Annotated in this window: 50 protein-coding genes and 1 riboswitch; of the genes, 24 read left to right on the top strand and 26 right to left on the bottom strand. The window is 60.4% G+C overall.

The window, feature by feature from the left end; translation table 11 throughout:
- The 3 genes from CYR32_RS17535 to gpmM all read right to left on the bottom strand — a co-directional run.
- A partial coding sequence (locus tag CYR32_RS17535) for a divergent polysaccharide deacetylase family protein (protein ID WP_101826446.1) occupies positions 1–1070 on the bottom strand: 1070 nt, incomplete at its 3' end.
- Positions 1071–1073: 3 nt separating this feature from the next.
- Positions 1074–2357 (bottom strand): murein hydrolase activator EnvC, encoded by a 1284-nt coding sequence (envC, locus tag CYR32_RS17530; protein ID WP_101826445.1) that lies wholly within the window; start codon positions 2355–2357, stop codon positions 1074–1076.
- Between the two features lie 279 nt (positions 2358–2636).
- The gene (gene gpmM / locus CYR32_RS17525) at positions 2637–4181 is read right to left on the bottom strand and encodes a 2,3-bisphosphoglycerate-independent phosphoglycerate mutase (RefSeq protein ID WP_101826444.1); all 1545 of its coding nucleotides are present in this window, start codon (positions 4179–4181) and stop codon (positions 2637–2639) included.
- Positions 4182–4461: 280 nt separating this feature from the next.
- Between gpmM and CYR32_RS17520 the strand changes: the two genes are divergently transcribed.
- The 5 genes from CYR32_RS17520 (at position 4462) to cysE (ending at position 7620) form a co-directional block, all read left to right on the top strand.
- Complete coding sequence (locus CYR32_RS17520; protein ID WP_101826443.1) at positions 4462–4893, top strand: rhodanese-like domain-containing protein; 432 nt, start codon at positions 4462–4464, stop codon at positions 4891–4893.
- A gap of 29 nt (positions 4894–4922) precedes the next feature.
- Positions 4923–5171 (top strand): glutaredoxin 3, encoded by a 249-nt coding sequence (grxC, locus tag CYR32_RS17515; RefSeq protein WP_101826442.1) that lies wholly within the window; start codon positions 4923–4925, stop codon positions 5169–5171.
- A gap of 68 nt (positions 5172–5239) precedes the next feature.
- Positions 5240–5710, top strand: coding sequence for a protein-export chaperone SecB (secB, locus tag CYR32_RS17510; RefSeq protein ID WP_072931559.1), 471 nt, complete (start codon positions 5240–5242; stop codon positions 5708–5710).
- On the top strand, positions 5710–6729 hold the full coding sequence (gpsA, locus tag CYR32_RS17505) for an NAD(P)H-dependent glycerol-3-phosphate dehydrogenase (protein WP_101826441.1): 1020 nt from the start codon (positions 5710–5712) through the stop codon (positions 6727–6729). The genes secB and gpsA overlap by 1 nt, the downstream gene beginning before the upstream one ends.
- Positions 6730–6804: 75 nt before the next feature.
- Positions 6805–7620, top strand: a complete 816-nt coding sequence (gene cysE / locus CYR32_RS17500; RefSeq protein WP_101826440.1) for a serine O-acetyltransferase — start codon at positions 6805–6807, stop codon at positions 7618–7620.
- A gap of 83 nt (positions 7621–7703) precedes the next feature.
- Here cysE and trmL read toward each other — a convergent pair whose 3' ends face one another.
- From trmL to cpxR, 3 genes are read right to left on the bottom strand one after another with little or no spacing between them, the layout of a single operon-like run.
- The gene (trmL, locus tag CYR32_RS17495) at positions 7704–8177 is read right to left on the bottom strand and encodes a tRNA (uridine(34)/cytosine(34)/5-carboxymethylaminomethyluridine(34)-2'-O)-methyltransferase TrmL (RefSeq protein ID WP_101826439.1); all 474 of its coding nucleotides are present in this window, start codon (positions 8175–8177) and stop codon (positions 7704–7706) included.
- 38 nt (positions 8178–8215) lie between these two features.
- Positions 8216–9586: an envelope stress sensor histidine kinase CpxA gene (cpxA, locus tag CYR32_RS17490; RefSeq protein WP_101826438.1), complete on the bottom strand. Its 1371-nt coding sequence runs from the start codon at positions 9584–9586 to the stop codon at positions 8216–8218.
- Positions 9583–10281 carry an envelope stress response regulator transcription factor CpxR gene (gene cpxR, locus CYR32_RS17485; RefSeq protein ID WP_101826437.1) on the bottom strand — a complete coding sequence of 233 codons (699 nt, stop codon included), beginning with the start codon at positions 10279–10281 and terminating at the stop codon, positions 9583–9585. The genes cpxA and cpxR overlap by 4 nt, the downstream gene beginning before the upstream one ends.
- Before the next feature lie 150 nt (positions 10282–10431).
- Between cpxR and cpxP the strand changes: the two genes are divergently transcribed.
- The 3 genes from cpxP (at position 10432) to CYR32_RS17470 (ending at position 13699) form a co-directional block, all read left to right on the top strand.
- Positions 10432–10977, top strand: a complete 546-nt coding sequence (gene cpxP, locus CYR32_RS17480) for a cell-envelope stress modulator CpxP (RefSeq protein WP_101826436.1) — start codon at positions 10432–10434, stop codon at positions 10975–10977.
- A 600-nt stretch (positions 10978–11577) separates the two neighbouring features.
- Positions 11578–12540, top strand: coding sequence for a 6-phosphofructokinase (pfkA, locus tag CYR32_RS17475; protein WP_101826435.1), 963 nt, complete (start codon positions 11578–11580; stop codon positions 12538–12540).
- A 169-nt stretch (positions 12541–12709) separates the two neighbouring features.
- Positions 12710–13699, top strand: a complete 990-nt coding sequence (locus CYR32_RS17470; RefSeq protein ID WP_101826434.1) for a sulfate ABC transporter substrate-binding protein — start codon at positions 12710–12712, stop codon at positions 13697–13699.
- Between the two features lie 63 nt (positions 13700–13762).
- Here the strand turns inward: CYR32_RS17470 and tpiA are convergent, their stop codons facing one another.
- Both tpiA and CYR32_RS17460 read right to left on the bottom strand, forming a co-directional pair.
- A complete protein-coding gene (gene tpiA / locus CYR32_RS17465; protein WP_101826433.1) occupies positions 13763–14530 on the bottom strand; it encodes a triose-phosphate isomerase in 768 nt (255 codons plus the stop codon).
- Between the two features lie 127 nt (positions 14531–14657).
- Positions 14658–15263, bottom strand: a complete 606-nt coding sequence (locus CYR32_RS17460) for a DUF1454 family protein (protein WP_165698271.1) — start codon at positions 15261–15263, stop codon at positions 14658–14660.
- A 137-nt stretch (positions 15264–15400) separates the two neighbouring features.
- Here CYR32_RS17460 and CYR32_RS17455 point away from each other — a divergent pair, with 137 nt between their 5' ends.
- Complete coding sequence (locus tag CYR32_RS17455) at positions 15401–15823, top strand: DUF805 domain-containing protein (RefSeq protein WP_101826431.1); 423 nt, start codon at positions 15401–15403, stop codon at positions 15821–15823.
- Between the two features lie 13 nt (positions 15824–15836).
- On the opposite strand, the gene fpr is transcribed toward CYR32_RS17455, so the two are convergent.
- Positions 15837–16583 (bottom strand): ferredoxin--NADP(+) reductase, encoded by a 747-nt coding sequence (gene fpr, locus CYR32_RS17450; RefSeq protein ID WP_101826430.1) that lies wholly within the window; start codon positions 16581–16583, stop codon positions 15837–15839.
- Positions 16584–16924: 341 nt separating this feature from the next.
- Between fpr and emrD the strand changes: the two genes are divergently transcribed.
- Entirely contained in the window at positions 16925–18109 is a 1185-nt protein-coding gene (gene emrD, locus CYR32_RS17445) for a multidrug efflux MFS transporter EmrD (protein ID WP_101826429.1), read from the top strand.
- Between the two features lie 45 nt (positions 18110–18154).
- On the opposite strand, the gene glpX is transcribed toward emrD, so the two are convergent.
- The 3 genes from glpX to CYR32_RS17430 form a co-directional block, all read right to left on the bottom strand.
- Positions 18155–19165 carry a class II fructose-bisphosphatase gene (gene glpX, locus CYR32_RS17440; protein ID WP_101826428.1) on the bottom strand — a complete coding sequence of 337 codons (1011 nt, stop codon included), beginning with the start codon at positions 19163–19165 and terminating at the stop codon, positions 18155–18157.
- A 111-nt stretch (positions 19166–19276) separates the two neighbouring features.
- Positions 19277–20791, bottom strand: a complete 1515-nt coding sequence (gene glpK, locus CYR32_RS17435) for a glycerol kinase GlpK (protein WP_101826427.1) — start codon at positions 20789–20791, stop codon at positions 19277–19279.
- A 39-nt stretch (positions 20792–20830) separates the two neighbouring features.
- Positions 20831–21676 carry an MIP/aquaporin family protein gene (locus CYR32_RS17430; protein WP_101826426.1) on the bottom strand — a complete coding sequence of 282 codons (846 nt, stop codon included), beginning with the start codon at positions 21674–21676 and terminating at the stop codon, positions 20831–20833.
- 568 nt (positions 21677–22244) lie between these two features.
- On the opposite strand from CYR32_RS17430, the gene zapB reads away from it, so the two are divergent.
- The gene (zapB, locus tag CYR32_RS17425; RefSeq protein WP_101826425.1) at positions 22245–22484 is read left to right on the top strand and encodes a septal ring assembly protein ZapB; all 240 of its coding nucleotides are present in this window, start codon (positions 22245–22247) and stop codon (positions 22482–22484) included.
- A 104-nt stretch (positions 22485–22588) separates the two neighbouring features.
- On the opposite strand, the gene rraA is transcribed toward zapB, so the two are convergent.
- From rraA to priA, 7 genes are all read right to left on the bottom strand, one after another.
- Positions 22589–23074 (bottom strand): ribonuclease E activity regulator RraA, encoded by a 486-nt coding sequence (gene rraA / locus CYR32_RS17420; protein ID WP_101826424.1) that lies wholly within the window; start codon positions 23072–23074, stop codon positions 22589–22591.
- A gap of 100 nt (positions 23075–23174) precedes the next feature.
- Complete coding sequence (locus CYR32_RS17415) at positions 23175–24098, bottom strand: 1,4-dihydroxy-2-naphthoate polyprenyltransferase (RefSeq protein WP_101826423.1); 924 nt, start codon at positions 24096–24098, stop codon at positions 23175–23177.
- Positions 24099–24184: 86 nt separating this feature from the next.
- On the bottom strand, positions 24185–25528 hold the full coding sequence (gene hslU / locus CYR32_RS17410; RefSeq protein ID WP_101826422.1) for an HslU--HslV peptidase ATPase subunit: 1344 nt from the start codon (positions 25526–25528) through the stop codon (positions 24185–24187).
- Between the two features lie 21 nt (positions 25529–25549).
- Positions 25550–26080, bottom strand: coding sequence for an ATP-dependent protease subunit HslV (gene hslV / locus CYR32_RS17405; RefSeq protein ID WP_101826448.1), 531 nt, complete (start codon positions 26078–26080; stop codon positions 25550–25552).
- A gap of 96 nt (positions 26081–26176) precedes the next feature.
- The gene (gene ftsN / locus CYR32_RS17400; protein ID WP_101826421.1) at positions 26177–27022 is read right to left on the bottom strand and encodes a cell division protein FtsN; all 846 of its coding nucleotides are present in this window, start codon (positions 27020–27022) and stop codon (positions 26177–26179) included.
- A gap of 65 nt (positions 27023–27087) precedes the next feature.
- Positions 27088–28116: a DNA-binding transcriptional regulator CytR gene (gene cytR, locus CYR32_RS17395; protein WP_101826420.1), complete on the bottom strand. Its 1029-nt coding sequence runs from the start codon at positions 28114–28116 to the stop codon at positions 27088–27090.
- A 295-nt stretch (positions 28117–28411) separates the two neighbouring features.
- The gene (priA, locus tag CYR32_RS17390) at positions 28412–30610 is read right to left on the bottom strand and encodes a primosomal protein N' (RefSeq protein ID WP_101826419.1); all 2199 of its coding nucleotides are present in this window, start codon (positions 30608–30610) and stop codon (positions 28412–28414) included.
- Between the two features lie 207 nt (positions 30611–30817).
- Between priA and rpmE the strand changes: the two genes are divergently transcribed.
- Positions 30818–31033, top strand: coding sequence for a 50S ribosomal protein L31 (gene rpmE, locus CYR32_RS17385; protein ID WP_072931606.1), 216 nt, complete (start codon positions 30818–30820; stop codon positions 31031–31033).
- Positions 31034–31121: 88 nt separating this feature from the next.
- On the opposite strand, the gene metJ is transcribed toward rpmE, so the two are convergent.
- Entirely contained in the window at positions 31122–31439 is a 318-nt protein-coding gene (metJ, locus tag CYR32_RS17380) for a met regulon transcriptional regulator MetJ (protein WP_101826418.1), read from the bottom strand.
- A gap of 347 nt (positions 31440–31786) precedes the next feature.
- Here metJ and metB point away from each other — a divergent pair, with 347 nt between their 5' ends.
- The 3 genes from metB to metF all read left to right on the top strand — a co-directional run bounded on the left by metB (position 31787) and on the right by metF (position 36543).
- Positions 31787–32947 carry a cystathionine gamma-synthase gene (gene metB / locus CYR32_RS17375; RefSeq protein WP_101826417.1) on the top strand — a complete coding sequence of 387 codons (1161 nt, stop codon included), beginning with the start codon at positions 31787–31789 and terminating at the stop codon, positions 32945–32947.
- A gap of 2 nt (positions 32948–32949) precedes the next feature.
- Positions 32950–35385 carry a bifunctional aspartate kinase/homoserine dehydrogenase II gene (locus tag CYR32_RS17370; RefSeq protein ID WP_101826416.1) on the top strand — a complete coding sequence of 812 codons (2436 nt, stop codon included), beginning with the start codon at positions 32950–32952 and terminating at the stop codon, positions 35383–35385.
- A gap of 249 nt (positions 35386–35634) precedes the next feature.
- Entirely contained in the window at positions 35635–36543 is a 909-nt protein-coding gene (gene metF, locus CYR32_RS17365) for a methylenetetrahydrofolate reductase (protein ID WP_101826415.1), read from the top strand.
- A gap of 111 nt (positions 36544–36654) precedes the next feature.
- Here the strand turns inward: metF and ppc are convergent, their stop codons facing one another.
- Together ppc and argE are read right to left on the bottom strand one after the other, a co-directional pair.
- Positions 36655–39291: a phosphoenolpyruvate carboxylase gene (ppc, locus tag CYR32_RS17360; protein WP_101826414.1), complete on the bottom strand. Its 2637-nt coding sequence runs from the start codon at positions 39289–39291 to the stop codon at positions 36655–36657.
- Between the two features lie 239 nt (positions 39292–39530).
- A complete protein-coding gene (argE, locus tag CYR32_RS17355; protein WP_101826413.1) occupies positions 39531–40682 on the bottom strand; it encodes an acetylornithine deacetylase in 1152 nt (383 codons plus the stop codon).
- A 213-nt stretch (positions 40683–40895) separates the two neighbouring features.
- Between argE and argC the strand changes: the two genes are divergently transcribed.
- The 4 genes from argC (at position 40896) to argH (ending at position 45482) form a co-directional block, all read left to right on the top strand.
- A complete protein-coding gene (gene argC / locus CYR32_RS17350) occupies positions 40896–41900 on the top strand; it encodes an N-acetyl-gamma-glutamyl-phosphate reductase (protein ID WP_101826412.1) in 1005 nt (334 codons plus the stop codon).
- Positions 41901–41971: 71 nt separating this feature from the next.
- The gene (gene argB, locus CYR32_RS17345) at positions 41972–42748 is read left to right on the top strand and encodes an acetylglutamate kinase (protein WP_175578829.1); all 777 of its coding nucleotides are present in this window, start codon (positions 41972–41974) and stop codon (positions 42746–42748) included.
- Positions 42749–42794: 46 nt separating this feature from the next.
- The gene (locus tag CYR32_RS17340; protein ID WP_101826411.1) at positions 42795–44009 is read left to right on the top strand and encodes an argininosuccinate synthase; all 1215 of its coding nucleotides are present in this window, start codon (positions 42795–42797) and stop codon (positions 44007–44009) included.
- Positions 44010–44108: 99 nt separating this feature from the next.
- Entirely contained in the window at positions 44109–45482 is a 1374-nt protein-coding gene (gene argH, locus CYR32_RS17335) for an argininosuccinate lyase (RefSeq protein ID WP_101826410.1), read from the top strand.
- Between the two features lie 164 nt (positions 45483–45646).
- Here argH and CYR32_RS17330 read toward each other — a convergent pair whose 3' ends face one another.
- Both CYR32_RS17330 and CYR32_RS17325 read right to left on the bottom strand, forming a co-directional pair.
- On the bottom strand, positions 45647–47095 hold the full coding sequence (locus tag CYR32_RS17330; RefSeq protein WP_101826409.1) for a dihydrolipoyl dehydrogenase: 1449 nt from the start codon (positions 47093–47095) through the stop codon (positions 45647–45649).
- Positions 47096–47229: 134 nt separating this feature from the next.
- Complete coding sequence (locus tag CYR32_RS17325) at positions 47230–47961, bottom strand: glutathione peroxidase (protein WP_101826408.1); 732 nt, start codon at positions 47959–47961, stop codon at positions 47230–47232.
- A 150-nt stretch (positions 47962–48111) separates the two neighbouring features.
- On the opposite strand from CYR32_RS17325, the gene oxyR reads away from it, so the two are divergent.
- Positions 48112–49029, top strand: a complete 918-nt coding sequence (oxyR, locus tag CYR32_RS17320) for a DNA-binding transcriptional regulator OxyR (RefSeq protein ID WP_101826407.1) — start codon at positions 48112–48114, stop codon at positions 49027–49029.
- Here oxyR and sthA read toward each other — a convergent pair.
- Entirely contained in the window at positions 49012–50415 is a 1404-nt protein-coding gene (gene sthA / locus CYR32_RS17315) for a Si-specific NAD(P)(+) transhydrogenase (RefSeq protein ID WP_101826406.1), read from the bottom strand. The genes oxyR and sthA overlap by 18 nt on opposite strands.
- A gap of 214 nt (positions 50416–50629) precedes the next feature.
- On the opposite strand from sthA, the gene fabR reads away from it, so the two are divergent.
- Together fabR and CYR32_RS17305 are read left to right on the top strand one after the other, a co-directional pair.
- A complete protein-coding gene (fabR, locus tag CYR32_RS17310; RefSeq protein ID WP_165698270.1) occupies positions 50630–51262 on the top strand; it encodes an HTH-type transcriptional repressor FabR in 633 nt (210 codons plus the stop codon).
- 79 nt (positions 51263–51341) lie between these two features.
- The gene (locus CYR32_RS17305) at positions 51342–51710 is read left to right on the top strand and encodes a YijD family membrane protein (protein WP_101826404.1); all 369 of its coding nucleotides are present in this window, start codon (positions 51342–51344) and stop codon (positions 51708–51710) included.
- A 57-nt stretch (positions 51711–51767) separates the two neighbouring features.
- Here CYR32_RS17305 and trmA read toward each other — a convergent pair whose 3' ends face one another.
- Positions 51768–52874: a tRNA (uridine(54)-C5)-methyltransferase TrmA gene (gene trmA, locus CYR32_RS17300; protein ID WP_101826403.1), complete on the bottom strand. Its 1107-nt coding sequence runs from the start codon at positions 52872–52874 to the stop codon at positions 51768–51770.
- A 129-nt stretch (positions 52875–53003) separates the two neighbouring features.
- A riboswitch (cobalamin riboswitch) is annotated at positions 53004–53206 on the top strand.
- Positions 53207–53276: 70 nt separating this feature from the next.
- Here trmA and btuB point away from each other — a divergent pair.
- Both btuB and murI read left to right on the top strand, forming a co-directional pair.
- The gene (gene btuB, locus CYR32_RS17295; RefSeq protein ID WP_101826402.1) at positions 53277–55130 is read left to right on the top strand and encodes a TonB-dependent vitamin B12 receptor BtuB; all 1854 of its coding nucleotides are present in this window, start codon (positions 53277–53279) and stop codon (positions 55128–55130) included.
- Positions 55075–55941 carry a glutamate racemase gene (gene murI / locus CYR32_RS17290; RefSeq protein WP_101826401.1) on the top strand — a complete coding sequence of 289 codons (867 nt, stop codon included), beginning with the start codon at positions 55075–55077 and terminating at the stop codon, positions 55939–55941. Before btuB ends, murI begins: the two co-directional genes overlap by 56 nt.
- The last annotated feature ends 111 nt before the right edge of the window (positions 55942–56052 follow it).

Below are 56052 nucleotides of genomic sequence, written 5' to 3'. Positions count from 1 at the left end.
GCCGGACTCGCCGGACTCGCCGGACTCGCCGGACTCGCCGGACTCGCCGGACTCGCCGGACTCGCCGGACTCGCCGGACTCGCCGGGGTATCCGGCACCAGCTTCAGCGCCTGCCACTGCTGCCACTGGCGCTCGATAAACTGCACGCCCGGTGACGTCAGCACGCTTTCGCCAATCGCGGCCAGCATCGCATCGGCGTAAACCGGCTGCGGCGGCTGTTTCGCTTTGCACATCTTCACGCCGCGGAACGGATTACGCGGTGCAGGGGCCGGGGCCGGTTTCGGGGCTTTCGGCGGCGGCGCTGCCTGCGGGTGACCGGCAGAACCGGCAGACGACGGCTCGTTCAGCAGATCGCTGGGGCGCACCAGCACCACATCGCCCGGCAGGGCGGGCAACATCTGCTGCAACACGCGGATGGTGGAAGGGTGCGGGTGGCCGATGGCGATGGCGGAGCCGTTGCGCCGGGCGAGCTGTACCGCCCGCTCAAACTGGCGGCGGATCTCCGCCTCGTTTTGCACATCGTCCAGGAACACCCGCCGCTTAATCACTTTCACCGACGTCCCGGCGGCCGCGCGCGTCGCCTGGCTGTTGCCGATGGTCATGCTGTCGAGAAAGAACAGGTGGTAGCTGTTCAGCGCCTGCATCACATTCTGCATCGCCGGCAGGCTGGAGGTCATGGCGCTGCCCATATGGTTATTCATGCCCACGGCATAAGGCACATTTGCCACCGCCTGGCGGATAATCCGGCTCACTTCCACGCTGCTCATGTCGGGGTGCAGCGTGTCGCGCTCCAGCGGCTGTTTGCTCAGCGGGGCCATCGGCATATGGATCAGGATTTCACGCCCCTGGTTATGCGCTTTGACGGCCATCTCATGGGAGTGCGGGGCGTTGGGCAGGATCGCCACCGTGACCGGCAGCGGCATCTGCAAGACCTGGTTTTCATTGTGCAGCCGGTAGCCGACATCATCGATGACGATGGAGAGCTTCCCGGCCTGTGCGGAGAACGCCAGCAGCAGGGTACTGAGCGCTGCGGCGAGGTGGTGCGGTTTCTTCCATACTCGTTGTAACACGACTTATCTTCCCAACCACGGCTGTGGGTTAACGGCCTGTCCCTGGCGACGGATTTCAAAATAGAGTGAGGGCTGGCCCTGGCCCCCACTGGTACCGACCAGCGCAATCGGCTGCCCGGCTTTCACTTGCTGGCCGACGTTGACCAGCGCGCTCTGGTTATAGCCGTAAAGGCTCATGTCACCTTTACCGTGCTCCACCACCACCACCAGCCCGTAACCTTGCAGCCAGTCGGCCAGCAGGACGCGGCCGTCCGCTATCGCTTTGACTTCGCTGCCTTCTGCGGCGGTGATGACCATGCCTTTCCAGCGCAACTCCCCCTGCAACGGCTCGCCGAAGCGGTGGATCGTCCGGCCGTGTACCGGCCAGATCGCCTGGCCGCCCGGCCGCCCCAGCCCGCCGGTGCGGGACACCAGGGCGCGTTCGCTTTCAGTGGGTTTGTAACTCGAGCCGCGTTTTTTCGCCTGCTGCTCTTTGGCACGCACTTTTTCCGCCTCGCGGGCTTCCCGCTCGGCGCGGGCGCGGGCTTCACGCTCCGCTTTGGCGATCTGGTCGCGCAGGCGCACTTCGTTCTGCCGCAACTCCGCCAGCCGCGCCTGATCTTTCTCCAGCGAGGCCTCCAGGCTGGTCAGGGTTTTCTGGCGGCCTGCGCGCGCCTGTTCCAGCGTCTGCTGTTGCGCCTGTTGCTGGGCGAGCAGCTGCGCCTGCTGCTCCTGTTTCGCTTTCAGTGATTTACGCTCGGCGGCCAGATCGGTGCGGGTCTCGGCCAGTGTGTTGATGGTTTTCTGCCGCGCCTCGTTCAGGTAACTGAAGTAGGCCAGGATCCGCTCGCTGCGCTGGCTCTCTTCACTGCTCAAGATCAGTTGCAGGCCGCTGTGCTGCCCGACCCGGAAGGCGGCATCGAGCTGTTTCGCCAGAAGGGTTTGCTGGGCGGACTGCTGCTTCTGCAATTTCTGGATCGAGGTATTCAGCGCGCCAATCTCTTTCTCCAGCGAGGCCAGCACGCTTTGGGTGTCACGCAGTTGCCGGCTGGCCTGGGCGATGATCTTCTCCTGCGCTTTCAGCTGGTCGAGCAGGGCGCCGCGCTGCGCTTTCTGCAACTGGACGCTTTTCTCTTTTTCGGCGATATCCTGCTGCAGCGATTTCAACTGCTGCTTGTTGTCTTCGGCATGGGCCGTGGGCGAGCAGAGCAGGGCACCGGCCCACAGGGTCGCGGCCAGCAAACAGCCGGACGGGCGGGCTAACAGGGTAAAAGCATCAGGCGCACAGGGGGGCGTGCTCTGCGTCATGCAAAGGCGCGGGAAAACGGGCTGGCTGGAGCGGGGAGATTTACGCAAACTGTCGTCCATTGTGTGAAAACTGATTCGTCCTGGCAGGGCAAATCCCGTGGGTCATCGTAGCATTGATCACGCGCCTGATGCACAGCCAAAAGGCAGGCGCCTGCCGCAGGCCGCCCCTGTAGTATTTCGTTTTCCGCCAGAATTGCCACCGCTGAAGTGTTAAATTTTTTGCCGTTTCCGGCTGAGAGGAAAGGGAAAAGGGCCGGCAGGGCGCCGGCCACAGGGGGATCAGCCGACAGTTACCAGCGGCTTGCCGGTCATCTCCGGCGGCACCGGCAGGTTCATCAGGCGAAGCAGCGTCGGGGCGATGTCAGAGAGCGTACCGCCCTCAATAACGGCAGCCGGTTGGCCGACATAGATCAGCGGCACCGGCAGGCTGGTGTGGGCGGTGTGGGCCTGGCCGGTTTCCGGGTCACGCATCTGCTCGGCGTTGCCGTGGTCAGCGGTGATCAGCAACTGGCCGCCGATGGCTTTTACCGCGCCTACCACCTGCGCGATGCAGCCATCCAGCGTCTCCACCGCCTGCACCGCCGCCTCATACACGCCGGTATGGCCGACCATATCGCCGTTCGGGTAGTTGCAGATGATCAGGTCATAACGGCCGCTGCCGATGGCGGAAAGCAGTTTATCCGTCAGCTCCGGCGCGCTCATTTCCGGTTGCAAATCATAGGTCGCGACTTTCGGCGAGTTGACCAGAATGCGATCTTCCCCGGCAAACGGCGTCTCTACCCCGCCGTTAAAGAAGAAGGTGACGTGGGCATATTTTTCGGTTTCTGAGATGCGCAGCTGGGTTTTGCCCTGCTTCATCAGCCATTCACCCAGCGTATTGTCGAGCGGGGCGGGCGGGAAAGCGCAGGCTGCGGGGATGTCAGCAGCGTATTCCGTCAGCATCACGAAGCTGCTGAGCGCCACCTCTTTCTCCCGCACGAAGCCGTCAAAACCCGGCTCCACGAAGGCGCGGGTGATCTCGCGGGCGCGGTCTGCGCGGAAATTCATAAAGATCAGGGCGTCGCCCGGGGCCATCGCGGCGTCTGTTTCCCCTTCAGCGCGGATCACCGCCGGTTTCACGAATTCGTCGTTTTCACCGCGCGCGTAGGCGGCATCCAGCGCCTCTGCGGCCGTGTCCGCGCGGAACGCCCCGTTGGCACCGGTCAGCAGGTCATACGCCTGCTGTACGCGATCCCAGCGGTTGTCGCGGTCCATCGCGTAGTAGCGGCCCACCACCGAGGCGATGCGCCCGCAGCCCAGCGTGCGGAAGGCGTCAGCGGCACGTTCCAGCGAGGCGTGTGCGCTGCGCGGCGGGGTGTCACGGCCATCCAGAAAAGCGTGGAGATAGACCGTTTTCGCACCGCGCTGGGCCGCCAGCTCAATCATCGCCAGGATATGGTCTTCATGGCTGTGGACGCCCCCGGCCGAGAGCAGGCCCATGATGTGTACCGCTTTCCCGGCCTGCACGGCGTGGTCTACGGCGGCAGTCAGCACCGGGTTTTGGTAAAACGCCCCGTCCTGAATCGCCTTATCCAGCCGGGTCAGATCCTGGTAGACAATGCGCCCGGCACCCAGGTTAACGTGGCCGACTTCGGAGTTGCCCATCTGCCCGTCCGGCAGGCCGACGTCCAGCCCGGACGCGCCGATCAGCGCATGCGGGCAGTGCTGCCACAGGGCGTCCATCACCGGGGTGCGCGCGTTGAGAATGGCGTTGTCCGGGGCCGGCCCGCGGTGGCCGTAGCCGTCCAGAATCACCAGCACAGTAGGTTTCTTAATGCTCGACATGGCGTGTGTACTCCTGAAAAAGGAAAAGCGCAGGGCGTGGCGCGGAGGTGGCCGGCCCTGGGAAGCGGCGGATTTTATCCTAATGAAAAAACGGCATAGCGCAGGAAGATCAAAGATGCAGCGTAATAAGAGTTAACTTTTGCCGGGCAACAGTGCTAATTTTCGTGCTGCGCCGCAGTTTCTTCACTCATGCCGGCTTCCCGGCTGCATTTGAGGCACCGCGCAGGTATACTCTGAAGCCTTATTTTTATCCCCTAACTGACGGGAGTTGCTACACCCCATGCAAGACATTATGGAATTCGTTAGAGATCATCTCGTACTGAGCCTGGCCTGGGTTGCATTACTGATTGCAGTGATCGTAACGACCTTCAAGAGCCGTTTTTCCAAGGTTCGTGAAATTACCCGTGGTGAAGCCACACGCCTGATTAATAAAGAAGATGCCGTGGTGGTGGATACCCGCCCGCGTGATGATTTCCGCAAAGGCCATATCGCGAATTCAATGAACGTCGTTGCTGCTGATATTAAAAGCAACAATATCGGCGAGCTGGCGAAACACAAAGCGCAGCCGGTTATCGTGGTGTGTGCAAACGGCACCAGCGCCCGCGCCTCAGCAGAAGCGCTGAGCGCCGCCGGCTTTGAGCGCGTCTCTGTCCTGAAAGAGGGCATCGCGGGCTGGAGCGGCGAGAACCTGCCGCTGGCGCGCGGCAAATAATTCACTCTACCGGAAACCGGAGGCTAGTCATGGCTAAGATCGAGATGTACACCAAAGCGACCTGTCCTTTTTGCCATCGCGCAAAGGCGTTGCTGAATACGAAAGGTGCCGCGTTTTCCGAAATCGCGATTGATGCGCACCCGGAAAAGCGTGAAGAGATGATCACCCGCAGCGGGCGCACCACGGTTCCCCAGATTTTCATCGACGGCCGGCACATCGGCGGTTGTGACGATTTACATGCGCTGGAAGCGCGCGGCGGCCTGGACCCTCTGCTCTGAGGCTTCAGCCCGGTGCGCTTCGCCGCGGGTGCAACAATATGGATGTTTAACTAAAAGGTATGACTAACATGTCCGAGCAAAACAACACAGAAATGGGTTTCCAGATCCAACGTATCTACACCAAAGATATCTCTTTCGAAGCGCCGAATGCTCCGCAAGTTTTCCAGCAGGAGTGGCAGCCGGAAGTTAAACTGGATCTTGATACCGCGTCCAGCCAGCTGGCGGATGATGTGTATGAAGTAGTACTGCGTGTCACCGTGACCGCCTCCCTGGGTGAAGAGACGGCGTTCCTGTGCGAAGTGCAGCAGGGCGGCATCTTCTCCATCGCCGGTATCGAAGGCACCCAGCTGGCGCATTGCCTGGGCGCATACTGCCCGAACATCCTGTTCCCGTATGCGCGTGAGTGCATCACCAGCCTGGTTTCACGCGGTACGTTCCCGCAACTGAACCTGGCACCTGTGAACTTTGATGCGCTGTTCATGAACTATCTGCAACAGCAGTCTGAAGGCGAAGGTGCTGCCCCACATCAGGATGCCTGATGGATAGCGTCAATGCGTCAATGACAGTGATCGGTGCCGGCTCGTACGGCACCGCTCTGGCCATTACCCTCGCGCGTAATGGCCACAACGTGGTGTTGTGGGGCCACAACCCACAGCATATCAACGCCATGCAGCAGACCCGCTGCAACCAGGCGTTTCTGCCCGATGTGCCCTTCCCCGATTCCCTGACCCTGGAAACTGACCTCGCCCGTGCGCTGGCTGCCAGCCGTGATGTGCTGGTGGTGGTGCCGAGCCATGTGTTTGGTGACGTTTTGCGCCAGCTGAAGCCGCACTTGCGCGCGGATGCCAGGGTCGTCTGGGCGACGAAAGGGCTGGAAGCGGAAACCGGCCGTTTGTTGCAGGATGTGGCGCGTGAGGCGCTTGGCGACACCCTTCCGCTGGCGGTGCTCTCCGGCCCGACCTTTGCCAAAGAGCTGGCTGCCGGCTTGCCGACCGCCATCGCCCTCGCCTCTACCGACGCGCAGTTCACCGATGACCTGCAGGAGCTGCTGCACTGCGGCAAAAGTTTCCGCGTCTACAGCAACCCCGATTTCATCGGTGTGCAACTGGGTGGGGCGGTGAAGAACGTGATCGCCATTGGTGCCGGGATGTCAGACGGTATCGGGTTTGGTGCCAACGCCCGTACCGCGCTGATCACCCGCGGTCTGGCGGAGATGAGCCGCCTTGGCTCGGCGCTGGGCGCAGACCCCTCTACCTTTATGGGGATGGCGGGGCTGGGCGACCTGGTGCTGACCTGCACAGATAACCAATCCCGTAACCGGCGTTTCGGTATTATGCTGGGGCAGGGCAAGACGGTGCAGCAGGCCCAGGATGAGATCGGCCAGGTTGTGGAGGGCTACCGCAATACCAAAGAGGTATTGGCGCTGGCGCAACGCTACCAGGTTGAAATGCCGATCACTGAACAGATATATCAGGTGTTGTATTGCAATAAAGATGCACGGGAAGCCGCCACAACCTTGCTGGGTCGTACCCGGAAAGACGAAAAGCAGAGCGCCTGACCGGTAATTTTATCCAGCCACGCGGCTGCGGGTGCCGGTCGCGTGGCTTCTTTATGTAAGGCAGAGGGGAAAGCAATGTCGTCTGAAGAGTTAGAACAGGTCTGGAATTACATCAAATCAGAAGCGCGGGCGCTGGCTGATTGTGAACCCATGCTGGCCAGTTTCTTCCATGCAACATTGCTTAAACATGAAAACCTCAGCAGCGCGCTCAGCTATATTCTGGCCAATAAGCTGGGCAGCCCGGTCATGCCGGCGATGGCGATCCGCGAAGTGGTGGAAGAGGCTTACCGTTCCGACGTGCAGATGACCCTCTCCGCCGCGCGTGACATTCTGGCCGTGCGGCTGCGCGATCCGGCGGTGGATAAGTACTCCACGCCGCTGCTCTACCTGAAAGGGTTCCACGCGCTGCAGGCGTACCGCATCGGTAACTGGCTGTGGAAACAGGATCGCCGCGCACTGGCAGTCTACTTCCAGAACCAGATCTCCGTCTCCTTCGGCGTGGACATCCACCCGGCGGCCAGAATCGGCTGCGGCATCATGCTCGACCACGCCACCGGCATCGTGATCGGTGAAACGGCGGTGGTGGAAAATGATGTCTCGATCCTGCAATCCGTCACCCTGGGCGGCACCGGGAAAACCAGCGGCGACCGCCACCCGAAAATCCGTGAAGGGGTGATGATTGGCGCAGGGGCGAAAATCCTCGGCAATATTGAGATCGGGCGCGGCGCGAAAATCGGTGCCGGTTCGGTCGTGCTGCATTCGGTGCCGGCGCACACCACGGCTGCCGGTGTACCGGCGCGCATTGTCGGCCGCCCGGAGAGTGAGAAGCCGTCCCTGGATATGGACCAACACTTTAACGGTGATGGGTTTGTCTACGGCGACGGTATTTAACGTTGGCCTGATAAAGCCAACGGCCCGGCGCAGGACAAAAGCAAAAAAGCAGGCATGGCCTGCTTTTTTTTGTGGCTGCCGGTTCAGGACTTGATCAGCGCCCCGGCATAACCGAGCTGCCGCCACGCCTCATACACCACCACGGATACCGCATTCGACAAATTCATGCTGCGGCTGTTGGGCTGCATCGGGATCCGGATCTTTTGCTCCGCTGGCAGGGCATTCAGGATGTCGGCAGGCAGGCCGCGGCTCTCCGGCCCGAACAGCAGATAATCCCCGGCCTGATAGCTGACCGCGCTGTGGGCAGGGGTGCCTTTGGTGGTCAATGCAAACAGCCGGGCAGGCTGCTCCTGCGCCACGAACTGTGCGTAGTCAGCATGTTTCCGGATTGAGGCGAACTCATGATAGTCCAGCCCGGCGCGACGCAGGCGTTTGTCGTCCCAGGTAAAGCCCAGCGGCTCAATCAGGTGTAAATGAAAACCGGTGTTGGCACATAAGCGGATGATATTGCCGGTATTTGGTGGGATTTCAGGTTCAAACAAAACGATATTCAGCATACGCCCCCCAGAATTGAGGGGCGCAGAATACCAGAAACTTAACGCAGGTGCAGCGGCAGCCAGATGATCAGACGCAGGCCGCCCAGCGGGCTGTCATCGGCCCGCACCCAGCCCCGGTGCTGGGAAACGGCGGTTTCGACAATCGCCAGCCCCAGCCCGGTGCCGCCCGATTCACGGTCACGCGCCTCATCGGTGCGGTAGAAGGGGCGGAAAATCTGCTCCCGATCGGCCGGTGATACGCCGGGGCCATCGTCATCCACGGTGATGGTGATCCCTTCCTCATCACAGGCAAACGCCACGGCAATATGGTGGTGGGAATAACGCAGCGCATTGCGCACGATGTTCTCCAGCGCACTGTCCAGCGCCGACGGGTTACCAATCAGCGTCCACGGCCCTGGGGGGGAGGTGATTTCCAGTTTTTTCCCCACCTGTTCCGCTTCAAATTGCGCATTTTCCAGCACATCTGCCCACAGGGCATTGGCCTTCAGCGGCTCGCGCGCCAGCTCGTTTTTATGCTGACTGCGCGACAACACCAGCAGGTCGTTGATCATGCTGTCCAGCCGCTGGGCTTCCGTCTCAATGCGCTCCAGCTCTTTGCCTTCACCGTGGCGGCGGCGCATCAGCGCTGTTGCCAGTTGCAGGCGGGTCAGCGGAGTGCGCAGCTCGTGGGAGATGTCGGAAATCAGCCGCTGCTGGGCAGTCACCATTCTCTCCAGCGCGCTCACCATCTGGTTGAAGCTGGCCCCGGTCGCCAGGAACTCCTGTGGCCCGGCTTCCAGTTCCGGGTGCTGCTTCAGGTTGCCGCGTGCCACATCATCCGCGGCATTCTTCAGCTTACGCGCCGGTTTTGCCAGGCTCCACGCCAGCCATAACAGCAGCGGCGAGCTGATCAACATGGTGACGATCAGCAGCAGCAGCGGCCGGTCAAACATCAGGTTGATAAAGTCAGACTGCGGGCTGTTGGCCGGGCGGATCAGGTAGAGCTGGTAGTTGTCTTCACCATCACGTATGGAGAAGGGGCCAACCATCTCAACCCGGCCATACTTTTTCTTTTTCGGCCGGTCGGCATTGTCCGACTGGCCGATAAAGTTACGCACGATCTGCATCTCGTTGCGCTGTGCGCCGATGACCCGCCCCTCGCTGGTCACCAGCAGCAAACGCTGGCCCGGCGGGGCCCATTTGTCGATGGCGCGGAACAGCCGCCGCCACCACATCAGATCGTTGGCCGGGTCGCTGGCCAGCTCCGCTTCCACATGCTGTTCCAGCATCAGGCCCTGACGCTGTTCACTCTCCAGCAACGGGGTGAGCTGGCGCGAGTCCAGCTTGGGCACCATCAACACCAACATCAGCACCAGCGCCAGGGTAAACCAGAAAATGGCGAAGATACGTGCTGTTAAGCTGTTGATCATTTTGCAGATACCATCAGATAACCACGGCCGCGCAGGGTTTTGAACCACGGGTGGCCATCTTTGCGCTCAGGGAGTTTGCGGCGCAGGTTGGAGATATGCATATCGATGGCGCGGTCAAACGGGGTCAGCCGCTTGCCGAGTACTTCCTGGCTGAGATGCTCACGTGACACCACCTGGCCGAGGTGCTGCGCCAGCAGGTAGAGCAGCGTGAATTCCGTGCCGGTCAAATCCAGTACCTGATTTTCAAAGCTGGCTTCCTGCCGCCCCGGGTTCAGTTGCAGGCAGTCCACCTGCAGCGTCGGCGCGCCGCTTTCGCCGTTCTGCTGCTGCTCGCTCCAGTGGGAACGGCGCAGAATCGCGCGGATGCGGGCCACCAGCTCCCGATCGTTAAACGGCTTGGGCAGGTAGTCATCCGCGCCCAGCTCCAGGCCCAGCACCCGGTCCAGCTCGCTGCCGCGGGCCGTCAGCATAATCACCGGCGTCTGGTGGTGCTGACGCAGCTCCTTCAGGGTGTCGATACCATTTTTCTTCGGCATCATCACGTCCAGCAGCAGCAGGTCAATGCTGCTGTCGAGCTGTTCCAGTGCCTGTTCGCCGTCATGCGCCACCACGACGTCAAACCCTTCCATATCCAGCAATTCTTTTAAAAGCGAAGTGAGTTCGCGGTCGTCATCGACTAAAAGGATCTTATTCATCGTATTTACCTCTAGACGCAAAATACGTCATCAATTGTTGGCATTCCATGACTTTACGAAGTTTTACATGCACTGACGCATGTTTGCAGCCACCTCACTACACTGCTTCACATTGAATAACGAATCGTGAACGGCACCGGGAGTTTTTAGATGCAAAAGGTAACTGCGTTAGTGTTGGCCACCCTGCTGCCGCTCTCTGCGGGTATGGCACAGGCTGCTGAGACAACGACCAGTGACCCGGCCTGGCACCACCATGACCCTGTGCTGAAAAATGGTTACGTTAACAACGAATTAATGTTTGATGGCGTCAGCCTTACGGAAGAGCAACGCCAGCAGATGCGTGACCTGATGCACCAGGCACGGCGCGATCTGCCCCGTATCAATGTAGCTGAAATGGAAACCATGCATAGGCTGATCACGGCGAAGAACTTTGATCAGGCCGCTGTTGAAGCCCAGGCTGAAAAAATGGCGCAGGAGCAGGTAGCGCGCCAGGTTGAAATGGCCCGGGTACGCAACCTGATGTACAACCTGCTGACCGATGATCAAAAAGCCGTGCTGGCGCAGAAACACCAGCAACGCATGGATCAACTGCAGAGAATGCAGCAGGCGCAACAGCAAAACGCGCAGCGCATGAACGACTTGCAACCCACTTCTGCCCAGAAGCTGAGTACCAAAGAGCTGAGTACCAAAGAGTAGCACCCTGTTTTTCCTTGCCATAGACACCATCCCTGTCTTCCCCACCGTAAGGTGGGGTTTTTTTTGCCTGGTGCCGGTAAGGATCTGGCCGCCTGACTTATCACGGCAGCATTGCTGTTTTACCCTGTTTCTTCGCCCGGCCGGGTGCGCCGTTGCCTTTCATTCATCGGTTAAACGCGCAGGCACCTTCGCGTATCATCCATCTGATGGGGCTAGGAATAGTGCTATTCTTATAGCATCAATATGCCGCAGAAAAAGGTATGATAACGCGGCAGTGTGCGGGTTTCCGGTGCCGGTTCAGGCATGTGCGCACACTTCACCCCCCAGGACACCTGCCTGTGGTTGACGCAGGAACGGCAAGGACATTAAGAGAAGCAAGCCCGTTTTCACCAGGAAAAGTTTTTGGATGCCGATTATTGAACAGCCTTGCAACATGCGGTGGATTACCCCGCGATAGAGTGACCTGAATCAATTCAGCCTAGGCTTTTTGTTATACTATCGCTGACCCGAAGACCGGTTCATTTTCTATACTGCCCGGCGTCCGTATAATCGGCGGAATAAGATTTTTAAGAAATTGCATCTACAAGTTCAGAGGTAGTCATGATCAAAAAAATTGGTGTACTGACGAGTGGCGGCGACGCCCCAGGTATGAATGCTGCGATCCGTGGTGTTGTGCGTGCCGCATTGACCGAAGGGCTGGAAGTTTTCGGTGTCTATGACGGCTACCTCGGCTTGTACGAAGATCGCATGGAGAAGCTGGACCGCTACAGTGTCTCTGACATGATCAACCGGGGCGGTACCTTCCTCGGCTCTGCGCGTTTCCCGGAATTCCGTGATGAGGCAGTGCGCGCCAAAGCCATTGAGAACATGAAAAAGCGCGGCATTGATGCGCTGGTGGTCATCGGCGGTGACGGCTCCTACATGGGGGCCAAACGCCTGACCGAGATGGGCTTCCCCTGCATCGGCCTGCCGGGCACCATTGATAATGACGTCGCGGGCACCGACTACACCATTGGCTACTTCACCGCCCTGGAAACGGTCGTAGAAGCCATTGACCGCCTGCGTGATACCTCCTCTTCCCACCAGCGTATTTCAATTGTGGAAGTGATGGGCCGTTACTGTGGTGACCTGACTCTGGCGGCGGCGATTGCCGGTGGGTGTGAATTCATCGTCCTGCCGGAAGTGGAATTCAACCGTGACGATCTGGTTGAAGAGATCAAAGCCGGTATCGCCAAAGGGAAGAAACATGCCATTGTGGCGATCACCGAGCACATCTGTGACATCGACGAGCTGGCGCGCCACATTGAGAGCGAAACCAAGCGCGAAACCCGTGCCACTGTGCTGGGCCACATTCAGCGTGGCGGCGCGCCGGTCGCTTACGACCGCATTCTGGCCTCTCGCATGGGGGCGTACTCTATCGAGCTGTTGCTCCAGGGTTACGGCGGCCGTTGCGTGGGTATCCAGAACGAGAAGCTGGTTCACCATGACATTATCGATGCGATTGAAAACATGAAGCGGCCGTTTAAGTCGGACTGGCTGGACACCGCGAAAAAGCTCTACTGATTGACTTCCTTCAGAAACCTCCCGCCGGGAGGTTTTTTTTCGCCCTCCGGGGCTTATTCCAAAAAAACATAGTCGCTTTCTTTTTATTCTTTAATCCTTGCGGGCGTTTCTGGCAGGCTGAGAGCCGGATTACACACTTCGCAATGATTGAGACCAGGAGAACGTGACGATGCGTAAATGGGGAGTAGGGCTGGCACTGATGCTGGCAGCAACAGGCGCTCTGGCAAAAGATATCCAACTGCTTAACGTGTCTTACGACCCGACGCGGGAGTTCTACCAGGAGTACAATCAGGCGTTTACCAAATACTGGCAGCAAAAAACCGGCGACCATGTCACGGTGCGCCAGTCACACGGTGGCTCCGGCAAGCAGGCGACGTCCGTGATCAACGGCATTGATGCCGATGTCGTGACGCTCGCTCTGGCCTACGATGTGGACGCCATTGCCGAACGCGGCCGGATTGAGAAAGACTGGATCAAGCGCCTGCCGGATAACTCCGCGCCTTACACCTCAACCATCGTTTTCCTGGTGCGAAAAGGCAACCCTAAACAGATTCACGACTGGCCGGATCTGGTTAAGCCGGGTGTCTCCGTGATTACCCCGAACCCGAAAACTTCCGGCGGGGCGCGCTGGAACTACCTGGCAGCCTGGGGCTACGCCCTGCATCACAACAATAACGATCAGGCCAAAGCGCAGGAGTTTGTGAAAGCGCTGTATAAGAATGTGGAAGTGCTGGATTCCGGCGCACGCGGCGCGACCAATACCTTCGTGGAGCGCGGCATGGGTGACGTGCTGATCGCCTGGGAAAACGAAGCGCTGCTGGCAGTGAAAGAGCTGGGCAAAGACAAGTTTGATATTGTGACGCCGAGCGAATCTATTCTGGCGGAGCCGACTGTCTCGATGGTGGACCGCATTGTGGACCGCCGCAACACCCGCGAAGTGGCGGAAGGTTACCTGAAATATCTCTACAGCGCGGAAGGGCAGACAATTGCCGCCCAGAACTACTACCGCCCGCGTGACCCGGCAGTTGCTGCCAAATTTGCCGGCGAATTCCCGGCGCTGAAGCTGTTTACTGTGGATCAGGTGGCCGGCGGCTGGGCAGAAGCGCAGAAGGCACACTTCGCCACCGGCGCGATCTTTGATCAGATCACCCGCCGCTAAGCCTGGTTCAGGCAATAAAAAACCCCGCCTGGCGGGGTTTTTTTATGGCTTCGCGGCAGAAACTTATGCGCGTTTGGCGTCTGCTGCGGCTTTCACGATCACCGCGAACGCATCAGCTTTCAGAGAGGCACCGCCAACCAGCGCGCCGTCGATGTCCGGCTGGGTGAACAGCTCGGCAGCGTTACCGGCGTTTACGGAGCCGCCGTACTGGATGATCACTTTCTCAGCGACGTCAGCGTCCTGTTTGGCGATATGGTCACGGATGAACTTATGAACCGCCTGCGCCTGCGCCGGGGTTGCGGATTTGCCGGTACCGATGGCCCAGACCGGCTCATAGGCGATCACGGTATTGTCGAACGCTTTCGCGCCCAGGGTGTTCAGCACGGCATCCAGTTGTTTGGCGCACACGGCTTCTGTCTGGCCCGCTTCGTTTTCCGCTTCGGTTTCACCGATGCAGAGTACCGGGATCAGGCCGGCTTCTTTCAGCACGCCGAATTTCCTGGCAATGAACTCATCGCTCTCTTTATGGTAAGTGCGGCGTTCAGAGTGGCCGATGATGATGTATTGCGCGCCGATGTCTTTCAGCATCTCGGCAGAGGTTTCACCGGTAAATGCACCTGACAGGTTAACGCCGACGTCCTGGGCACCCAGCGCAATGCGGCTGCCTGCCAGCTGATGCTTCGCCTGGTCCAGATAGAGTGCCGGAGGGGCAATCGCGACGCCGCAACCGTCAACTGCGCTCAGTTCATTACGCAGACCGGCGATCAGCTCGTTAACCATATGGGTACTGCCATTAAGCTTCCAGTTACCCATTACTAAGGGATGACGCATGTTAAATCCTCCAAGCAGAGACACGAGATTCGACTAAAATGACTGCCTTACAGGCAATTTACCTGCCCACCAGTATAGAGATCATTACCGTAAAAGGCTTTGCTTTTCGTCATGGATGGCCGTGGCTTCACGGCTCTGAGAGCGCCAGTTTTACCGGCTCCACCGCGAACGTCAGCCCTTTCTCCCCGTTGTCAGAGACCACGTAGCGGATCGCCCCGACCTGATGCTGGTAGAACTGCGCCCCCTTGCCTGCCTCCAGCAGCTCCGCCACCCGGGCGGTGCTCTGCTCGACGTTCAGCGCCGGTTCAAACTCGCGCATCAGTGCCGCCATATAGCTGATGGCGGTGGCGCGCGCGGCTTTCTCCTCGTTGCCCTGAATCGGCAGGTAGGTCACCTGCATTGTCTTGATTTTGCCGGTGCCTTTCTCCAGCGCCGTGGACGCATAAAGGTTCTCATTGATTTTACTGGCGGCGCGCGTCAGCACGGCGTTTGGCTCCTTGTCCGGAATGGAGCGGAACTCGTTAATCGGCAGGTTTGGGTTCTGGCTGTTATAGGCCTCACGGAATTTCACCACCGTCATGTCGAACGTGGGGGCGCCATTTAACAGATAGGGGGCTTTGGGCATGTCGTTACTCAGCGCGCCATGCCCGGCGTCCGGCGGATCGGCCAGGGCACGTGGCAGGGCGCTGAAGGCCAGCAGGGCGGCCAGAATCGGGATCAGGGGTGTTTTCATCATGTCGTACAGGTCGCGGAATTTTATGCCCGATTAGAACGGCATTCCGGGGTAAAAGTCAAAAAAGGCGCGCGCCCCTGCCGCGGCTGCCGGGCGTGGGGTACACTGACGCCCTGTCCGGCTGAAGGAAATGAGCGATGACGTTGCAGGAGTGGGGGTTTTCTTTTCGTGGCCGTCTGGGGCGGCGGGATTTCTGGGTCTGGCTGGTGCTGTGGCTGCTCGTGATGGGCGCGGCGTTTCTCGCCGCTGACCGGCGCTGGGTAGAGATCCAGTCGGCAGCGTTTCTGATTGTGTTCCTGCTCTGGCCCACCTCGGCGGTGCTGGTCAAACGTCTGCATGACCGCAACCGGGCCGGTGGGTGGGCCTTCCTGCTGATTCTGGCGTGGGTGCTGGCAGCCGGGAACTGGCAGATGCTGCCTGCGCCGGCCTCCTGGACGCTGGGCCGCCTGCTGCCGACGGTGATCTTTGTGCTGATGCTGGTGGAGTGCGGCTTTATGCCGGGCTCGACCGGTAAAAACCGCTTTGGCCCCCCGGCCGACCCGGTGCGCTACCGGGTGTAGCCGCCCCGGCGGCTTACCAGTAGTGTTCGCTGGTGATGTGGCCCGGTTTGCGGCGCAGGTGTTTACGCATTTCCCGGCTCTCTTTCAGCACCTGCTGGGTATCACGCACCATTTGCGGGTTACCGCACAGCATCACGTGGCTGGTTTCCGCGTCCATTGTCAGGCCTACGGCCGCTTCCAGCTCACCGCGTTCAATCAGCGCCGGCACGCGCCCGGTCAGGGAGCCGGGCACGCTCTCGCGGCTGACCACCGTCTGGATCTTCAGCCTGCCGTTGAGGCGCTGCTGCAACTGCTGCATCAGCGGCAGGTAGCTGAGGTCGCGCGCATAGCGGGCAGCATGCACCAGCACGATGTGGTCAAACCGTTCCAGATCCTTTCCTTCCTGAAGAATGGAGAGGTAAGGGCCGATGGCGGTGCCGGTCGCCAGCATCCACAGGGTGCGGCATTCCGGCACCTCATCAAGCACAAAGAAACCGGCAGCCTCTTTGGTGACCATCAGCTCATCGCCGGGCTGTAGCGCATGCAGCTTCGGGCTGAGTTTGCCTTCCGGCACCGTCACCAGATAGAACTCCAGGTTCTCATCGCTGGGGGCATTCACATAGGAGTAGGCGCGCTGTACGCGTTCGCCGTCAATTTCCAGTGCCAGCTTGGCAAACTGCCCGGCCGTGAAGGCATCAATGGGTGCCTTGACCCGGATGCTGAAGAGGCCGTCTGTCCAGTGTTCCACCTGTGTGACTTTTCCTGTTACCCACTCCGCCATAGTCTCAGTGCTCCTGTTGGTTATCGGCTGGCCGCTCTTTGGCGCGCCACGCTCCTGTGGTACGCCCGGGGCATTGGCTTCCTGTACGGCATCTCCCTGCCGCATCCTGTGACCGATGGTAGGTGATCTTTCTGTGAACAATTATCGATTAAATGGTATTGCCCTGCCGGGCAGGCAGCAGGCGTACAGCGTGCTTTACGCGGCTGGAGCGGCGGCCTGCCAGAGGAGAGAAAACCATCTTGCTGCAAAATTTTAACAAGTACCGGCATTTTGGTAGCGTACGCGCACTTTCCCGGCCGCCGCTGTGGCGGCGTGTTATCTCTCTTTACCTTTCTGAAAAAATGAAAAAACTCGAAAACGTTCATCTGATGGCGATGCTGATTTTGCTGGTGGCCGTCGGCCAGATGGCGCAGACCCTCTATGTGCCGACGATTGCGCAGATCGCCCGTGACTTCGCGGTAACGCCCGGCGCGGTACAGCGGGTTATGGCGGCCTACCTGATGATGTATGGCCTCTCGCAACTGGTGTATGGCCCGGTATCAGACCGCGTTGGGCGGCGGCCGGTGATCTTTACCGGAATGCTGATTTTCCTGCTGGGCGCGGCCGGTGCGCTGCTGGCCCCCAGCCTGAACGCCCTGGTGGTGGCCGGGGCGGTACAGGGGATGGGCACCGGCGTCGCCGGGGTGATGGCGCGCACCATGCCGCGGGATCTCTATGCCGGCCATGCGCTGCGTCAGGCCAACAGCCTGCTGAATATGGGGATTCTGGTCAGCCCGCTGTTGGCCCCGATCATCGGCGGGACGCTGGCGGGCTGGTTTGGCTGGCGCGCCTGTTTTGCCTTTTTGCTGCTGTTGTGCAGCGGGGTGGCGCTGGCGATGTGCCGCGGGCTGCCGGAGACCCGCCCGGCGGCGCAAACCCCGCGCGCGCTGTTCAGCGGCTTTAAGCCGCTGCTGGCTGACGGCAATTTCAGCCGCTATCTGGTGATTCTGATGGGCGCGCTGGCAGGCATCGCGGTGTTTGAGGCGAGCTGCGGCGTGCTGATGGGTGGTGCGCTGGGGCTGAGCAGCCTGACGGTCAGCATCCTGTTTATTCTGCCGCTGCCGGCGGCCTTTTTCGGGGCCTGGTTTGCCGGTAAGGCGGGCGCGTCGTTCCACCAGCTGATGTGGTATGCGGTGCTGAGCTGCCTGCTGGCGGGGCTGATGATGTGGGTGCCGGGCTGGTTCGGCATCATGACGATCTGGACGCTGATTATCCCGGCGGCGCTGTTCTTCTTCGGCGCGGGGATGCTGTTCCCGCTGGCGACCACCGGCGCGATGGAGCCGTTCCCCTATCTGGCCGGTGCAGCCGGGGCGCTGGTCGGCGGGATGCAGAATATGGGGTCAGGGCTGGTGGCGTGGCTTTCGTCGATGCTGCCGCAAACCGGCCAGTTCAGCCTCGGGCTGCTGATGTTCGCGATGGCGGTACTGATGCTGCTCTGCTGGTGGCCGATGGCCGCGAGGCATCAGGAAGCGGGTGACGCCGCCTGATGCCGCGCCTTGCCCCCGGCGGGAAAAGGTTGCCGGGGGTGAGGGTTACAGAATGTAGGGGTGCAGCGCCGCGTCTTTGCGATCCAGGAAGTGCGTCGAGGTAATGCGGCGGATGGTGCGCGACTTGCCGCGAATCAGCAGGGTTTCGGTGGTGGCCATGTTCCCTTTGCGGCGGATGCCGTCCAGCAGATCGCCTTTGGTGATGCCGGTGGCGGAGAAGATCACGTTGTCGTTGCGCGCCATCTGCTCCAGCGTCAGCACCTGACCGGCCTCAATGCCCATCGCTTTGCAGCGGGCCAGCTCCTGCTCGCCGATGCGGCGGTTCTCTTCACTCTCCCCTTTGACTTCATGGCGCGGCAGCAACCGGGCCTGCATGTCACCGTCCAGCGCGCGGATCACCGCCGCAGAGATCACGCCCTCCGGCGCGCCGCCGATGCCGTACATCACATCCACTTCGCTTTCCGGCATACAGGTGAGGATCGAGGCAGCCACATCGCCGTCAGGAATGGCGAAGACTTTGACCCCGAGCTGTTGCAGCTGCTTCACGGTGGCGTCGTGGCGCGGCTTTGCCAGAATGATCACTGTCAGTTCCGCCAGCGGCTTGTTGAGCCGGGCGGCCACATTGCGCAGGTTTTCTTCCAGCGGCAGCGTCAGGTCGATGCTGCCGTGCGCGCCGGGGCCGACCACCAGCTTCTCCATGTACATGTCCGGTGCGTGCAGGAAGGTGCCGTGGTCACCCACGGCCAGCACCGCCAGCGCGTTGGACTGGCCCATCGCCGTCATGCGTGTGCCCTCAATCGGATCAACGGCGATGTCGACCGCATCTCCCCGGCCGGTGCCCACTTTCTCGCCGATATAGAGCATCGGCGCTTCATCAATTTCACCTTCGCCAATCACGATCCGGCCGTCGATCTCCACGTTATTCAGCATGATGCGCATGGCATGGACAGCCGCGCCGTCCGCGGCATTTTTATCGCCCCGGCCCAGCCACTTATAGCCGGCGAGTGCGGCGGCTTCGGTTACACGGGAGAACTCGATGGCTAATTCACGTTTCATGGCAAACCTGTCTGCGATATGGATGATGCGCAGGAGTGTAGCACAGGGGAAAGCGGGGCAGGGAACAGGGGAAAAGCAGGCTCCCCGGGGCGGGGAGCCTGAAGGGGAGGCTTATTCGTCGTGGTCTTCCCAGGCGCGGGCGCGGGCGACCGCTTTTTTCCAGCCGGCGTAGCGGTAGTTACGCTCGGTGGTTTCAATGCTTGGGCGGAATTCACGCTCAACCACCGACTTGGCGCGCACTTCGTCCAGGTCTTTCCAGAAGCCCACTGCCAGCCCGGCCAGGTAAGCCGCGCCGAGGGCCGTCACTTCACGGACTTCCGGGCGCTCCACGCGGGTGCCGAGAATGTCTGACTGGAACTGCATCAGGAAGTTGTTGGCGACGGCACCGCCATCCACGCGCAGTGTTTGCAGGCGGGTGCCCGCATCGTTTTGCATCGCTTCCAGCACGTCACGCGTCTGGTACGCCACAGACTCCAGCGTGGCGCGGATAATGTGGTTGGCGTTCGCGCCGCGCGTCAGGCCGAAAATTGCGCCGCGGGCATACGGGTCCCAGTAGGGGGCACCGAGGCCGGTAAAGGCCGGCACCATATATACGCCGTTGGAGTCTTTGACCTTCAGGGCGAAATATTCAGAGTCTGCCGCGTCGCTGATGAGCTTCATCTCGTCACGCAGCCACTGGATGGACGCGCCGCCGATAAACACCGCCCCTTCCAGCGCATAGTTCACTTCACCGCGCGGGCCGCAGGCGATGGTGGTCAGCAGGCCGTGTGTCGAGGTAACCGCTTCGGTACCGGTGTTCATCAGCATAAAGCAGCCGGTGCCGTAGGTGTTTTTCGCCATGCCGGGCTGCACGCAGAGCTGGCCATACAGCGCCGCCTGCTGGTCACCGGCGATCCCGGCAATCGGAATACGGGTGCCGCCCTTCCCGCCGATGTTGGTCTGGCCGTAGATCTCCGAGGAGGATTTCACTTCCGGCAGCATCTCACGCGGGATGTCGAGGATCTCCAGCATCCGCTGATCCCACTCCAGTTTGTGGATGTTGAACATCATGGTGCGTGAGGCGTTGGTGTAATCGGTGATGTGGACCCGGCCCTGCGTCATTTTCCAGACCAGCCAGGTATCCACGGTGCCGAACAGCAGCTCGCCGCGCTTCGCGCGCTCACGGGCACCCTCAACGTGGTCGAGGATCCATTTCACCTTGGTGCCGGAGAAATAGGGGTTAATGACCAGCCCGGTGGTGTGCTGGATGTACTCTTCCAGCCCCTCTTTTTTCAGTTTTTCGCAGTAGTCCGCGGTACGCGGGTCCTGCCAGACGATGGCGTTATAGATCGGCTTGCCGGACTCTTTATCCCAGACGATGGCGGTTTCACGCTGGTTGGTGATGCCGAGGGCGGCGATCTGATCAGAGCGGATGTCGGCATGGGCCAGCACTTCCACCAGGGTGGAGCTTTGCGAGGCCCAGATGTCCATCGGGTCATGCTCGACCCAGCCGGCTTTCGGGTAGATCTGGGTGAATTCACGCTGGGAAACCGCGACGATGTTGGCGTCATGGTCGAGCACTACGGCGCGTGAACTGGTCGTGCCCTGATCAAGCGCGACAATGTATTTCTTTTCTGGCGTCATCATAATCATCCTGCAAAAAGTTAACCGGGAACGCGTTATTGCTTACGCTTTGCGCTGTTTAGGCTGAGGGGCGGCTTCCTCTTCTGACACGCACACTTCGCACGGCAGATGGCGGCCAATCAGGGCGCGGTAGCCAAAGGCACCCAGCGACGCCCCCACCAGTGGGCCAAAGATGGGCACCAGGAAATAAGGGATGCTCAGCCCGCCGGTAAAGGCGACTTTGCCCCAGCCCGCCAGGAAGGCGAACAGTTTCGGGCCGAAGTCACGCGCCGGGTTCAGGGCAAAGCCGGTCAGCGGGCCCATGGAACCGCCGATCACCGCAATCAGCAGGCCAATCAGCAGCGGGGCCAGCGGGCCGCGCGGCACGCCGTTACCGTCGTCGGTCAGGGCCATAATCAGGCAGACCAGAATAGCGGTAATCACGGTTTCGACAATAAACGCCTGCAAAATCGAGATGTTCGGGTTAGGGTAGGTGGAGAAAATACCTGCCAGGTCAAGGCTTTCCACGCTGCCACGCACCATATTGTGACCCTGTTCATACACAAAGAACAGATTGTAATAGAGGCCGTAGACCAGGGCGGCGGCACAGAATGCCCCGGCCACCTGCGCCACGATATACGGCGCGACTTTACGGCCGTCAAAACAGGCAAACAACCAGAGTGCGATGGTGATCGCCGGGTTGAGGTGGGCACCGGAGATCGCGGCGGTCATGTAAACCGCCATCGCCACGCCCAGGCCCCAGATGACACTGATTTCCCACTGTCCGAAGCTGGCGCCTGCCAGCTTCATGGCCGCCACACAGCCGGCGCCGAAGAAGATAATCAGACCGGTTCCCAGGAATTCGGCGATACACTGGCCTTTCAGGGTAGTGCTGGTTAATTGGCTCATAGTGAAGTCCTACAGACGGTAAGGTTCATACGTTATTGTTAGTCGCTGTGATGTAACAGAGGTTAATTCACTTGAGTGCTCATTTGGGAAATGAGAACACAATGTGAATTTATCGTTAACGAGCAAAAACGAGAAATAGCGAACTTAAAATGTGTGTGGTGTGTCATAAAAATGAGCGAATACGCGTTATTTTCTCGCCATTTTACCCCAATCGCGCATCGGTAAACCGGTCTCCCTGCCGTTTCGCTTATGTCTGTTTGGCGTGACAGATGACAGGCCCCCTTTATAAGAGCAGGCTTCAGGCAACAAAATGGTGAACTCTGCCCCCCTTAACGCCGGGATGTGGCTAGACAGCGGCAGACAGGCTACATACAATCGCTTTTATTCAAGAAAACCGGTTTTATTCAGGAGAGCCGGTTTTATTCAAGCGGCGCGCCGGACTGATTCAGCCGCAGCGTTTCGAAAAGGGCGCTTGTTTTTCAAAACTAAGCCGTTTTGCTGCCTCTGCCTCCCTCGGAGCGGACGACACAACAAGATCTACGCCTTACGCACATAAGAGGAATTAAGAATGTCATTTGAAGTTTTTGAGAGATTAGAAGCGAAAGTTCAGCAGGCGATCGACACCATCACCCTGTTGCAAATGGAAATTGAAGAACTGAAAGAGAAGAACAACACGCTCTCTCAGGAAGTTCAGAATGCCGGCAGCCACCACGAAATGCTGGTGCGTGAGAATGAGCACCTGAAGCAAGAGCAGCATGTCTGGCAGGATCGTCTGCGTGCGCTGCTGGGAAAAATGGAAGAGGTCTGATCCCCTCGCACCCGGCGCACGCCGCAAGGGTGTAAAGTCAGAACGAAAAAGGCACTCCGCGGAGTGCCTTTTTGTTTGCCCGGCATCGGTTCCCGGCAACGGGCTTATTCGATGTCCAGCGGATCTTCCGACAGGATAATCCCGGTGTTGTCCGCATAGAGGTGGTCGCCGGAGAAGAAAGTGACGCCGCCGAAATTGACGCGGATATCACTTTCACCAATGCCTTCGCCGTTGGCCCCGGCCGGGATGGCGGCCATCGCCTGGATGCCGATGTCCAGCTCGGCCAGATCGTCCACCTGACGCACCGCGCCATACACCACCAGCCCTTCCCACTCATTTTGCGTGGCAAGGCGCGCCAGCTCAGCATTGATTAACGCCCGGCGCACCGACCCCCCGCCATCAACCAGCAGCACGCGGCCGCGGCCGTTCTCTTCCAGCAGGTCATACAGCAGACCGTTATCTTCGAAACATTTCACGGTGGTGATCTGCCCGCCAAAAGAGGTACGCCCGCCAAAATTGGAGAACAGAGGCTCAACGACGTTCACCTCTTCGTGATAAATATCGCATAGTTCGGAAGTATCGTATTTCATAGGAGTTACGTCTGGTTGATGCAGGAATATCCAGTATATGCCTTTCTGGCGGATGTTGGCAAAATCATCAATTGTTAACTTTGCCTTCAGCCAGAATGAATTAACTGATACTCAGGATCACGCCGAGCGCAAACAGCAGGTTGGTCAGCAGCGCCGCCTTGACCATCTGCTCCAGCATCGGGCGCATCGCCGCCGCCTGTTGCTCCCGCACCACAAACCGGCCGTGACGCCACAACAGCGGCACCGCCAGTACAAACAGCCCGCCCCACGGGCTGTGCAGGTAGAGCAACGCAAACAGGGCGAAGCAGAGCACCGCCCCCACCAGCAACAGGGCGTGGTAATAGCGCCCTTTGCGCGCGCCGAGCCGCACCGCCAGGGTGTTCTTCCCATTGGCGCTGTCGCTGTCGATGTCCCGCAGGTTATTGATGTTGAGCACCGCCGCCGCCAGCAGGCCGCAGGCGGTGGCAGGCAGGAACACCACGCCGTCGAGCCGGTGGGTTTGCAGGTAATAGGTGCCGGCCACGCTGATCCAGCCGAAGAATATCAAAACCGACAGATCGCCCAGCCCGCGGTAGCCATAAGGCTTCGACCCCACGGTGTAGGTGATGGCGGCGGCGATCGACAGCAGGCCGAGCAGCCCAAAGCCCAGCACATCCTGTGGGGTGTCGCAGGCCACGGCAATAAGGCCGACACCGGAAACCAGCGTCAGCACGACCGAAACGATCAGGGCGCGTTTCATCTGGGCGGCGGTGATGACACCTTTCTGCATCCCGCGCAGCGGGCCGAGGCGGTCGGGCGTGTCACTGCCTTTCAGCGCGTCGCCATAGTCATTGGCCAGGTTGGAGAGAATTTGCAGCAGGCCGGCGGTCAGCAGCGCCAGCAAGGCAATGGCCGGGTGGAAACTGTGGTGCCAGGCGGCGACCGCAGAACCGGCCATAATGGAGGCGAAAGCCAGCGGCAGGGTACGCGGCCGCAGGCTTTCCAGCCAGGCGCGGCCTGGGGAGAGATAACATTGTTCGCTCATGATTCGCTTTTGTCCGGGGGGAATCCATCTAAAAAAACAGGGAGGCCGAAGCCTCCCTGCAAATAGTAGGGGATTATGGACGCGAATTACAGAATAAAACGGCTCAAATCCTCATCGGCCACCAGCTGATCCAGGTGGTTCCCAACATACTCCGCATCGATGGAGAAGGTTTCACCGCTTTTTTCGCTCGCATCGTAGGAGATATCTTCCATCAGACGCTCAAGCACGGTGTGCAGGCGGCGCGCACCGATGTTTTCGGTGGTTTCGTTCACCTGCCAGGCGGCTTCGGCAATACGGCGGATACCGTCTTCGGTAAAGGCGACGGTGACGCCTTCGGTCGCCATCAGCGCTTTGTACTGCTCGGTCAGCGAGGCGCTCGGCTCGGTGAGGATGCGTTCGAAGTCGCTGGTGGAGAGCGCCTGAAGCTCCACACGGATCGGCAGGCGGCCCTGCAGTTCCGGGATCAGGTCAGCGGGGCTGGCGGTCTGGAACGCGCCGGAGGCGATGAACAGGATGTGGTCAGTCTTCACCATGCCGTGCTTGGTCGAGACGGTACAGCCTTCTACCAGCGGCAGCAGGTCACGCTGGACGCCCTCGCGGGAGACATCCGGGCCGGAGCCCTGGCCGCCGCGCTTACAGATTTTGTCGATCTCGTCGATAAACACGATGCCGTGCTGCTCAACCGCTTCAATCGCCTGCTCTTTCAGCTCTTCCGGGTTGACCAGCTTCGCCGCTTCCTCTTCGACCAACAGCTTGAACGCCTCTTTGATCTTGATTTTGCGCGGTTTCTGCTTCTGGCCGGCCAGGTTCTGGAACATGGACTGGAGCTGGTTGGTCATCTCTTCCATGCCCGGAGGGGCCATGATCTCCACGCCCATCGGCGCGGCAGCCAGATCAATTTCGATCTCTTTGTCGTCGAGCTGGCCTTCACGCAGTTTCTTGCGGAATGCCTGGCGGGCCGCGGACGGCTCCTGGTGCTCATCCGGCACGCCCCAGTTGTTTTTCGCCGGCGGCACCAGCACATCCAGGATGCGCTCTTCGGCCAGCTCTTCAGCACGGTGGCGGTTTTTGTCGATCGATTGCAGGCGCACCATCTTCACGGCGGCGTCAGTCAGGTCGCGGATAATGGAATCCACTTCCTTACCGACATAGCCCACTTCGGTGAACTTGGTGGCTTCGACTTTGATGAACGGCGCATTGGCCAGTTTCGCCAGGCGACGGGCGATTTCGGTTTTACCGACACCGGTTGGGCCGATCATCAGAATGTTTTTCGGGGTCACTTCATGGCGCAGCGCTTCGTCGAGCTGCATCCGGCGCCAGCGGTTACGCAGGGCGATGGCAACGGCACGCTTCGCTTTGTCCTGGCCGATGATGTAGCTGTCCAGCTCGCTGACAATCTCGCGTGGGGTCATTTCAGACCGTTGGGTCATAGTAGACATAGTATTCGGTCCTTACGCTTTGGAAGGCAATTCTTCAATAGTATGGAACTGGTTGGTATAGATGCAGATGTCACCTGCGATACCCAGCGCTTTTTCCACGATGTCACGGGCACCCAGCTCGGTATTTTCCAGCAGGGCGCGGGCCGCTGATTGGGCGTAAGGGCCGCCGGAACCAATGGCAATCAAATCATTTTCCGGCTGGATCACGTCACCGTTACCGGTGATGATCAGCGAGGCATTCTCGTCCGCCACGGCCAGCAGGGCCTCCAGGCGGCGCAGCATCCGGTCGGTACGCCAGTCTTTCGCCAGCTCTACGGCCGCCTTCACCAGATGGCCCTGGTGCATCTCCAGCTTGCGCTCAAACAGTTCAAACAGGGTAAACGCATCGGCGGTGCCGCCGGCAAAACCGGCAATCACTTTGTCATTGTACAGACGGCGTACTTTGCGCACGTTGCCCTTCATGACGGTGTTTCCCAGGGTTGCCTGGCCATCGCCACCAATTACGACCTGGCCATTACGGCGCACACTTACAATTGTTGTCACGAGCAAACCCTCGTTGCAGTCAGAAAAGGCCCGGACCGGGGCACGACACCGGTCCGGGGCATATTGAGAATAGAGATGGGGGAGGTTTGTGGCTTTTCAACCCCCGGCTGCAAGGGGAATGCAGCCGGACATACCGACGCCGCGCAGGCGTTGTAAAGACTTGTCCGCCGCGGCGCGGGTGCTGTAAGGCCCGAGCACCACGCGGTTCCAGCCGCCGTTGGCGGTGATGCGGCTCTCAATGCCCTCAAACGCCAGCTGTGCGCGCACAGACTCCGCCTGGTCACCGGTGCGGAAGGAGCCGCACTGCACCATCCAGCGCTGGGCCTTCTCTTTTTCTTTCTCTTTCGGCTTCTCTGCCTTGGGCTGCACGGCCGTGACCGGTGCCGGCTGCTGCGCCTGGGTCTGGGCGCGCGGCACGGCTTTCGGCGGCTGCGGCTGTACCGGCTGCTGGCGCGGCAGGCTGTTGGTCACCGGCATCCGCGACGTGGACGTAGTGTGCGTGCTCTGCGCCGGGTCGTTATACGGCACCTCAGAGAGCTGGGTCGGCTGCTGGCGCATGTCGGCCTGCATCTGCTCCAGCAACTGGCGCTGCTCCGGCGTCAGCTCCGTCTGTGATTTCACCTCGCCACCCGCGGTCGGTTCTGTCGGGGACTGCACGCCAATCTGCCGGTTCTCCAGCTCTTTGATGTAGCGCCAGCGCTCCTCCGGCTTCGGCGGCAACCCGTTGCCCGGGTGGGCGGTGTGTGCCGGCAGCAGCGGGGCCTCCTCCTCGGACTTATTGTGCGTGATGAAATAGAGGCCACCGACGAAGGTCACCAGAACCGCGACGGCCAGTGCCACCATCGTTTTGGAGATACCCGGAGAACTGCTTTTTTTCTTCCGGCCGGGGGCTTTCCGCCGCGCTCCTGCGCGCCCACGGCTTACATAGTCTCTCTGTGCCACTATCGTTTCGCTGTGTCGTGATGAAGAATGAAGTCGGTCATGTTACTGAACCCTAAAAAGTTTGACTAGCGCTTAGGCGCTGCGGTGCTGCCGCGGACCACCAATTCACTGTCGAGCAGACGTGAGCCGCTTTGTACCGCATGACCCTGCAACTGTTCAAGCAATAGCAGCATCGCCTGGCGGCCGAGCTGGAAACGCGGCTGGGCCACGGTAGTCATCGGCGGGTCGCTGTACTGGCAGAGTTTGATGTCATCGAAGCCCACCAGAGAGACATCATAAGGGACGCGCAGGCCCATCTTTTTTGCCTGGGAGAGCGCGCCCATCGCCATGATGTCGTTGTGGCAGAAGATCGCCGTCGGCGGTTTCGGCAGGGTCATCAGCGCCGAGAGCGCCTGCGCGCCCGATTCGTAGCTGAAGTCCCCGCGCACAATATAGTGGCTCTCCACCGGCAGGTTATTGCGGCGCAGCGCCTGAACATAGCCCTGGAGCCGGTAGTGGCACAGCGGCATCTTTTCCGGCCCGGCGATGCAGGCGATGCGCTGGTGGCCCAGCCGGTGCAGGTAGTGTACCGCCTCAAACGCCGCCGTCAGGTTATCGATATGTACCGTCGGCAGCTCCAGCTCCGGCGCGAACTCATTGGCCATCACCATCGGCGGCAGGTTGCGCTGCTCCTCTTTACCGGCATCGAACGGCAGGTTGGAGCCGAGCAGCAACATGCCGTCAATCTGCTTGGTGATAATCAGGTTGATGAAGGTGCGCTCCTCCTGCTGCTGCTGGGCGCAGTCGCCAATCAGCACCAGGTAGCCGTTTTCCGCGGCGGTGCGCTCAATGCCCTGGATCACGTCGGCAAAGAACGGGTCACTGATGTCCGGGACAATCACCAGAATCGTGCGGGATTCACTGCGTTTGATGTTGCGGGAGAGGGCATGGGGGGAGTAGCCGACAGCCAGTACCGCCTGCTCGACTTTTTGCCGGGTCGGGGCGGAGACTTTTTCCGGGTTCATGAGGGCGCGCGATACGGTGGCGGTAGATACCCCGGCCATCTCGGCAACATCCTTCATGGTCGCCATCGGTATTTCTTTCTTTAATTCCAACGCGTCTCTCCTTGCACAGGCGGCAGGCCGGTGCCACTACCTGGAAAATCATGATGCTGAGCCAATGACGGCAGGCAACGTGTCATTTGTGGTACATGCCTGGTTCCCTGAGGCTGACAGCGTATCTGTTTTGGGTGCATACCTAACCACATTCTAAACAGTTTGTGGTTAGGATTTGTTACCTAATTTGCATGAAAAGTGTGAGCAGTGAAGAGTTTTTCGATGTGTTACGCCACTTCCCTGCTGTGCGGTGCACTCTCCTTGCCCGCGCACGGCGTTTTTCAGGCCGTTGGCCTCAGCCGTCGATCGGGTCTACGTCCACCGTCCACTTGATCTTGCGTGACAGCGGCAGGGCAGCAATCAGCGGCTGGGAGTCCGCCATCAGGCGCTGGAGCAGACGGCGCGTGGGGTGCTGCAACAGTAATTGCCAGCGGAAACGGCCGCCGCGTTTGGGTTGCAGCGCCGGCACCGGGCCGAGTATCCAGAGCGACTCCTCGCGCAGCGGGCTGGCCTCAAACAGGGTGCGCAGCTGCTGGAGGAACTGGGCCGCGAGCTGGTTATCCTGATCTTCGGCGCGGATCAGAATATGGCTGGTGAAAGGCGGCAGGAACACACTTTTGCGCTCCGCCAGCGTCTGGCGGGCGAAGGCGTCGTACCCTTCGCGCAGCAAAATCTGCAACAGCGGGTGCTCCGGGTGGTGCGTCTGCAAAATTACTTCGCCCTGCTTGCCCGCGCGCCCGGCCCGGCCGGAAACCTGGGTGTAGAGCTGGGCAAAACGCTCTGCCGAGTGAAAATCGCCGGAGAAGAGCGCGCCGTCCACATCCAGCAGCGACACTAGCGTGACGTCCGGGAAGTGGTGGCCTTTCGCCAGCATCTGTGTGCCGATCAGGATGCGCGCGCCGCCGCGGTGGACATCGGCCAGGTGCTGCTCCAGCGACCCTTTGCGGCTGGTGGTGTCGCGGTCGATGCGGGTGATGGGCGTCTCCGGGAACAGCGGGGCCAGTTCGTGTTCCAGCTGTTCGGTGCCGACGCCCACCGGCATCAGCTGCGTGGAGCCGCACTGCGGGCACTGGTAGGGCACGCGCCGCTGGCTGTCGCAGTGGTGGCAGCGCAACTGGCGCAGGTGCTGGTGCAGGGTGTAGTAGTGGTCGCAGCGCTGGCATTCGGCAATCCAGCCGCACTCGTGGCAAAGCAGGGCCGGGGCGTAACCGCGCCGGTTGAGGAACAGCATCACCTGGTTGCCGGCCGCCAGGTGTTCACGCATTCTTTTTAACAGCGGCTGGGAGAGGCCCGCTTTCAGCGGTAGCCCTTTTAAATCCAGCAGGTGCTGGGCGGCCGGGCGGGCGTTACCGGCGCGCCGCGCCAGGGTGAGCTGGCGGTATTTGCCGGTCTGCACATTATGCAGCGTCTCCAGCGCTGGGGTCGCTGAGCCCATGACGATCGGCACATCTTCCGCATGGGCGCGGTAAACCGCCAGATCGCGCGCGTGGTAGCGCCAGCCCTCCTGCTGTTTATAGGAGCTGTCGTGCTCCTCATCGATAATGATCACGCCGAGCCGCGCAAAGGGGGTAAACAGCGAGGAGCGGGTGCCGATGACGATCGCCGCCTCGCCGTTGCGCGCCCGCAGCCACACGGTAAGCCGCTCGCTGTCATTCAGCCCGGAGTGCAGCACCTCCACCGGCGCGTTGAAACGCTCGCGGAAGCGGGCGATGGTCTGCGGCGTCAGCCCGATCTCCGGCACCATCACCAGCGCCTGTTTACCGGCGGCGAGAATATTCTCCAGCACGCTGAGGTAGACTTCGGTTTTGCCGGAACCGGTGACGCCCGCCAGCAGCCAGGGGGCGAAGTGGTCATCCTCACTGCGGATCGCGCCGACGGCGGTGGCCTGCTCGGTGTTGAGCCGCAGCCGTTCGCCCAGCACCTCAAAGCCCGGCCGCCAGTCCGTTACCTCTGCTGCCTGCGCGCGCAGGTCAGCCAGCCCTTTGGCACGCAGCGCCTGGAGCGCCGGTTCGGTCAGCTCAAGGCCCGCCACCGCGTCGCGCCAGACCGGCCCCTGCAACAGCGCCGACAGCGCCTGCTGCTGTTTGCGCGCCCGTTTCAGGCTCTCCGGCGGCGTTACCCGCCCCTGCTCCGTGGCGAACCACTGCCAGCGCGGCGGCAGCTCTGCCGCCTTTCCCTGGCGCAGCAGCACCGGCAGCGCGTGGAACAGCACCTCGCCCAGCGGGAAGTGGTAGTAGCCGGCGGCCCAGTGCAGCATTTTCCAGAGCAGCGGGCTGAACAGGCTCTGGCTGTCGAGCACCTCCGCCACCGGCTTGAGCTGGTCATGCGGCAGGTCGCTCTGTTCACTGACGCCCGCCACCACACCCACCACCTGACGCTTGCCGAACGGCACGCTGACGCGCGCACCGGGCACCACCGGCGGCAGGCCGTCGGGCAGCAGATAGTCAAAAGTTCGGTTAAGGGGCACGGGCAGGGCGGTGTGAACGACAGGCATCAGGGGTCCGGGCTGTTAAAAAATGTCGGAATAGTGTACACTGTGTGCCTCAAAATGTGTGGATGCGTTTGCATCGGCCAGTGGGTTTCTGTATGATTCGCCGCCTTTGATACATTTTGATGTTATCAAAACCTAACTTTATCCACTACGCGTGGTGTCTGGCAAAACAGGGCTGGATAGCGACGCGGCCTTAACTGAGGTTTTCCCATGAAACAAGGTATCCACCCAAAATACGATTTCGTTACCATCACCTGCACTTGCGGTAACGTGATCAAAACCCGTTCCACTATGGGTCACGACCTGAACCTGGACGTGTGCAGCGCATGCCACCCGTTCTACACTGGTAAGCAACGTGACGTGGCTACCGGTGGTCGTGTTGACCGCTTCAACAAGCGTTTCAGCGTACCGGGCGCTAAGAAGTAATTACTGCCCGCACGACGAAAAAGGCGCCTTTGGGCGCCTTTTTGCATTTCTGGTCTGCTGCACGGCGGGCCACCGCCCACCGCCCTGCTTAATATTCCCAGGTATCGGGATCCACACCCAGTTCACGCATCATTACTTTCGCTTCTTCCGGGATCTCATCACTGCGCTCTTTGCGCAGGTCAGCATCATTCGGCAGCGGCTGGCCGGTAAAGGCATGAAGGAACGCCTCACACAACAGCTCGCTGTTGGTGGCGTGGCGCAGGTTGTTCACCTGGCGGCGCGTCCGTTCATCCGTCAGAATTTTAAGCACTTTCAGCGGAATGGATACCGTGATTTTTTTGACCTGCTCGCTTTTTTTACCGTGTTCAGCGTATGGGCTGACATATTCGCCGTTCCACTCAGCCATGGGACACCTTAAATTTGTCGGAAAAATATAAAATTCTAAAAACCGGCTGATTATGCCCGATCTTCACTGTTCTCACTAAACCAATCTTGATAAAAATCTCCGATACCGGAGCGATGTCACTGACATACTTTTGCAACCGGCCGACAGTATTCCCTTCACCCGCGCAACGGGTATGCAACCTGCCTGACATGTTACTCACATTTGAAAACGCTATAATTTTAGCGGTTATTGCCCGCCTGCTCAATCTATACGCAAAGAAGTTTAGATGTCCAGATGTATTGACGTCTATTATCGATGCGATTAATCTTTAGGCCCTAACCCCCAGCATCCCGTCAGGGAGAGACCACATGACGCATAAGCAAGCAACCATCGCCGTACGCAGCGGCCTGAATGATGATGAGCAGTACGGCTGCGTTGTTCCCCCCATCCACCTGTCCAGCACCTATAACTTCACCGATTTCAACGAACCGCGCGCCCATGACTATTCGCGCCGCGGCAACCCGTCACGTGATGTGGTGCAACGCGCCCTGGCAGAGCTGGAGGGCGGGGCCGGGGCGGTGATGACCAGCAGCGGCATGTCAGCGATTCACCTGGTCTGTACCGTGTTCCTGAAACCCGGCGATCTGCTGGTGGCCCCGCACGACTGTTACGGCGGCAGCTACCGCCTGTTCGACAGCATGAGCAAACGCGGCGCGTACCGCGTGCGCTTTGTCGACCAGGGGGATGCCGCGGCGCTGGCGCAGGCGCTGGAAGAGAAGCCGAAGCTGGTGCTGATTGAAACCCCAAGCAACCCGCTGCTGCGGGTGGTGGACATCGCCGCCATCTGCGAGGCGTCGCGGGCGGCCGGGGCGGTGACGGTGGTAGACAACACCTTCCTCAGCCCGGCGCTGCAGCAGCCGCTGGCGCTGGGGGCCGATCTGGTGGTGCACTCCTGTACCAAATACCTGAACGGCCACTCTGACGTGGTGGCCGGCACGGTGATCGCCAAAGACCCGGCGCTGGCGACGGAGCTGGCCTGGTGGGCCAATAACATCGGCGTGACCGGCGCGGCCTTTGACAGCTACCTGCTGCTGCGCGGCCTGCGCACCCTGTCGCCGCGCATCAAACAACAGCAGAGCAACGCGCTGGCGATTGTTGACTATTTAGCCCGGCAGCCGCTGGTAAAAACGCTGTATCATCCCTCCCTGCCGGAGAATGCCGGCCATGAGATCGCCTGCCGCCAGCAAACCGGTTTTGGCGCGATGCTGAGCTTCGAGCTGGATGGTGATGAGCCAACCCTGCGCCGCTTCCTGAAAGCGCTGAAGCTCTTCACGCTGGCGGAGTCGCTGGGCGGGGTAGAGAGCCTGATTTCCCATACCGCCACCATGACCCACGCGGGCATGGCACCCGAAGCGCGTAAAGCTGCCGGTATTTCCGACAGCCTGTTACGGGTCTCTGTGGGGCTGGAAGACAGCGAAGATTTGATTGCCGATCTGGAACAGGCGTTCCAGGCGGCGGCAACGAGGTAAGCATGAATGCAATTGCGGTAGCAGCGCCGGCGGGGAGCCGGCAGTTGCATAAATTCGGTGGCAGCAGTCTGGCCGATGTGAAGTGTTATCTGCGCGTCGCCGGGATCATGGCGGAGTACGGCAAGCCGGGGGACATGATGGTGGTGTCGGCGGCGGGCAGCACCACCAACCAGCTGATCAGCTGGCTGAAGCTGAGCCAGAGCGACCGGCTGTCGGCGCATCAGGTGCAGCAGACGCTGCGCCGTTACCAGAGCGACCTGATCGCCGGGCTGTTGCCGCCGGAGCTGGCCGAACCGCTGATTACCCAATTCGTACACGATCTGGAACGCCTGGCGGTGCTGCTCGACGCCCCGCTCACCGACGCGGTTTACGCCGAAGTGGTGGGCCACGGCGAGATCTGGTCTGCGCGCCTGATGGCCGCCGTACTGAACAAACTCGATTACCAGGCCGCCTGGCTCGACGCGCGCGATTTCCTGCGTGCCGAGCGCGCTGCCCAGCCGCAGGTGGACGAAGGCCGCTCTTACCCGCTGCTGCAGCAACTGCTGGCACAGCACCCGCACAAATACCTGGTGGTCACCGGCTTTATCTGCCGCAACGACGCCGGGGAAACGGTGCTGCTCGGCCGTAACGGCAGTGACTACTCCGCCACCCAGATCGGCGCGCTGGCCGGTGTCAGCCGCGTCACCATCTGGAGCGACGTGGCCGGGGTCTACAGCGCTGACCCGCGCAAAGTCAAAGATGCCTGCCTGCTGCCGCTGCTGCGGCTGGATGAGGCCAGCGAGCTGGCCCGCCTGGCCGCGCCGGTGCTGCACGCCCGCACATTGCAGCCGGTCTCCGGCAGCGACATCGACCTGCAGTTGCGTTGCAGCTACCAGCCGGAACAGGGCTCCACGCGCATTGAGCGGGTGCTGGCTTCCGGCACCGGGGCGAAAATCGTCACCAGCCACGACGACATCTGCCTGATTGAATTCACCATTCCGCCGCAGCACGATTTCGTGCTGGCACAGAAAGAGGTGGACCGCGTGCTCAAGCGCGCGCAGATCCGCCCGCTGGCCACCGGCGTTCACCCTGACCGCAACCTGCTGCAACTCTGCTATACCGCCGAAGTTGCCGACAGTGCCCTGCGGGCGCTGGAAGATGCCGGGCTGCCCGGCCAGCTTCACCTGCGGGAGAAGCTGGCGCTGGTGGCACTGGTCGGGGCCGGGGTGTGCAAAAACCCGCTGCACAGCCACCGCTTCTACCAGGAGCTGAAGGATCAGCCGGTTGAGTTCATCTGGCAGGCGGAAGACGGCATCAGCCTGGTGGCGGTGCTGCGCGTCGGCCCCACGGAGCACCTGATCCAGGGCCTGCACCAGACGCTGTTCCGCGCTGAAAAACGCATCGGCCTGATGCTGTTCGGCAAAGGGAACATCGGCTCGCGCTGGCTGGAGCTGTTCGCCCGCGAGCAGAAAAACCTCTCTGCGCGCAGCGGGTTTGAATTTGTGCTGGCCGGGGTGGTGGACAGCCGCCGCAGCCTGCTGAGCTATGACGGGCTGGACGCCAGCCGGGCGCTGGCCTTCTTTGAGGACGAAGCGCGCGAGCAGGATGAGGAGTCTTTGTTCCTCTGGATGCGCGCCCACCCGTTTGACGATCTGGTGGTGCTGGACGTGACCGCCAGTGAAAACCTGGCTGAGCAGTATCTGGATTTCGCCAGCTACGGCTTCCATGTGATCAGCGCCAACAAGCTGGCCGGGGCCTCCGCCGGTGACAACTACCGCCAGATCCGTGACGCCTTCGCCAAAACCGGCAGCCACTGGCTCTATAACGCCACTGTCGGCGCAGGCCTGCCGGTTAACCACACGGTGCGTGACCTGCGGGACAGCGGTGACACCATTCTGGCGATCAGCGGCATCTTCTCCGGCACGCTCTCCTGGCTGTTCCTGCAATTTGACGGCACGGTGCCGTTCACTGAGCTGGTGGATCAGGCGTGGCAACAGGGGCTGACCGAGCCTGACCCGCGCGTGGATCTGGCGGGCCAGGATGTGATGCGCAAGCTGGTGATCCTGGCGCGTGAGGCGGGCTACGACATCGAGCCGAATCAGGTGCGGGTGGAGTCGCTGGTGCCGGCCCACTGCGCGCAGGGCAGTGTGGATCAGTTCTTCGAAGATGGGGAAGCGCTGAACGAGCAGATGGTGCAGCGCCTGGAAGCCGCCAATGAGATGGGGCTGGTGCTGCGCTATGTGGCGCGTTTCGACGCCAACGGCAAGGCACGCGTTGGGGTAGAAGCGGTGCGCCCGGAGCACCCGCTGGCCGCGCTGCTGCCGTGTGATAACGTCTTCGCGATTGAGAGCCGCTGGTACCGCGATAACCCGCTGGTGATCCGCGGGCCGGGTGCCGGCCGCGACGTGACCGCCGGGGCGATCCAGTCTGATTTAAACCGCCTCGCCCGCCTTCTCTAAGCCTTTCAATGCCTTCTGCCGCCCCGGCAGAAGGCGTCTCTTACCCGCCCCTTTTTCCTGCTTGAATTTTCCTCTGAGTGCGTGAAGATTACTCACCGTAGGCAAATAATTTTCTGTTGACTCTTTAACCAATCTCCGTCATTTTCTATCTAAACGTTTAGACGTCTAGACGCTTAACAAACTAAGCAAATGGGATGTGCCCATAAAAACGTCTTCATAAAAACAATGCTGTGACTGATGAGGTAGGGTATGAGTTTTTTCCACGCAAACCAGCGGGATGCGCTGAACCAGAGTCTGGCCGAACTGCATGGCCAGTTTCATGTCTCCTTTGAGTTCTTTCCGCCGCGCACCAGCGAAATGGAAAATACCCTCTGGAGCTCGATTGACCGCCTCAGCAGCCTGAAACCGAAATTTGTCTCGGTGACGTACGGTGCCAACTCCGGCGAGCGTGACCGCACCCACAGCATCATTAAAGGCATCAAAGAGCGCACCGGGCTGGAAGCCGCGCCGCACCTGACCTGCATCGACGCCACGCGGGACGAACTGCGCCGGATCGCCCAGGATTACTGGCACAGCGGCATCCGCCATATTGTCGCCCTGCGCGGTGACCTGCCGCCCAACAGCGGCAAACCGGAGATGTACGCCACCGATCTGGTCGCGCTGCTGAAAGAGGTGGGTGACTTCGATATTTCCGTCGCGGCCTATCCGGAAGTGCACCCGGAGGCCAAAAGCGCGCAGGCTGACCTGATCAACCTGAAGCGCAAAGTCGATGCCGGGGCCAGCCGTGCCATCACCCAGTTCTTCTTTGATGTGGAGAGCTACCTGCGCTTCCGCGACCGCTGCGTCAGCGCCGGGATTGATGTGGAAATCGTGCCGGGCATTTTGCCGGTCTCTAACTTCAGACAGTTGCAGCGCTTCGCCGCCCTGACCAACGTGCGGGTGCCGCAGTGGATGACCAGCATGTTCGAAGGGCTGGATGATGACGCCGAAACGCGCAAACTGGTCGGGGCAAATATCGCGATGGATATGGTGAAGATCCTGAGCCGTGAAGGGGTGAAGGATTTCCACTTCTATACCCTGAACCGCGCGGAGATGAGCTACGCCATCTGCCATACGCTGGGCATCCGCCCTGGCGTGGTGGCCCCGGCCCACGCCTGATCCCTTTTCCTGTCAGGCCGCTGAAGCGGCCTTTTTTATGCCTTTCCCGCGCTAAAACGATCGCCATAAAAAAGGGCACCCGCGGGTGCCCTTGTGCGTTGGTTTTGCCGGTTAACCGGTGTTGCGCATCCCGGCGGCGACGCCGGCGATGGTGACCATCAGCGCCTGTTCTACCTGCGGGTCTGCCTCGGTTTGCTGGCGTGAGCGGTGCAGCAACTCGGCCTGCAACACGTTCAGCGGGTCGGTGTAGACGTTACGCAGGGCGATGGACTCCGCGATCCACGGCAGGTCGGCCATCAGGTGATCGTCATTGGCAATCCGCAGCACCACGTTGATGTCGCTGGCGAGCTGATCGCGCAGCTGTTTGCCCAGCGGCCACAGCGTTTTGTCCACCAGCCGCTGGTCGTAATACTCGGCCAGCCAGAGATCCGCCTTGGCGTAGACCATCTCCAGCATCCCGATGCGGGTAGAGAAGAACGGCCAGTCACGGCACATGGTCTCCAGCTCGTCCTGGTTCCCTTCCTCCACCGCTTTTTGCAGCGCAGCACCGGCACCCAGCCAGGCCGGCAGCATCAGGCGGTTCTGTGTCCAGGCGAAGATCCACGGGATGGCACGCAGGGACTCCACACCGCCATTGGGGCGGCGTTTGGCCGGGCGGGAGCCCAGCGGCAGCTTGCCCAGCTCCAGCTCCGGCGTCGCCGCGCGGAAGTAGGGCACGAAGTCCGGGTTTTCGCGCACGTAGCCACGGTACATGGTGCAGGAGACGTCCGAGAGCAGGTCCATGATGCGGCGCCACTCCGGTTTCGGTTCCGGCGGCGGCAGCAGGTTCGCCTCAAGGATTGCGCCGGTGTAGAGCGCCAGGCTGCTGATGGTGACTTCCGGCAGGCCGAACTTGAAGCGGATCATCTCGCCCTGTTCGGTGACGCGCAGGCCGCCTTTCAGGCTGCCCGGCGGCTGGGAGAGCAGCGCTGCATGGGCCGGTGCGCCGCCGCGGCCGATGGAGCCGCCGCGCCCGTGGAACAGCGTCAGCGCCACGCCGGACTTCTCGCAGGTTTTGATCAGCGCGTCCTGCGCGCGGTACTGCGCCCAGGAGGCGGCCATCACGCCCGCATCTTTCGCGGAGTCGGAATAGCCGATCATCACCATCTGCTTGCCCTGGATATAGCCGCGATACCAGTCGATGTTCAGCAGCTGGGTCATCACTGAGTCGGCGTTGTTGAGGTCATCCAGCGTTTCAAACAGCGGGGCGACCGGCATCGGGAACGGGCAGCCCGCCTCTTTCAGCAGCAGATGCACCGCCAGCACGTCAGACGGCGTGCGCGCCATTGAGATCACATAGGCGGCGATGGAGCCTTCCGGCGCTTCTGCGGCCACTTTGCAGGTGTCGAGCACCTCGCGGGTTTCGTCGCTCGGTTCCCAGCTGCGCGGTACCAGCGGGCGCTTGGAGTTAAGTTCGCGGATCAGGAACGCCTGCTTGTCAGACTCTGACCAGCTTTCGTAGTCGCCCAGCCCCAGATAGCGGGTGATCTCGGCGATCGCTTCGGTGTGGCGGCTGCTCTCCTGGCGGAGATCGATGCGCACCAGCGGCACGCCGAAACAGCGGATGCGGCGCAGCGTATCGAGCAGTTGGCCATTGGCGATGATGCCCATGCCGCACGCCTGTAAGGATTCATAGCAGGCGTAGAGCGGCTCCCAGAGCTGGTCATTCTGCACCAGCAGGTCGTCCGGGCGCACGGCGTGCTCGCCTTTCAGCTTCGCTTCCAGCCAGGCCTGGGTTTTGGTCAGCTGGCTGCGCACACCCTTGATGATTTCACGGTATGGCTCCAGCACCTCGTCGCCCCCGGCGCGGGCGCGCAGTTCCGGCGTACATTCGGACATCGACAGCTCGGAGACCAGCACCGCGATGTCGCGCAGGAACAGGTCAGTGGCTTTCCAGCGGCTCAGCAGCAGGGCGCGGCGGGTGATCTCGGCGGTGACGTTCGGGTTGCCGTCACGGTCGCCGCCCATCCAGGAGGTAAAGCGGATCGGCGTGGCGTCCACCGGCAGGCGGTAATCGATGGCGTTTTCCAGCTGCTCATTCAGCTCACGCAGGAAAGCGGGCACCCCTTCCCACAGGCTGTTTTCCACCACGGCAAAGCCCCATTTGGCTTCATCAATCGGTGACGGGCGGTGTTTACGGATCTCGTCCGTGTGCCAGGACTGGGCGATCAATTGGCGCAGGCGGCGCATGATTTTATTGCGTTCGTAGTCGGCGAGGTCGTTATGGTCGAGCTGGCTGAGGCAGGTATTCACCTCCACCATTTTATGAATCAGGGTGCGGCGGGTGATTTCCGTCGGGTGGGCGGTCAGTACCAGTTCAATCGAGAGATTATCCACCGAGTCCCGCAGCTGGACGTCCGTCACCTTGTTCTCTTTCAGGCGGGCGATCAGGTGCGCCAGCGCTTCCGGGTTGCTGGCCGCTTCGCCGTTCGGCGAGATGCTGTGGTACTGCTCGGCGGTGTTGGTCAGGTTGAGAAACTGGCTGAACGCCCGGGCAACCGGCAGTAGCTCCTCATTTGACAGGTTTTGCAGTGTGGAAAGCAGTTGCTGGCGATCCGCCTCATTTCCGGCGCGGGAGGATTTCGATAATTTACGGATAGTTTCCACACGATCCAAAATGTGCTCACCCAGTGTCTCTTTGATGGTCTCACCGAGCAGCTTGCCGAGCATACTGACATTACTACGCATTGCAGAATATTGTTCGTTCATAGACCCTGACCTGTTTCTCTTGTGATTTTATGTTTTGTAAATAACTTTCACCCGAAAGGCATGGTTGCCCTGTTAATGCATCGTCTTCCCGGCCTCACGGCCCGTCACTCTATATGTACCGCAAAAACGGTGATTTTCTTACTGCTAAAACGCCGTAACCGCTGAAATTTAATTACAGGGCGTGGTGTATCAGCCCCGCTAATTGCGGGCGCGCATGGTCTTCCGCGCCCGGTCAGACGTCAGGCGTGGCAGAAGTGGTGCACTACCTGGGTAATCAGCGCCCGCGTCGGCTGGATAAAGGCGGTATCGAGGTATTCGTCCGGCTGGTGCGCCTGCTCAATAGAGCCGGGGCCGAGCACCAGCGTCGGGCAGAGCTGCTGAATAAACGGCGCTTCCGTACAGTAGTTCACAATCTCGGTTTTGGTGCCGAGCAGCTTCTCCACCACCTGCACCAGGCGGTGATCCGCCGGGCATTCATAGCCGGGCACCGGCGGGTGCAGCTCCGTCACGGTCACGCGCCCCGGCCAGCGTTTGCTGACCGGCTCCAGCGCCAGGTTCAGCATCTCATTCAGGTCAGAGAGCGTCAGCCCCGGCAGCGGGCGGATGTCCATATGCAGCTCACAGCAGGCGCAGATGCGGTTGGAGGCATCGCCGCCGTGGATAGCGCCAAAGTTCATGGTCGGGTAGGGGATGACGAAGCCGTCATGGTGGAAACGCTCTTTCAGCGAGTTGCGCAGCCCCATCAACTGGGTGATCGACTCGTGCATCAGCTCAATCGCATTCACGCCGCGTGACGGATCGCTGGAGTGGCCCGACTGCCCCTCGATGCGGATGGCGTTCGACATATGCCCTTTGTGCGCCCGCACCGGCTTCAGCGAGGTCGGTTCGCCGATGATGGCGCAGTCCGGCCGCAGGGTGGTGGAGCGGGCAAAATAGCTGGCCCCGGCCATCGACGTCTCTTCATCCGCCGTCGCCAGAATATAGAGCGGCTTATTCAGTTTTGTGGCATCGATGTCACGCAGCGCATCGAGGATAAAAGCGAAGAACCCTTTCATGTCTGCGGTGCCCAGCCCATAGAGGCGGTTCTCATGCTCCGTCAGCGTAAACGGGTCGCGCGTCCAGCGGCCGTCATCAAAGGGGACGGTGTCCGTATGCCCGGCCAGCAACAGGCCGCCGCTGCCGCTGCCGATACTGGCCAACATATTGAATTTATTGCGGGTATCCGGCACCGGCTGGATCTCAACCTCGAAGCCGAGATCGCGGAACCAGCCGGCGAGCAGAGTGATTAATCCTTCATTACTCTGGTCGAGCGCGCTGTCGGTGGCACTGATGGAAGGCGTGGCGATCAGCGCCCGGTATAGCTCAATAAAAGGAGGTAATTTCATCTTCACTGTTGACAGCCCTTAGTTAGGATAGTATCAATATTCATGCATTTATTTTGAATAAAAATACAGTAAGGCAGAGCAGAAGGAAACCGGTAACGGCCCTGGTTGAAAAACGAACTGCTCAGCCCGGTGGGTGAACGGCGATGCACGCTGATAAGCCCGGTACCTGTCACGCCTGACGTGCGCGTCAGTCATCCACTAAGAAGGTGAGCGGAACCCATGTTGAACACGCTGATCGTTGGCGCCAGCGGCTATGCCGGTGCAGAACTTGCGACCTACCTGAATCGTCACCCGCATATGAACATAACCGGTTTGATGGTTTCAGCGCAAAGTGCAGATGCAGGAAAGCGGCTCGCCGAGCTGCATCCCCAGCTGAAAGGGATTATCGATCTGCCGGTGCTGCCGCTGGACAACGTGGCAGAGGCCGCCAAAGGCGTTGATGTGGTGTTCCTCGCAACGGCCCATGCCGTCAGCCACGATCTGGCCCCGCAGTTTCTGGCAGCCGGTTGCGTGGTGTTTGACCTCTCCGGCGCGTTCCGGGTGCGTGACGCCGCCTTCTACACCGATTTCTACGGCTTTGAGCACCAGCACCCGGAATGGCTGGAAAAAGCGGTCTACGGGCTGGCCGAATGGCAGGCCGGCGCCCTGGCCGACGCGCAACTGATCGCCGTGCCGGGCTGCTACCCGACGGCGGCCCAGCTGGCGCTGAAGCCGCTGCTCGACAATAACCTGCTGAACACTGCCCAGTGGCCGGTGATCAACGCCACCAGCGGCGTCAGCGGGGCGGGGCGCAAGGCCAGCCTGAAAAGCAGCGTCTGCGAAGTCAGCCTGCAGCCTTACGGCATCTTTAACCATCGCCACCACCCTGAGATTGTCGCCCACCTGGGGACGCCGGTGATCTTCACCCCGCACCTGGCGAACTTCCCGCGCGGCATTCTGGAGACCATCACCTGCCGCCTGAACGCGGGCGTGACGGCGCAGGACGTGGCGGAAGCGTTCCACAACGCCTACCACGACAAGCCGCTGGTGCGCCTCTACAAAGAGGGGGTGCCGGCGCTGAAGGATGTGGTTGGCCTGCCGTTCTGCGACATCGGGTTTGCCGTGCAGGGCGAGCACCTGATTGTGGTCGCCACCGAGGACAACCTGCTGAAAGGGGCGTCCGCGCAGGCGGTGCAGTGCATGAACCTGCGCTTCGGGTTCCCGGAAACCCAGTCGCTGCTGTAATTCGCCGGCGCGGCCGGAGGGCGGCGCCTGTTAACATTTGAGTCAAGATTTCAACAGGGTGAGGCGTGAACATGATGAATCCGTTAATTATCAAACTGGGCGGCGTGCTGCTTGACAGTGAAGAGGCGCTGGAGCGCCTGTTCGGCGCACTGGTGGCTTACCGTCAGGAACACCAGCGCCCGCTGATCATTGTTCATGGCGGCGGTTTCCTGGTGGACGAGCTGATGAGAAAGCTCTCGCTGCCGGTGGTGAAAAAGCAGGGCCTGCGCGTCACCCCCGCCGACCAGATCGACATCATCACCGGGGCGCTGGCGGGCACCGCCAACAAAACCCTGCTGGCCTGGGCGGTGAAAAACAACCTGAACGCCGTGGGCCTGAGCCTGGCCGACGGCAACACCGTCACGGTGGAACCGTTTGATGAGGAACTGGGCCACGTCGGCAAGGCCTCCCCCGGTGACGCGTCCCTGCTGAACACCCTGCTGGGCGCAGGCTACCTGCCGATCGTCAGCTCCATCGGCATCACCGCCGGCGGCGCGCTGATGAACGTCAACGCCGACCAGGCCGCGACGGCACTGGCAGAAACCCTGGGCGCAGACCTGATCCTGCTCTCCGACGTCAGCGGCATCCTGGACGGCAAAGGCCAGCGCATCGCGGAGATGACTGCTGAAAAAGCGGAGCAGCTGATCGCGCAGGGCATCATCACCGACGGCATGGTCGTGAAAGTCAACGCCGCGCTGGACGCCGCCCGCACCCTCGGCCGCCCGGTGGATATCGCCAGCTGGCGCAACGCAGAGAAGTTACCTGCACTGTTTAACGGCGTGGCCATCGGCACACGCATCCTGGCGTAACGCCCGGTTTTACTGAATTTACTGAATCTGTATCAAGGACATCATCATGCAAACTAAAGGCATCAAGAAAATCGTTCTGGCTTACTCCGGCGGTCTGGACACCTCAGCCATCATTCCGTGGCTGAAAGAGAACTATGACTGTGAAGTGGTGGCATTCGTCGCCGATATCGGCCAGGAGCGCAGCGATCTGGAAGGGATTGAGCAGAAAGCGCTGCGTACCGGTGCCTCTGAGTGCCATGTGGTTGACCTGCGTGAAGCGTTCATCAAAGACTACGTCTACCCGGTGCTGCAAACCGGCGCCCTGTACGAAGGCAGCTACCTGCTGGGCACCTCGATGGCGCGCCCGCTGATTGCCAAAGCGCAGGTTGAACTGGCGCTGAAAGTGGGCGCGGATGCCCTCTGCCACGGCGCGACCGGCAAAGGCAACGACCAGGTGCGTTTCGAAACCACCTACACCGCCCTGGCCCCGGAGCTGAAAGTCGTGGCCCCGTGGCGTGAGTGGGACCTGCGCTCCCGTGAGGCGCTGCTGGCCTACCTGAAAGAGCGTGACATCCCGACCACCGCGTCGCTGGAGAAGATCTACAGCCGTGACGAAAACGCCTGGCACATCTCCACTGAAGGCGGCGTGCTGGAAAGCCCGTGGAACGCGGCAAACAAAGATTGCTGGGCCTGGACAGTTGACCCGGAAGAGGCCCCGGACGACGCCGAGCTGGTGACCGTGAAAGTGGAAAAAGGCCGCGTGGTGGCGGTAAACGGTCAGGAACTCAGCCCGTACCAGTGCCTGGAAGCGCTGAACAAACTGGGCGTGAAACATGGTGTCGGCCGGATCGACATCGTGGAAAACCGCCTGGTGGGGATTAAATCCCGCGGCTGCTACGAAACCCCGGGCGGCACCATCATGATGGCCGCGCTGCGCGGCGTGGAACAGCTGGTGCTGGACCGCGACAGCTTCAAATGGCGTGAGCAGCTGGGCCACGAGATGTCCTACGTGGTGTATGACGGCCGCTGGTTCGCCCCGCTGCGCCAGTCCATCCAGGCGGCGGCAGAAGCGCTGGCTGAAGAGGTGAACGGTGAAGTGGTAGTGAAACTCTACAAAGGCACCGCGACCGCCATCCAGAAAAAATCGGCCAACAGCCTCTACTCCGAAGAGTTCGCGACCTTTGGTGAAGATGAAGTGTATGACCACAGCCACGCCGGCGGCTTCATCCGCCTGTTCTCGCTCTCTTCCCGCATCCGTGCGCTGAACGCGAAAAAGCAGTAACCGCCACGGGCCGCCCGGCGGCCCGGACAGGCACCTATTCTTAACAGGGCGCGGCATCGCGCCCTGTCAGCAACAGCATTAACCAGAAGGACGCACACTATGGCACTTTGGGGCGGGCGTTTTACCCAGGCAGCAGACCAACGTTTCAAACAACTTAATGACTCCCTGCGTTTCGATTACCGGCTGGCCGAGCAGGATATTGTCGGCTCCGTCGCCTGGTCGAAGGCCCTGGTCACGGTCAATGTGCTGACGCAGGATGAGCAGCAGCGACTGGAGGAAGCGCTGATGTTTCTGCTGGACGAGGTGCGCGCTAACCCGGAAGCCATTGTTGAGAGCGACGCGGAAGACATCCATAGCTGGGTGGAGCAGAAGCTGATCAACAAAGTCGGCGATCTCGGCAAGAAACTGCATACCGGCCGCAGCCGTAACGACCAGGTCGCGACCGATCTGAAATTGTGGTGCAAGGCGCAGGTGGCGGAGCTGCTGCTGTCGCTGAAAAACCTGCAACAGGCGCTGGTAGCCACCGCCGAGGCGAACCAGGATGCAGTGATGCCGGGTTACACCCACCTGCAACGTGCGCAGCCGGTCACCTTCGCCCACTGGTGCATGGCTTACGTTGAGATGCTGGCGCGGGATGAGAGCCGCCTGCGTGACACTCTGACGCGGCTGGACGTCAGCCCGCTGGGCTGCGGCGCGCTGGCCGGCACCGCCTACCCGATCGACCGGGAGCAGCTGGCAGGCTGGCTCGGCTTCGCCTCCGCGACCCGCAACAGCCTGGACAGCGTCTCCGACCGTGACCACGTGATGGAGCTGCTGTCGAACGCGGCCATCAGCATGGTGCACCTGTCGCGCTTTGCGGAAGACCTGATCTTCTTCAACACCGGCGAGGCGGGCTTTGTGGAGCTGTCAGACCGCGTGACCTCCGGCTCGTCACTGATGCCACAGAAGAAAAACCCCGACGCGCTGGAGCTGATCCGCGGCAAAAGCGGCCGGGTACAGGGCGCGCTGACCGGCATGATGATGACCATGAAAGGGCTGCCGCTGGCCTATAACAAGGATATGCAGGAAGACAAGGAAGGGCTGTTCGACGCGCTGGAAACCTGGTTCGACTGCCTGAACATGGCGGCGCTGGTGCTGGACGGCATCAAAGTCAAACGCGCCCGCACGCAGGAAGCGGCGGAGCAGGGTTACGCCAACGCCACCGAGCTGGCAGATTACCTGGTCGCAAAAGGGATTCCGTTCCGTGAGGCGCACCATATCGTTGGTGCGGCGGTAGTGGAAGCGATCGCGCAGGGCGTGGCGCTGGAGGCGCTGCCGCTGGCGACGTTACAGACATTCAGCAGCGTGATTGGCGACGATGTCTACCCGATCCTGTCGCTGCAATCCTGCCTGGACAAGCGTGACGCCAAAGGTGGCGTATCGCCGCATCAGGTGGCGAACGCCATCACTGAGGCGAAACAGCGCTTAGCTTAAAGTAAAAAACCCCGCCAACCGGCGGGGTTCTTTTTTATGAGAGGCTTAGTCTCGTGATTACGTCAGCATTTCCGGCATCAGGATAACTTCTTTTACTGTGCCGGGCTTATAGCCGTAACCGCTCATCCCGCCCTGCCTGGCCCTTTATAAGGACTGCCCACAGTTTATTCGCCGGGGCAGCGCTGGCAACGCTCTGCTTCCTCATTGCCGAGGCGCAGTTTGCTTTGCAGATCGCGCAGGGCGGTACGCAGCCCCTCTTCGATCACCGGGTGGTAGAACGGCATCTCCAGCATCTGGTTGACCGTCATTTTCTGCTGATGCGCCCATGCCAGCAAGTGTGCCAGATGTTCAGCGTCCGGGCCCATCATCTCTGCGCCGAGGAACACGCCGGTACCCTGCTCGCCATACACGCGCAGCACACCTTTATTACGCAGCATCACGCGCGAACGGCCCTGGTTCTCGAAAGAGACTTCACCAATCCCGAAGCAGCCGCAGGCACCCAGCGCGCTGTTCAGTTCACGGTAGGTGGCACCGACCATCGCGATCTGCGGGTCAGAGAAGACCACGGAGATCGCGCTGCGGCGCAGGCCCGGGTTCACTTCCGGGAACGCCCCGGCATTATCACCGGCAATGCGCGCCTGATCGCTGGCTTCATGCAGCAACGGCAACTGGTTGCTGGCGTCACCGGCGATGAAGATGTGCGGCACGCTGGTCTGCATGGTCAGGCGGTCAGCCGTCGGCACGCCGCGCGCGTCCAGCACCAGGGAGGTGTTTTCCAGCCCCAGCTTGTCCACGTTCGGGCGGCGGCCGGTGGCGGCCAGCACGTAATCCACCATCAGATCCTGCGGGTTGCCCTGCTTGTCCTGGTAACGGATAAAGACGCGGTCACCTTCCCGCTGCATCATTTCGATGTTGGCATCCGGGTCGAGATAAAACTCTTCGCCCAGCGCTTTGGCGGCATACTCCCGCACACGCGGGTCAGTGAGCGGGCCGACGCCGCCGCCCACGCCGAACACCTTCACCTCAACGCCGAGGCGATGCAGGGCCTGGCCGAGCTCCAGCCCAATCACGCCGGGGCCGAACACCGCGACGCTCTCCGGCAGGTCGTCCCAGTTAAAGACGTCATCGTTAATCACCAGACGGTCGCCGAGGGCATCCCAGGCGGCAGGCCAGCTCGGACGCGACCCGGTGGCGATCACAATGCGCTGCGCCACGATGCGGGTGTGGTCGTCCACCATCAGCGTGTTGTCATCAATAAAGCGGGCATAGCCGGAGACTTTGTCACGCGCCGGGATGTTCTCCACCCCTTCCAGCACGAAGCCGACGAAACGGTCGCGCTCGCGTTTGACGCGGTCCATCACTTCACGGCCGTTGATCACGATTTCACCCTGCGGGTGAATACCGAAACCGTGGGCGCGTTCCGTCTGGTGTACTGCTTCTGCCGCGGCAATCAGCAATTTGGAAGGCATACAGCCTACCCGCGCGCAGGTAGTACCAAACGGGCCGCCCTCGATCATCACCACATTCGGCGTGGAAAGTTTCGCGGCGCGGTAAGCGCCCAGGCCGGCGGTGCCGCCGCCGATCACGGCAACGTCGACGTTCAGTTGTTTCATGGTATGCCTCGGTTTCTTTGCTGTGTAAAAAGGGGGAGTCGGGAATAAAAAAGGCGGGCTAAAAGCCCGCCAAAATTCACGTTGGCTGTTTCTTATTGTTAATACGCAGGGATGGTTTATCTCTTACGTCAGGGTTATGCGGTCAGGAAGATTTCCAGATCGTCGCTGCCACCAATGTGACGGCCGCCGATGAAGACCTGCGGTACCGTGGCGCGGCCGGTAACGGCACGCAGGCTGACGGTGGTCGCATCTTTACCCAACACAATCTCTTCGTACTGGATGCCGCGCTCTTGCAGCATCTGTTTCGCCTTGGCACAGAACGGGCAGCCCGGCTTGGTGAACACCGACACGGATTCCTGCACTTTGAATTCCGGTGCCAGGTATTTCAGCATGGTGTCTGCGTCAGAGACTTCAAACGGGTCGCCCGGTTTGTTCGGCTCAACGAACATTTTTTCTACCACGCCGTTACGCACCAGCATGGAGTAACGCCAGGAGCGCGGGCCAAAGCCCAGATCCGCTTTCTCAACCAGCATCTCCATCCCTTTGGTGAACTCACCGTTGCCGTCCGGGATGAAGGTGATGTTTTCAGCGCGCTGGTCATTTTTCCACGCGTTCATCACGAACGTGTCGTTCACAGAGACACACAAAATGCTGTCCACGCCGTGTTGGCGGAACACACCGGCCAGCTCGTTGTAACGCGGCAGATGGCTGGAGGAGCAGGTCGGGGTAAAGGCACCCGGCAGTGAAAAGACGATAACCGTTTTATTTTTGAACAGGTCGTCGGTTGTAACATCAACCCACTGGTCGCCCTGACGGGTATGGAACACAACCTGTGGGACTTGCTTACCTTCTTGGCTTGAAAACATCGATAACCTCATAAAATACTTGGTGAATTTCTTATTACTGCGTGTGTCTTGCTTCGTTGGGGTACATTATTCACGCTGGGGGTTGATAGATCTAATCGTTGATTGCTATCTTATTCATTGCCATGAGCTATCATGGGGTCGGAGGAAATAATGAACATTCGCGATTTAGAGTATTTGGTTGCCCTGGCGGAATTCCGCCATTTCCGGCGTGCGGCGGATGCCTGCCACGTCAGCCAGCCTACCCTGAGCGGCCAGATCCGCAAGCTGGAAGATGAACTGGGGGTGATGCTGCTGGAACGCACCAGCCGTAAGGTGCTGTTTACTCAGGCAGGGCTGCTGCTGGTGGAGCAGGCGCGCACGGTGCTGCGTGAGGTCAAGGTGCTCAAGGAGATGGCAAGCCAGCAGGGGGAGACCATGTCCGGCCCGCTGCACATTGGGCTGATCCCAACGCTCGGCCCCTATCTGCTGCCGCATATTATCCCGATGCTGCACCAGACTTTCCCGAAACTGGAGATGTACCTGCACGAAGCCCAGACGCACCAGCTGCTGGCCCAGCTCGACAGCGGCAAGCTCGACTGCGCTATCCTGGCGTTGGTGAAGGAGTCTGAGTCCTTTATCGAAGTGCCGCTGTTTGATGAGCCGATGAAGCTGGCCGTCTACAGTGACCACCCGTGGGCGGGGCGTGACCGCGTGGCGATGGCGGAGCTGTCCGGTGAGAAGCTGCTGATGCTGGAAGACGGCCACTGCCTGCGCGATCAGGCGATGGGCTTCTGCTTCCAGGCCGGGGCGGATGAGGACACCCATTTCCGCGCGACCAGTCTGGAAACGCTGCGTAACATGGTGGCGGCCGGCAGCGGTATTACGCTGTTGCCTTCGCTGGCGGTGCCGAACGAGCGCCAGCGTGATGGCGTGAGCTACATGCAGTGCAGCAAACCGGAGCCGAAGCGGACCATTGCGCTGGTCTATCGCCCCGGCTCGCCGTTACGCAGCCGCTATGAGCAACTGGCTGAAGCCATTAAAGATCATATGCAGCCGATGTTCGACACTGCGTTAAAACAGGCGGTTTAACCCGTTCAGCGCGGCGACACGGTAGGCTTCTGCCATCGTGGGGTAGTTGAAGGTGGTATTGACGAAATACTCGATGGTATTACCTTCCCCTTTCTGCTCCATGATGGCCTGGCCGATGTGGATAATCTCCGCCGCACGCTCACCGAAGCAGTGAATGCCCAGGATCTCTTTCGTCTCCCGGTGGAACAGCAGTTTCAGGCTGCCCACATTCATCCCCGCAATTTGCGCCCGCGCCAGGTGTTTGAACTGCGCCCGGCCCACTTCGTACGGCACTTTCATCGCCGTGAGTTCCTGTTCGGTTTTGCCCACCGAGCTGATCTCCGGGATGGTATAAATACCGCTCGGGATGTTCTCGATCAGGTGTACCTTGGCTTCACCCTGAATCATCGCCTGGGCGGCAATACGCCCCTGGTCATAGGCTGCGGAAGCCAGGCTTGGGTAACCAATCACGTCCCCGACGGCATAAATATGCGACAGCGCCGTCTGGTACATGCTGTTGACTTTCAGCAGGCCGCGGCTGTCCGCCTGCAGGCCGATGGTCTCAAGGCCGAGGTTGTCAGTGTTGCCGGTACGGCCGTTGGCGTAGAGCAGGCAGTCCGCTTTGACTTTCTTGCCCGATTTCAGGTGGACAATCACCCCGTCCTCGACCCCTTCAATCTGCTCGTACTCTTCGTTGTGGCGGATCACCACGCCGTTGTTCCAGAAGTGGTAGGAGAGGGCGTCGGACATCTCCTGGTCCAGGAACGCCAGCAGGCGGTCACGGGTGTTGATTAAGTCCACTTTTACCCCGAGACCACGGAAGATCGAGGCGTATTCGCAGCCGATTACCCCTGCGCCGTAGATAATCACGTGGCGCGGTTCGTGGCTCAGTTGCAGGATGGAGTCGCTGTCATAGATGCGCGGGTGGCCAAAATCAACTTCCGGCGGGCGGTAAGGGCGCGAGCCGCAGGCGATCACGATCTGCCCGGCCGTCAGCCGCTCGTTGGTGCCGTCCGGGTAGCGGACGTTGATGGTATTGGCGTCAATAAAACTGGCATCACCGGAGAAGAGCTGGCACTGGTTGCGCTCATAGAAACTCTGGCGCATACGGGTCTGCTGGTTAATCACGGAGTCGGCATGGCGCAGAATATCGGGGAAACTGGAGCTGAGTGAGCGGGAGGTGGTGTCACTGTAGAGCGGGTTCTGGTTGAATTCAATGATGCGGCTGACAGCGTGGCGCAGGGCTTTCGAGGGGATGGTGCCCCAGTGGGTACACCCGCCGCCCACGTTATTGTAGCGTTCAATCACCGCTACCCGTGCGCCCTGTTTTACCAGGCCCATCGCGGCCCCCTCGCCGCCAGGGCCGGAGCCGATGACGATCGCATCAAATTGGACGTGCTGTTGCATGTATGAGGCACCTATTCTTATACAAATTTACAACGAGATTGTAACATCATAGGCCTGAATCCCCAATCCGCCGTAGTCTTTTCGTGGGGCGCACAGCCATTTCTTCCCGGTCACTGACTGTTGCATGTTTGTAGAAGCGTAGGTTCTGAAAAGTTTGATATAGTGCGGTCATGGCAGGCGCATCGGTTGACAGGACACTTCTCTGGAAAAGGTTATGGGCGTAAGAGCACAACAAAAAGAACGCACCCGGCGCTCACTGATCGAAGCGGCATTCAGCCAGCTCAGCGCCGAGCGCAGTTTTGCCAGCCTGAGCCTGCGTGAAGTCTCCCGCGAAGCCGGCATCGCCCCGACGTCGTTCTACCGCCACTTCCGGGATGTGGATGAGCTGGGGCTGACGATGGTGGATGAGAGCGGCCTGATGCTGCGCCAGCTGATGCGGCAGGCCCGCCAGCGCATCGCCAAGGGCGGCAGCGTGATCCGTACCTCCGTCTCCACCTTCATGGAGTTCATCGGCAATAATCCCAATGCCTTCCGCCTGCTGCTGCGCGAGCGCTCCGGCACCTCTGCCGCTTTCCGCGCCGCCGTCGCCCGTGAGATTCAGCACTTTATTGCCGAGCTGGCCGACTACCTGGAGCTGGAAAACCACATGCCGCGCAGTTTTACCGAGGCGCAGGCGGAAGCGATGGTGACCATTGTCTTCAGCGCCGGTGCTGAGGCGCTGGATGTTGACAGCGAACAGCGCCGCCGGCTGGAAGAGCGGCTGGTGCTGCAACTGCGGATGATTTCAAAAGGTGCCTATTACTGGTACCGCCGGGAGCAGGAGCGGGCGTCGCTGTCACAGGAGTAACGGCTTTCCGGCCGGCGCGCGCTGTTCCTGTTTTTTTCAAACCATGTTTCCTTCAAACCCACGACAGATAGGTAAAAAGATGACAGAACACCCTCGCCGCGAAAAAGGTACCTTGCTGCTTGCCCTGATTGCCGGTTTATCCATTAATGGCTCCTTTGCTGCGCTGTTCAGCTCAGTGGTGCCGTTTTCCATCTTCCCGTTGATCTCCCTGCTGCTGGCGGTCTACTGCCTGCACCAGCGTTACCTGAACCGGGCGATGCCGCAGGGGATGCCGTCACTGGCGGCGGCCTGCTTTATGCTGGGCCTGCTGCTCTACAGCGCGATTGTACGGGCGGAGTACCCGCAGATTGGCTCTAACTTCCTGCCGGCCATTCTGGCCGTGGCGCTGGTCTTCTGGATCGGCACCAAACTCAAGGCGCGTGACGCCGCGGTCAACCCGGAAGTGTGACCCCCCGGCTCCGCCCATAAAAAAGCCCTCAACCGAGGGCTTTTTTTGTGCCTGCCGTCAGGCGTCGCGCTTCACCAGCAGCACGCCGCACTCCATATGGTGCGTGTAGGGGAACTGGTCAAACAGCGCCAGCCGCGTGATGTCGTGGGTCTGGCTGAGGGTTTGCAGGTTGTCGCACAGCGTCTCCGGGTTGCAGGAGATGTAGAGAATGCGCGGGTAGCCCTGCACCAGGGCGACGGTGTCCGCATCCAGCCCGCTGCGCGGCGGGTCGACAAAGATGGTTTCACACTGGTAGCTGCTCAGGTCGATGCCTTTCAGGCGGTTGAATTCACGCACGCCGTTCATCGCCTGGGTAAAATCTTCCGCGGCCATGCGGATGATCTGCACATTATCAATCTGGTTGGCTTCAATGTTGTACTGCGCGGCGGCCACAGACGGCTTGGCAATCTCCGTCGCCAGCACCCGGTTGAAGTTGCGCGCCAGCGCCAGCGAGAAGTTGCCGTTGCCGCAATAGAGCTCCAGCAAATCGCCTTTGGAACCCTGCGTGACGTCCAGCGCCCACTCCAGCATCTCGATGTTCACCGCCGCATTCGGCTGGGTAAAGCTGTTCTCGACCTGGCGGTAGATCATCGCTTTCCCCGCCACCGGCAGGCATTCGTCGACGTAGTCCTGATCCAGCATGATTTTGGTTTTGGTGGCGCGGCCAATCAGGTGCAGGTCAAACCCCTGCGCCCGCAGGCGATCGCGCAGGGCGGTCGCCGCCTGCTGCCACTCATCGTCCAGCTTGCGGTGGTAAAGCAGCGACGCGATGATTTTGCCGCTCCGGGTGGAGAGGTAGTCGATCTGGAACAGTTTACGGCGCAGCACCGGCAGCGGTTTCAGCTCATTAATCAGCGCCGTCATCAGCTGGTTGATCAGCTCGCTGGCCGCCGGGAACTGATCAACCCGGATTCGCGCTTTGGTCTGCTGGTCAAAGATGATATGGAACAGATCTTCCTCATCGTGCCAGACACGGAACTCCGCCCGCATGCGGTAGTGCTGCGTGGGGGAGCGGAACACTTCCGGCTCCGGCGCGGCAAACGGCGACATCAGCGTCTTGAGACGGGCGGTCTTTTCCGCCAGTTGGTCGTCATAATGTTCAATTGGCAGAGTGTCAGGCGTCATGGAATCTCTCGTCTGGATAGGGAAAAAGGCTGGGTTTGCGGGGATTGTAGGGAAAGTCAGGGCTAAGTCCAGTTTTGTCGCGTTAATTTCCCGCGCCGCGGGCGGCAGTCTAGACTTCCATATAGGTTGATCGTAGCATTGCGATCCGGCCTCTATCAATGAGTTAAAAGGGAATCCGGTGTAAATCCGGAACTGACGCGCAGCGGTAAGGGGAAGTCACGGCGAACGCAGACATGCAGACACTGCTCCGCAAGGGGTGGGAAGTCTTCGCCCGGCGTGCTGATACAGCACGGCTCCCAAGTCCGAAGACCTGCCGGGACACCCGTCGCATTATTCATCTTCGTCGCGACTGCGAGGATGACTGCCTGCGGCATCCTGCCATTAAGTTTGGATGCGTTTCGCATGACAATGAAAACCCCCCTGCTGTGGACAGCGCTCTCTGCCACGGCCTTTTCCGGCTGGGCGCACGCCGCTGCCGTTGATAATAATAATGATAGCGTAGTGGTCACGGCTAACCGCTTCCCTCAGCCGGTTTCCTCCGTGCTGGCACCGACCACGGTCGTGACGCGCGATGAGATTGATCGCTGGCAGTCCACCACGCTGCTTGATGTGATGCGCCGCCTGCCGGGTGTTGATGTCGCGCAGAGCGGTGGCATGGGGCAGCTCAGCTCGCTGTTCATCCGTGGCACCAATTCCAGCCATGTGCTGGTGCTGATGGATGGTATCCGCCTCAATCAGGCTGGCGTCAGCGGGGCAACCGACCTCAGCCAGATCCCGCTTTCGCTGGTGCAGCGCATTGAGTATATCCGCGGGCCGCGCTCCGCCGTGTATGGCTCCGACGCCCTCGGCGGCGTGGTCAACATCATCACCACCCGTGAGAAGAGCGGCACCACGCTCAACGCGGGCCTTGGCTCCAATGGCTACCAGTCCTACGATGCCGCCACCCAGCAGCAACTGGACGAGGACACCATTGGCACGCTGGCCGGCAACTATACCTATACCAAAGGGTATGACGTGGTCGCCTACGGCAACACCGGCACGCAGAGCCAGCAGGATCGCGACGGCTATATGAGCAAGACCCTCTTCGGCTCGCTCCAGCACCAGTTCAATGACAGCGTCAGCGGCTTTGTGCGCGGTTATGGTTATGACAACCGCACCGACTATGACGCCTACTACACCGCTGCCACCGATCCGCTGGTGGATACCCGCCAGCTCTATAACCAGACTTGGGATGCCGGCCTGCGCTATCAGGAAGGGATCTACGCCACGCAGCTGATCGGCAGCTACAGCCATACCAAGGACTACAACTACGATCCGCGCCAGGGGCGTTATGCCTCTTCTGCCTCACTGGATGACTCCCAGCAGTACAATCTGCAATGGGGCAACACTTTCCAACTGGGGCAGGGTTCCGTCAGCGCCGGGCTGGACTGGCAGAAGCTGACCACCGAGCCGGGCACAAACTATCTGGCCGATGGCTATAACCAGCGCAACACCGGCCTCTACCTGACGGCGCAACAGCAGATCAGCGATGTCACGCTTGAGGGTGCCATTCGTGGGGATGACAACTCCCAGTTTGGCTGGCACTCCACCTGGCAAACCAGCGCCGCGTGGGAGTTCATCGACGGCTACCGCCTGATCGCCTCCTACGGCACCGCCTTCAAGGCTCCCAACCTCGGCCAGCTCTACAGCGGCTATGGTGGCAACCCAGACCTGAACCCGGAGGAGAGTAAAGAGTGGGAAGGCGGGCTGGAGGGGCTGACCGGCCCGCTGAGCTGGCGACTCTCCGCCTATCGTAATGACATCGACCAGATGATCGATTACGAAAACAACCGCTACTACAATGTCGGCAAGGTGCGAATCAAGGGCGTGGAGTGGACAGGCTCGCTGGAGACTGGCCCACTGCAGCACCAGTTGACGCTGGAGTACCTCGACCCGCGTGACGCCGATACCAATGAGGTGCTGGCACGCCGCGCGAAACAGCAAGTGAAGTATCAGCTTGATTGGCACGTGGAGGCGCTGGATTGGTCACTGACCTACCACTACCTCGGTCAGCGCTATGATACTGACTTCAGCAGCTATGAGCGAAAACGTCTGGGCGGCGTCAGCCTGTGGGATCTCGCGGCCTCATATCCGGTTACATCGCGCCTGACCGTTCGTGGTAGAATTGCCAACCTGTTTGATAAAGATTATGAGACGGTTTATGGCTACGACACACCAGGACGTGAATACTACCTCACTGGCAGCTATACCTTCTGACCCTACCTCATTAACCCTCCGGCCGACCGCGCTGGTCTTTGACTCCGGTGTCGGGGGGCTGTCGGTCTACCAGGAGATCCGGCAACTGCTGCCGGATCTCCACACTATCTATGCTTTCGACAATGTGGCCTTTCCTTATGGGGAGAAGTCAGAGCAATTTATTGTCGAACGTGTGGTGCAGATTGTAGAGGCCGTTGCACAACGCCACCCACTGGCCATCATCATCATCGCCTGCAATACCGCAAGTACCGTGACCTTGCCGGCATTGCGTGAGCGCTTTACCTGCCCTGTCGTGGGTGTGGTGCCGGCCATCAAGCCCGCAGCCAAACTCACGCGCAATGGTGTTGTAGGTCTGCTGGCGACCCGTGCGACGGTACAACGCGCCTATACACACGATCTTGTCACCCGCTTCGCCACAGATTGTGAAATCCTGATGCTGGGGTCGTCAGAGCTGGTGGAAATAGCAGAGGAAAAACTGCACGGTAAGGGTGTTTCTCTGGAAGCATTGCGGAAGATCGTCCGCCCCTGGCTGAAACTGCCTGAGCCACCTGACACCGTAGTGCTGGGCTGCACGCACTTTCCTTTAATCGCCGATGAATTAATGCAGGTGCTGCCGGAAGGCACCCGGCTGGTGGATTCCGGCGCGGCCATCGCCCGCCGTACGGCCTGGCTGATTGCCCATCAGGAAAATGTGCCCCTTTCTACAGAAAAAAACATTGCATACTGTATGGGCTTTTCAGCGCAAACAGAGGCGCTACGCCCTGTTTTAGCCGGTTATGGCTTTAAAACCATCGAAAAACTGCCACTTTAGCATCAGTCGGATTAAATTTTAGACGGTCGCATAATTTTTTGAATTTAGGGGTTGCAGCCTGCGCGGAACTCCCTATAATGCGCCTCCACTGACCGGGAACAACGACCAACA

Origin of the sequence: Chimaeribacter coloradensis, from assembly GCF_002858715.1 — a bacterium.
Classification (GTDB): domain Bacteria; phylum Pseudomonadota; class Gammaproteobacteria; order Enterobacterales; family Enterobacteriaceae; genus Chimaeribacter; species Chimaeribacter coloradensis.
This window is presented reverse-complemented; position numbering and strand designations above follow the sequence as displayed.

Coding starts and splice junctions, on each gene's coding strand:
- envC (WP_101826445.1), bottom strand. CDS start 2,357: ATGACGCAGAGCACGCCCCCCTGTGCGCCTGATGCTTTTACCCTGTTA.
- gpmM (WP_101826444.1), bottom strand. CDS start 4,181: ATGTCGAGCATTAAGAAACCTACTGTGCTGGTGATTCTGGACGGCTAC.
- CYR32_RS17520 (WP_101826443.1), top strand. CDS start 4,462: ATGCAAGACATTATGGAATTCGTTAGAGATCATCTCGTACTGAGCCTG.
- grxC (WP_101826442.1), top strand. CDS start 4,923: ATGGCTAAGATCGAGATGTACACCAAAGCGACCTGTCCTTTTTGCCAT.
- secB (WP_072931559.1), top strand. CDS start 5,240: ATGTCCGAGCAAAACAACACAGAAATGGGTTTCCAGATCCAACGTATC.
- gpsA (WP_101826441.1), top strand. CDS start 5,710: ATGGATAGCGTCAATGCGTCAATGACAGTGATCGGTGCCGGCTCGTAC.
- cysE (WP_101826440.1), top strand. CDS start 6,805: ATGTCGTCTGAAGAGTTAGAACAGGTCTGGAATTACATCAAATCAGAA.
- trmL (WP_101826439.1), bottom strand. CDS start 8,177: ATGCTGAATATCGTTTTGTTTGAACCTGAAATCCCACCAAATACCGGC.
- cpxA (WP_101826438.1), bottom strand. CDS start 9,586: ATGATCAACAGCTTAACAGCACGTATCTTCGCCATTTTCTGGTTTACC.
- cpxR (WP_101826437.1), bottom strand. CDS start 10,281: ATGAATAAGATCCTTTTAGTCGATGACGACCGCGAACTCACTTCGCTT.
- cpxP (WP_101826436.1), top strand. CDS start 10,432: ATGCAAAAGGTAACTGCGTTAGTGTTGGCCACCCTGCTGCCGCTCTCT.
- pfkA (WP_101826435.1), top strand. CDS start 11,578: ATGATCAAAAAAATTGGTGTACTGACGAGTGGCGGCGACGCCCCAGGT.
- CYR32_RS17470 (WP_101826434.1), top strand. CDS start 12,710: ATGCGTAAATGGGGAGTAGGGCTGGCACTGATGCTGGCAGCAACAGGC.
- tpiA (WP_101826433.1), bottom strand. CDS start 14,530: ATGCGTCATCCCTTAGTAATGGGTAACTGGAAGCTTAATGGCAGTACC.
- CYR32_RS17460 (WP_165698271.1), bottom strand. CDS start 15,263: ATGAAAACACCCCTGATCCCGATTCTGGCCGCCCTGCTGGCCTTCAGC.
- CYR32_RS17455 (WP_101826431.1), top strand. CDS start 15,401: ATGACGTTGCAGGAGTGGGGGTTTTCTTTTCGTGGCCGTCTGGGGCGG.
- fpr (WP_101826430.1), bottom strand. CDS start 16,583: ATGGCGGAGTGGGTAACAGGAAAAGTCACACAGGTGGAACACTGGACA.
- emrD (WP_101826429.1), top strand. CDS start 16,925: ATGAAAAAACTCGAAAACGTTCATCTGATGGCGATGCTGATTTTGCTG.
- glpX (WP_101826428.1), bottom strand. CDS start 19,165: ATGAAACGTGAATTAGCCATCGAGTTCTCCCGTGTAACCGAAGCCGCC.
- glpK (WP_101826427.1), bottom strand. CDS start 20,791: ATGATGACGCCAGAAAAGAAATACATTGTCGCGCTTGATCAGGGCACG.
- CYR32_RS17430 (WP_101826426.1), bottom strand. CDS start 21,676: ATGAGCCAATTAACCAGCACTACCCTGAAAGGCCAGTGTATCGCCGAA.
- zapB (WP_101826425.1), top strand. CDS start 22,245: ATGTCATTTGAAGTTTTTGAGAGATTAGAAGCGAAAGTTCAGCAGGCG.
- rraA (WP_101826424.1), bottom strand. CDS start 23,074: ATGAAATACGATACTTCCGAACTATGCGATATTTATCACGAAGAGGTG.
- CYR32_RS17415 (WP_101826423.1), bottom strand. CDS start 24,098: ATGAGCGAACAATGTTATCTCTCCCCAGGCCGCGCCTGGCTGGAAAGC.
- hslU (WP_101826422.1), bottom strand. CDS start 25,528: ATGACCCAACGGTCTGAAATGACCCCACGCGAGATTGTCAGCGAGCTG.
- priA (WP_101826419.1), bottom strand. CDS start 30,610: ATGCCTGTCGTTCACACCGCCCTGCCCGTGCCCCTTAACCGAACTTTT.
- rpmE (WP_072931606.1), top strand. CDS start 30,818: ATGAAACAAGGTATCCACCCAAAATACGATTTCGTTACCATCACCTGC.
- metJ (WP_101826418.1), bottom strand. CDS start 31,439: ATGGCTGAGTGGAACGGCGAATATGTCAGCCCATACGCTGAACACGGT.
- metB (WP_101826417.1), top strand. CDS start 31,787: ATGACGCATAAGCAAGCAACCATCGCCGTACGCAGCGGCCTGAATGAT.
- CYR32_RS17370 (WP_101826416.1), top strand. CDS start 32,950: ATGAATGCAATTGCGGTAGCAGCGCCGGCGGGGAGCCGGCAGTTGCAT.
- metF (WP_101826415.1), top strand. CDS start 35,635: ATGAGTTTTTTCCACGCAAACCAGCGGGATGCGCTGAACCAGAGTCTG.
- ppc (WP_101826414.1), bottom strand. CDS start 39,291: ATGAACGAACAATATTCTGCAATGCGTAGTAATGTCAGTATGCTCGGC.
- argC (WP_101826412.1), top strand. CDS start 40,896: ATGTTGAACACGCTGATCGTTGGCGCCAGCGGCTATGCCGGTGCAGAA.
- argB (WP_175578829.1), top strand. CDS start 41,972: ATGATGAATCCGTTAATTATCAAACTGGGCGGCGTGCTGCTTGACAGT.
- CYR32_RS17340 (WP_101826411.1), top strand. CDS start 42,795: ATGCAAACTAAAGGCATCAAGAAAATCGTTCTGGCTTACTCCGGCGGT.
- argH (WP_101826410.1), top strand. CDS start 44,109: ATGGCACTTTGGGGCGGGCGTTTTACCCAGGCAGCAGACCAACGTTTC.
- CYR32_RS17330 (WP_101826409.1), bottom strand. CDS start 47,095: ATGAAACAACTGAACGTCGACGTTGCCGTGATCGGCGGCGGCACCGCC.
- CYR32_RS17325 (WP_101826408.1), bottom strand. CDS start 47,961: ATGTTTTCAAGCCAAGAAGGTAAGCAAGTCCCACAGGTTGTGTTCCAT.
- oxyR (WP_101826407.1), top strand. CDS start 48,112: ATGAACATTCGCGATTTAGAGTATTTGGTTGCCCTGGCGGAATTCCGC.
- sthA (WP_101826406.1), bottom strand. CDS start 50,415: ATGCAACAGCACGTCCAATTTGATGCGATCGTCATCGGCTCCGGCCCT.
- fabR (WP_165698270.1), top strand. CDS start 50,630: ATGGGCGTAAGAGCACAACAAAAAGAACGCACCCGGCGCTCACTGATC.
- CYR32_RS17305 (WP_101826404.1), top strand. CDS start 51,342: ATGACAGAACACCCTCGCCGCGAAAAAGGTACCTTGCTGCTTGCCCTG.
- trmA (WP_101826403.1), bottom strand. CDS start 52,874: ATGACGCCTGACACTCTGCCAATTGAACATTATGACGACCAACTGGCG.
- btuB (WP_101826402.1), top strand. CDS start 53,277: ATGACAATGAAAACCCCCCTGCTGTGGACAGCGCTCTCTGCCACGGCC.
- murI (WP_101826401.1), top strand. CDS start 55,075: ATGGCTACGACACACCAGGACGTGAATACTACCTCACTGGCAGCTATA.